Genomic DNA, 57,671 nt, shown 5'->3' on the forward strand with positions numbered 1-57,671 from the left:
CTGGCCATTCGTAAGCGAGATTGAATTTGATAACTATGAGGAGGAAGACCAAACGCTTTTTGAAATGATCTAACTAGGTGATAAGCACTCAACTCACTTAAGCGTGATAAATCATCTAATGACACGTCAGCTTGAGGAAAATCGTCTAAAAACTCTTTCACTAAATAAAGAGGCCTTTGAGCTTTAGAGATTGCAGTCTCGGTGTAACGTGCACGGCTATGTTTGCACATAAGCTTAACCAAAGCGCCATAGACTAAGGTTTCCCTTAATAAACGGTTATCTGACTGCTCTAACATGGTAAATACTAATCTAAGTTGGTTCGCTAGCTCTGGATCATAAACTACTGGCTCTGCAAAATATGGAGCTCCAAACTGCCCACGGCTTAGCTCTTTACTAATGCTTTCTAATTGTTCAGGCAGTGGATACATCGCTTTATATCCCCAACCACCATCCGTTGCAGAATGTCCACTGTGTATATCATCGGCATTAATTAAGATAATACTGTCTTGCGGTGCGGTATGATTCCCCCCAGTGCGATAAAAATTTTGCGCACCACGTTCAATCACTCCAATCGTATATCCTTCATGACTGTGACGTGAGAAAGTCTGCTTTTCATAATCAGCATTTAATATTTCAAGCCCTCCAAGCTCTTCTGCTACTTGGTAGTGTGCTATTTCTTTTTTTACTTTCTCATTTGCCATCATTCATCATGAACACATTTATCCCTATTTACTAAAGTATATAGTAAGCCCTCTCATTTCTTTTGTACAAAATTGCGCATTATTATTCTTTAATATTATTAACAATAATATCTATATTTTTTAATGTATCGATTTTATATCACTAGGCGACTTTTTAATCATGGATCTTACCTCTTCACTACTATAAAATCCGCCTCCTGATTTATAATTCAAAATAAAATAATGATTGATATTACTATTCTTCCGGTTTACTTAACCGCTGTTATCGCCCTACTTTTATTACCAGGCCCTGATATGCTGTTGATTGCTAGTTCAAGCATGAGTTACGGCCGTAAAGTCGGATTATTTGCCAGCTTAGGTAATGCGACCTCAGGTATTATTTTAACCTTGCTTGCTGCTTTAGGCGTATCTGCACTGATTGCGATGAGCCCTATTGCCTTAAAAGCATTACATCTCGTTGGTGGTGCCTACTTATTAAAAATGGGTTGGGATTGTATTCGAGCAGAAGCAGATGAAGCACCAGAATTACAACAAGGTTCGACGATGGCGACCACGTTTTACCAACGTGCTTTAGTTAGTAATTTATTGAACCCTAAAGCGTTAGTCTTCTTTGTGATGTTTTTACCACAATTTGTTTCTACCAATATTGCTGCAACCTCTGGCGAGCAAATGTTGGTGCTTGGCTTATTGCTTAACGTTCTTGGTTTATTGTTTAACTTAATCTTGGTAGCGTTAGTGGGAACACTTGGAAAGTCGCTAATCAATAACGTGAAATTCAGAACGTATCAGCATAAATTCATGGGCGGGATTTTTATCATTCTTGCGCTATGGATGTTAAGTTCTTTTGTTACTGCGCTTTAATACAATTCAATATATATAAAAACGGTGAGCATTAAGCTCACCGTTTTTGTTTCTAACCTACTTTTTAAAAGCTTAGTTTTTTGATCTTCTCACTTTTAAACTAGGCTCTTTTGATGCTCTTCAATTAAATGATCCATCGCTTCATTAGCTTTAGTTTGAATGACCGAGTATTCATCTGTTGGTGCAATCGCTGCCACCACTTCGTAATAACACTTCAGTTTTGGCTCAGTACCTGATGGGCGAACAATAATACGAGAGCCATCTTCTAAATGATAAATCACGACATCACTGGCTGGTAAATCGATTGATTCTGTCGTGCCATTTGAAAGATATCGCAGTGACGCTTTTAAATCTTCAGTAACCGCAATATTCACTCCAGCAATTTGTTTTGGTGGATTAGCCCTTAACTTATCTCCGACCGGTGGAGAGTTTGGTGCTAAAGCGATACTACGCTGTGCATTTATATACAATCCGTGAGTGCGATAAATTAATTCCAACTCATCCCAAACGCTCTTACCTTGTGTTGAAAGCTCTGCCGTTAATTGAGCAAAAGCAACTAAAGCAGATAAACCATCTTTATCCCACACTTCACTGCCAATGGTGTACCCAAGCGCTTCCTCATAGGCAAAAAGAAATTGTTTCTCTTCACTTTGTTTTTGCATCGCAACATTAGTTAACCATTTAAAGCCTGTTAGCGTTTGGAAATACTCGGCCCCTTTCGATTCAGCAATCTTTTTCAATAGCGTGGACGAAACGATGGTATTACCAACAAGCTGCTTACTTGGTTCTGTATGTTTCAACAGATAGTGCCCAAATAGAATACCTACCTGATCACCTGTGAGCATTTGATAACTGCCATCTGCTTTTCGCGCAGCAAGTGCAAAACGGTCTGCATCAGGATCATTAGCGCATGCAAGCTCTGCCTGTACTGAATCGGCTAACGCAATAACCATATCCATTGCCCCTTTTTCTTCAGGGTTGGGAAAATTTACCGTTGGGAAAGTGCCATCTGGCTCTCTTTGTTCTGCCACACTCACCACATGATTAAATCCAGCATCACGTAATAAGGTCTCTGCCATATCGGCACCCACACCATGCATTGCGGTATAGGCAATCGAAATGGCTGATGGATTAGTATGGTTTGAAAGCAATGGATTACTGTTCATGGTATCGCGGTAGCTTTGATAATATTCATCATCTAGCCAGACTAAAAGCCCTCGAGCCTCAGCATCACTCAATGACATTAGTGGAATGGGTTTTGTGGCTGCAATATCAATCTCATTGGCAATACCTGAATCATGCGGCGGAATAATTTGCGCCCCATTCTCCCAATACACTTTAAAACCATTATATTCTGGTGGGTTGTGGCTTGCGGTAACCACGACGGCTCCGGCTGCATTAAACTTCTTGATCCCATAAGCCACAATAGGTGTCGCTGCGACTTTTGTTGTTAAGAATACCTTAATACCTAATGCAGTTAATACACTGGCGGTATCATGAGCGAATTGTTGAGAATCAGTACGACCGTCATAACCAATAACAACACCTCTTTCGCTAGCATTCGTGATGTTGTCTATTAAATAATGACCTAATCCAGTGGCTGTTTCTTGAATCACCAGACGATTCATTCGATTAGGCCCAGACCCGACCATTCCTCGCAATCCAGCGGTACCAAATTGAAGTCGAGAAGAGAAGCGATCTTTTAATTCTGCCATGTTTCCAATATCGACAAGGTACTGAAGTTCTTCTCGAGTTCTTGGTTCTGGATCTCTACTCAACCAATTTGTTATTTTCTGCATCATAATAAAAAACCTCATTACTGAATATTCATTAAGTCTAGATGATATCTATTATCAATTACATGAGCGCAATCGCTAAACTCAAGAAAATAATAGTTAACTATGAACAAATTATAGTTCTGATACGTAAATACTCTTAATACCATAAACATTAAAACATTTTATTCATGAGTTTTATCTTATTTTTAGTTAAAGAAGTGGTAAAGTGGAAAGAGTTAGCATTATTATAACCTGTTTATTTGTAAGGATATTATATGAAAATCGCAATGTTCAGTACTAAATCTTATGATGAAGTTTCTTTCAATAGTATCAATCAAAATTACCAATTCGAATGTCAATATTTCAACTTCCAACTCACTGAAAGTACAGCACCAATTGCAGATGGTGCTGATGTGGTTTGTGCATTCGTCAATGATGATTTATCTGCACCAGTCCTAGCTAAACTCGCCGAGCAAGGTACGAAACTAATCGCGATGCGTTGTGCTGGCTTTGATCGCGTAGATCTTGACGCAGCTAAAGAGCTTGGCCTTCAAGTAGTTCGAGTTCCTGCGTATTCTCCAGAAGCGATCGCAGAACACGCCGTTGGGATGATGATGTGTCTTAACCGTCGCTTTCATAAAGCATACCAACGAACTCGTGACGCTAACTTCTCTCTAGAAGGGTTAACTGGGTTTAATTTCTTTGGTAAAACTGTCGGGGTTATCGGCTCGGGAAAAATTGGCCTAGCAACAATGCGAATTCTTAAAGGGTTAGGAATGGATATCTTGTGTTATGACCCATACCCAAGCCAAGTAGCGATGGATTTAGGGGTGAAATACACCACCCTTGATGAGATTTTTGCTAAATCAGATGTGATTACACTGCATTGTCCATTAACGTCTGAAAACACGCATTTATTAGATACTGATTCATTTGAGAAAATGAAAGATGGCGTAATGATCATTAATACCAGTCGTGGCGGATTACTTAATTCAGCCAATGCAATTGAAGCCCTAAAAGCAGGAAAAATCGGCGCGTTAGGATTAGACGTTTATGATCACGAGAAAGAGCTTTTCTTCCAAGATAAATCAAACGACATTATTACCGATGATGTTTTCCGTCGTTTATCTGCTTGCCATAATGTACTTTTCACAGGCCACCAAGCCTTCTTAACTGAAGAAGCATTAGACAATATAGCCGCGACAACACTAGGTAGTATTGATGCATTTTTGAAGGGTGAAAGCTCTGGAAACGAATTGATCCAAGCTTAGTTACTATTAATATAAGCGCCTTACATAATTGACTTATGTAAGGCGTGTTATCAATGTGCTTATCTCAATCGGCTTAATACTACCTGCTGGTCTAAATGCTCTTGATAATCCGTATACTCCAACCCTTTATCAAAAATATATTCGGTGACTAAACGCGTTACTAATGCTCTTAATTCGTCGCCATTCCATGGTTTTTCAATATAACTTTCAATACGTGCACGATTAATCGCTGTAATGGTATCTTGATGCGTCGCTTGCCCTGTTAATAATACTTTTTTTGTTCTTAAGAAACGATAATCGTGAGAAACATCAGTCAATAATTCAACACCATTTTTTCCTGGCATTACGTGATCGGATAGTACTAAAGCAATATATCCTCCTTCGCTGTCTAACTCATCCATCAAGTCCAATGCTTCATCCGCAGATTCACATTCCTCGATATTAATCCATGATTTAAGTGGCGTAAGATCTTGCAAAACGGCACTCAGCACTTCCCTTTGATCGTCTACACAAATCAGATTAAGCTTTTCCATGACCGTCCTCGACTGGCAATTTAATTCTAAAAATGGTTTTCTCTTGATTGCTCTTTACTGCAATTGAGCCACCGTATCCTGTAATGATCCGCTTTACGATGGCTAGACCGAGCCCTAAACCAAAAGAAAGTCCGCCCTTTTTGGTGGTAAAATTCGGTTGGAATATTTTACGTCGAGTTACCTCATCTATTTCAGGGCCATTATTAGCAATAGTCACTAAAACAAATCGGTCTGATACTCGCGTTGAAATTTCAATTTCAGGTGTTTGTGTTTTCTCCATGGCATCGCTGGCATTTTTAATGACATTCGCCCAGATCTGAACTAACTCTGTTGCTGATGCTTTTACCATCGGCATTGCAGCAGGACTCAAATGTACTGACACTCGTCTCAAATCACTCTGCAATAAGACGAGCGCTTTATTAATGCTGTCATTCACATCAAGAATCTCATCTGTATCTATATCTGTTCGACCAAGTTGCTTCACTGAACGAACAATACCAACAGAATGCCTTGCCGCCAACCGCATATCATGCAAGTCTCGCCCAATATGCCAATAGCGTATAGCTTGCTCAGGAGACCTTAACCAATACGTTGATAAATCTCCACGAGGTACCGCACGAGCTAATTCACGAGCAAGATCTCTTTCAAGACCATAGCGCTCTTCTATTTCACGTCCTCTTGTACGTACCTCTGATGAGCTAATATTTTGACCATTCATTAAACCTTGATCAACAAAACTACTCGCCTCTGGGTGTATCTCTTCCAGTAACTCTAAAATAATAGATTGCAGTCGTTCTGTTTTACTGCTTAAGACCCCAACCGCATTATTAAGCTCATGAGCAATACCCGCAGCCAGTTGACCAAGTGTGGTCATTTGTTCTGCCGAATAGAGTTTTTGTAACGCTTTTTCTTTCTCTATCGATTCTTGCATGGCTCTGCGCTGCCTACGAGAAAGTTCATTAACAATAATAGGGGTAAACTGCGCCGTAAGTGGCCCATAACGCTCTAATTCAACCGCCGTAGTTTTTGTATCTATCCACCCTAACTCGCTTTCTGTTTTACTGATTACCGTTGAAGAAGCGATTAATGTTTCAGAAAAAAAACTGTGAACCCCAATAAATGCGCCTTTAGAGGCACTAAATACCATAGCTTGACTTTCACTGTCTTCTTCTTGATAAAATCCTTCTAACTCACCAGAACAAACATAGTAGAGCCGATCATTATCTGCGCCTTGCTCTAAGATCGTCTCACCTGCAGGAATGACAATTCTTCGCTCTTCTTGACTGAAATAAGCATCAATCAAACGCTGAAACTTCTCTTGATTCATAGGCTATCCAATATGACCAACAGTATGAAGGATCCATACCATAACAAAGCTTAATAGCACACCAACGACACCCAATATCACACCTGTTTTTGCCATTTGGCTACTTTCAACATTACCCGTAGCATGGGCTAACGCATTCGGTGGTGTACTGATTGGTAATGACATACCTAGAGAAGCGGCAAATGTAACTATCAGTATTAAGGTTAGCTCACCACCTAACGGGGTCAATGACGTCATTGATGTACCTAACGCTGCCATGATCGGCATCAATAAGTTGGCCGTTGCTGTATGAGACATGAAGTTTGCCATGACTAAACATAAGAATGCCGCACCAAATAAAACCACATAAGGAGAATAAGCATCAAAAGGAATACTGTGAACCACTAACTTAGCCAAGCCTGTTTTGTCTAAAGCTAAACCAAGTGCGATACCACCTGAAACTAACCACAGCACATCCCATGATATTTTCTTAAGATCTTCTTTGTTGATGATCCCAGTCAGAGAGAAAACCGCAACTGGAATTAGCGCAACAGTATATGAGTTCATGCCATGACTTGATCCCATTAACCATAAAAGGATCGTTCCTGCGAAAGTGATGTACACCATGATCGCTTTTGGTGTTTTTAAGAACTTACCTTTGATATCTAAATTCATTGTGGTTTGTTTTGCTGGGTACAAATAGGTAATTAAAAACCAAGCAAGCGCCATCATTACAATGACAAATGGCACCCCAAATACCATCCACTCACCAAAAGTAATTAAGTTATCACCCACGAGATATTTTAGTGCGATAGCATTCGGTGGCGTTCCAATCGGAGTTCCAATACCGCCAATATTTGCCGCAATAGGGATACATAAAGCAAACGCAATTCGACCGGGATCTTTAGGACCAAATACAGCAATAACAGGCGTTAAGATCGATAACATCATTGCTGTTGTTGCGGTGTTTGACATGAACATCGAGAAAATACCCGTGATCAGCATCAACCCCAACATTACAAATTTTGGATCGGTTCCAAACGGTTTAAGTAATACTCTGGCTAAGTTGACATCTAATCGATATTTCGTTGCAGCCATTGCGAGAAAGAAACCACCTAAGAACAGCATAATTATGGGACTGGCAAAGGTTGCCATAATATCACTGTAATTTAGCAACTCTCCAAAATGAGGCACATCTTGATTCATCTTAAATAAAATAAATCCTTTATCAGAAACCATTAAAAGCTCTAAAACAATAATGACTACTGAGGTTGCATAAATTGGAATTGGTTCAAATACCCAGCACAGTGCTGCCAATAAAAAGATAGCAATAACACGCTGCTGAATGATCGTCATTCCTTCAAAAGGAAAAGCTGACAAAGGCATCAAAAGAATGATGAGTGGGATAATTGTTGGGATTAAATACTTCATGTATTGACGCATAACGCTACCGACTTCCATAGAACAATTTAAGAGTAATAACGAGAATTATCTCCTTCATCAACCATTCGGTATACCGTGTTAGATCAATCATTGTTTCAAAATAAGAACAAATATAGAATTTTGTGACACTTGCATCATAAAAAAAGAGCTGCATTTCTGCAGCTCTCATTATTTTGTCTGATTATAATGCCTTAATAATTAAGACTCTTTCTCAGCTTTTGGCTTTTTACGCTTATCGGTAATTGCCCATTTTCCGTCGATATATAACCCAGTCCAACCTGATGGCTTACCATCATTTTCAGTACGAACGTAATTTTCTTTCGTTTTACGGCTAAAACGAACTACCGCAGGCTTACCGTCAGGATCGTGCGTTGGCGCTTCCGTTAAGTAAGTAAACTTAGAAGACAAACGATCTTTAAAGCGCACTAACTCTTCCACTAACGGTGCACGTGTTTCACGTGATTTAGGGAACGTACTTGCTGCCAAGAATAAGCCTGATGCACCATCACGCAATACAAAGTACGCGTCTGATTTTTCACATTCCAATTCAGGAAGATGAACAGGATCTTCTTTTGGTGGCGCAACTTCGCCATTTTTAAGGATCTTACGAGTGTTTTTACATGTCTCACTCGTACAATCCATATATTTACCAAAGCGACCGTTCTTAAGTTCCATGTCTGAGCCACACTTGTCACACTCGACAATTGGACCATCATAGCCTTTAAGTTGGAACTCACCTTTCTCTACAATGTAACCATCACAGTTCGGGTTATTACCACAAACATGCAGTTTACGATCTTGATCTATCAGGTAAGGGTCCATTGCTGTTTCACACTTAGGACAACGCTTCTTCGCACGTAATGCTGCGGTTTCTACGTCTTCTTCAAGAACATTAATAATGCCCTCTTCATTGCCTAAGTTAATAGTTTTCTTACAGCGCTCTTTTGGTGGTAATGCGTAACCAGAACAACCAAGGAATACCCCAGTTGATGCAGTACGAATACCCATATTACGGTCACACGTCGGACATTTAATATCAGTTTCTACGATATTATTTGGTGACATGCCGCCTTCTGATTCATCAAGCTCAGCTTTAGCGATATCATCAGTGAAATCTTGGAAGAACGCGTTAAGTACATCTTTCCAATCTTTGTCGCCTTCAGCAATCTTATCTAAATTGCCTTCCATACGAGCAGTAAAGTCGTAATCCATTAAATCATCAAACGATTGATTTAGACGGTCAGTTACGATCTCACCCATTTTCTCTGCATAGAAACGACGGCTTTCAACACGAACGTAACCACGGTCTTGAATTGTTGAGATGATTGATGCGTAAGTCGATGGACGACCAATGCCTTTTTTCTCAAGTTCTTTAACCAATGCGGCTTCTGTGAAACGCGCTGGTGGCTTAGTAAAGTGTTGCTTTGGATCAAGCTGTTCTAGTTTTAGCTTATCACCAAGTTGAACGGCTGGTAATAATTGGTCTTCGTTCTTACCCATTGGGCGTTGCACGCGAGTCCAACCATCAAACTTAAGGATACGACCTTTCGCTTTTAGGGTGAATTCATCGGCTTTTACGCTCAATGTGGTTGAATCGTATTGTGCTGGTGTCATTTGACACGACACAAATTGATTCCAAATTAGGTTGTAAAGTTTGTGTGCGTCCGCTTCCATACCTTGTAGGTCGTCTACTTTCACATCGACACTTGAAGGACGAATCGCTTCGTGAGCTTCTTGTGCGCCTTCTTTGCTGCCATAAAAAATTGGCGCTGAAGGTAAATAACTGTCGCCATACTCAGAACCAATAAACTCACGTAACGCCTCTACAGCCTCTTTACTTAAGTTAGTTGAGTCAGTACGCATATAAGTGATGTAACCACCCTCATAAAGGCGCTGAGCTAACATCATGGTCTTTTTCACGCCGTAACCTAAGCGTGTACTTGCTGCTTGTTGCAAAGTTGACGTGATATAAGGTGCTGACGGCTTACTTTTTGTAGGGCGATCTTCACGCTTACATACTTCATATTCTGCTTTTTCAAGAATACTTACTGCCGCTTCCGTATCCGCTTGCGTTAGTGGTTTAAATACAGAACCATTACGCTGCGCAACTTGTAGACGGAAGTTTTCTTTGCCAGCGGTTAACGTGTCTGCATGAATATCCCAGAACTCTTCAGGAATAAACGCATTGATTTCACGTTCACGTTCAACCAAGACTTTAACAGCAACCGATTGAACACGACCTGCAGATAAACCACGAGCTACTTTTTTCCATAGCAATGGTGATGCCATGAAACCAACAACACGGTCTAGGAAGCGACGTGCTTGTTGAGCGTTTACACCAGGCATGCTTAGCTCGCCCGGAGTTTCAAACGCTTGTTGAATCGCATTTTTTGTAATTTCGTTAAAAACTACTCGTTTATAGCGTGAATCATCACCACCGATGATCTCGCGAAGGTGCCACGCAATAGCTTCCCCTTCACGGTCTAAATCGGTTGCGAGATAGATAGTGTCTGCATTTTCAGCCAGCTTTTGTAATTCAGCGACGACTTTTTCTTTGCCTGGCAAAATTTGATAATTAGCGGCCCAGTCATTGTATGGGTCAATACCCATTTTATTGATCAGGTTCTTTTTATCTCTTTCTTTCTTAATGCGTGCTTTATCTTCAACACTCATACCTTTGGTCGACGGTGCTGCTGCTTTTTTACCAGTGCTTGTCGAACCCATAGGCAAATCACGAACGTGACCTACACTGGATTTTACGATGAAGTCTTTGCCAAGGTATTTATTAATTGTTTTTGCTTTGGCTGGTGACTCCACGATAACTAGAGATTTACCCATAATGTCTCACTAACGTCCTCGTGCTGAAATACAATGCTGTCGAAAATAACGATGTCCACAGCTATAAATTGAACTTTTATCTATATATTACTATTGAGGGAGGATGGCACTACGTCAACCACTTTTTTTACAATCGCTACTGAATGGTCGTAGTTTGGGCAGTTGTTAACTAGATGTAATTACAAATAAACCCATCATCAAACTTCCTTTTTACAGGCCGTCTCTATTATCATTTACTGACTAATAGCTCAAAACGTGAGCTCAATACCTTGCACTGGCTCACAATAAAATTGCAGATCTTTCATTAATTTTTATTTTACTCGTCATGATTTACATCAATTGTATTTTTAATTCTTTATGCTTAAAATCCCTCTTTTATATAGCAAAAAATGAGTGAGATATGAGCAATAAAAAATCCATTTCTGAGGCTGATTTACTATTAATTGCCAACCAAATCATTCAAGATCACGAAAACTACGTTGAAGGTATGCGAGCAACGAGTGTTGAAGAAAAAGAAGAAGTTTTAGTATTTAAAGGCGAGTATTTTTTGTCTGACCAAGGCCTGCCAACTGAGAAGACAACCGCTGTATTTAATATGTTTAAACACCTTGCTCATCAATTATCAAAAGAGTTTAGCGTTAAGTAATTACCACTAATTACAAACAACAAAAAAGGCTGAAATAATCAGCCTTTTTTAATATAAAATACGTCACCCAAATTAAACGATTGGACGTTGTCCTTTACTGATTAAACGCATAAATACATTTTCTGCAGACTGCCCTGCAATACCTGCAATTTTAGCCCCTAACTTTTTCTTCTGTACGTAATGAATCGCTAATACTTCGCGATCCTTACATGCTTTAGTTAGATAATCATCTGATGTTTGAATCGCATCAATCAGACCCAATTCTAGCGCTTGTTTACCAAACCAATGCTCACCGGTAGCCACCTTTTCAAGGTCTAATTCTGCACGGTGTTCATGGATAAAATCTTTAAATAATACGTGAGTTTCTTCTAGCTCTAATTGAAATTTCTCACGTGCTTTATCACTGTTTTCACCAAACATTGTTAAGGTACGCTTGTACTCACCAGCGGTCAGTTGTTCAAACTCAATATCATTCTTTTTCAGTAGCTTACTAAAGTTTGGTAATTGTGCAACGACACCAATAGAACCAACAATCGCAAATGGCGCTGCAATGATTTTCTCGCCAATACATGCCATCATGTAACCACCAGATGCGGCTACTTTATCGACTGAAATCGTTAGTGTAATATTAGCATCACGTAAACGATCCAATTGTGATGAAGCAAGACCATAGCCGTGGACCATACCGCCACCACTTTCAAGGCGAACAAGAACTTCATCCCCCTCAACGGCGATAGCTAAGATAGCTGAAACTTCTTCACGAAGGCTTGCTACTTCTTTGGCATCAATACTGCCTTTAAAATCTAAAACAAATAAACGAGCATCACGTTTAAACTCTAAAGCACCAGATTTTGCTGCCTGCTTCACTTCCTTTTGTTTTGCTTTTTCAGTTTCTTTCGCCGTTTTTTTCTCTGCTTTTGCGCGTGCTTTTAACTCCGCATCATCGAATAAATGATGCTCTAACTCTGCAACTGTATCTTTATACTGCTCAGTTAAATTAGTCACTTCTAACTCGCCTTTAGCACTTGCAGATTTACCACCTACCGCTTTAGCGACAACTAAAATGGCGATAATAGAAACAACCACTGTCGCTATCTTTGCCAAAAAGAGACCGTAATCAAACAAAAATTCCAATGTAATACCCTCTGAAGTATGTTTCGTGTATTGTACCTAACTTAACCCAAAGTTAATTCATCTTATGATAGAAATTCACACTAAATGTTTATTTTTACACCTATATATCGCAAAAATTTACAGAATTACTTAGGATGAGCGTTGAAATACAAGGATTACAGAGTGGACTATCAGGTTTCAGCTGACGCATTAAAAAACAAAACAATTCTCGTTACTGGTGCAGGAGATGGCATTGGTAAACAAGCGGCATTACATTACGCTCAACATGGCGCAACCGTGATCCTTCTAGGGCGCACAGTCGCTAAATTAGAAGCGGTTTATGATGAAATTGAAGCGGCGGGTTACCCGACCCCAGCCATTGTTCCTTTAGATCTAAAAGGGGCAACAAAACAGCATTATGTTGATATGGCAGAAACCATTCAGAGCCAATTCGGCAAGTTAGATGGCTTACTACATAATGCAGGCCTTCTTGGTATGCTAAGTCCATTTGAGCAATTTGAAGAAGCTATCTTTGATGAAGTAATGCAAATCAACGTTAAAGCACAATTCTTAATGACTCAAGCTTTGCTTCCTGTATTACAGCAGTCTGATGACGCTCGCATTATTTTCACGACTTCTACCGTTGGTCACCAAGGCCGTGCTTTTTGGGGAGCTTATGCTATCTCTAAATTTGCAACAGAAGGCATGATGCAAACATTGGCTCATGAAATGGAAGGCACTCAAGTTAAAGTAAATGCTATTAATCCGGGTGGTACTCATACTCGCATGCGTGCACAAGCTTTCCCTGCTGAAGATATTAGCTTACTGAAGACACCTAAAGATCTAATGCCGCTGTATGTTTATTTAATGGCTCCTAAAAGCCTTGACGTTAATGGCCAATGTATTGATGCACAGCCGAAATAAATAATAAGCCAGTTTATATTGGTATGTGTATCTAAAGAATAAAAAAAGGGTTGAAACCATATGGCTTCAACCCTTTTTATTTGTCTGTTTTCTAAGTCAACTCAACAATTCAACTTAACGCTGTCTTGGTGCTGATTTAGGTGCTTTACCATTTGGTGAGAATTTACTTCTTACTGGCTTAACACCTGGTGCTGGCTTCTTGCCTTTACCACTTGGCTTAGCGTCACCCGTTGAACTGCGTTTTGCAGAAGGTAATGAACTACCTACAGGTTTCTTATTGTTGCGACCACGACGACCAGCAGGAACATTACGCTCCTCTGTTGTACGCTCATCATAACGCTTAACTGCGCGACGGATCTTTTGAGATTTAGATTTAGCACGCTTACGTGATTCTTTATCTACATCTAAAAGACTTTCTTTTTCATGTGGTAGCTCAACCATTTCACGAAGGTAGTTAACATCCTTCAGTTCAAGCTCCATCCAACCGCCACGAGGCAATGCTTTTTCTAGGAAAATATCACCGTAACGAACACGTTTTAGACGGCTAACTGTTACGCCTTGAGAATCCCATAAACGACGAACTTCACGGTTACGACCTTCATTGATTACCACATAGAAAGTATGATTCATACCTTCGCCGCCAGCATACATTACGTCTTCAAAACGAGCTTCACCATCTTCTAGTTTTACACCAGAAACAAGGTTTTTAACCATTTTGTCGTTAACATCACCAAATACACGGCACATGTATTCACGTTCAACTTTACGACTTGGGTGCATCAAACGGTTTGCTAGCTCACCATCAGTTGTAAATAACAACAGACCAGCGGTGTTTGCATCTAGACGACCAACAGATACCCAACGAGAATCTTTGATTTTTGGTAAACGATCAAAAACGGTACGACGACCTTCTGGATCGTGGCGAGTACATAACTCACCTTCTGGTTTATGGTAAGCAAGAACACGACAGATTACTTCAGTAGACTCTTTTACCGATACAACATGGCCATCGATACGAATTTTCGCATCAACATTTTCTAGGCGATCACCTAGCTTTGCAATCTGACCATCAACACTAACACGATTAGACTGAATCATCGTTTCTAATTCACGACGAGAACCAAGACCAGCTCGTGCTAATACTTTCTGTAATTTTTCGCTCATTTTTTACCTTATTATGTCGCCTTCACAGGCGTCAATTAACTTTATTAATCAAGAACCTAGCTATTTTAGATAGTATTTCTCAATCACTTTAAAATTCTATGGAGGGTGATTATACAATAAGGTTGTGACGAATGGTAAAAAATTAAGCAAAAATTTATGGCTTAAAATGATTTCCAGTATGATTAGAAATGCTGAACGTATGACAGCATTTTATTAATACAAAAAGGAAATTCAAATGGAAAAATTAAACCGTTTACTTAATGCTTTATCTCGTGATCTTGAAAATGGGGCCGCACAAAAAAAACCAGTGTGATTATTTTATAGAAATATTCGATTCACACTGTAATGAAACAGATAATCACACTCTTCTACAAGAGATTATAGAAAACAGGAAAACGTTTATTTCAAATCAACTTGGTGAATCTAACATAGGCAATTTAGCCGATCTATTTTCGACTCAAGCCGCAAAAGATATCATAGGAAAACAAGCTAGTCCCACGCTACCCAAACACTATTTTCTTATTGAACAAGTTGCCCTACGCCTTTTTGGTTGCTTGCTGTCCTGCTGGACCGAATTGGAAATCTTCAGAACCATTAAAAACTCCACCCTTACCATTATACAAAATGCAGATAATGCTCATCATACTTACAATTCTCCAGTAATAAATGAACACTTCCATTATGAAATAGTTGCAGATATTGCATTAGACACTCGACTATTTCATACTGAGTTTTGTGATCAACCATTGCGGCTTTCTGATGCTATTGTACTCATTAATATCGCCACATTTATTAAAGAGCATCAATGGTATGAAATGCTAGGTATGCTCAATATTTCATCAAAAGGTGAGCACTTTATTTTATATCAATTTAACGACAAAAGTGCCTACCCAAATATCATTTCTTCTGCCTTAATTAACTCAGCCCCCACTTCTCGTAATTGGCTTTTTTTTGATGATTTTTTCCAAAGTTCAAAGTGGCAGCCAATCCATCAATCGTATTCGATCCTCAATTTAGAGTGTGCAACTAAAATCTCAACAACACTAGGTAAGTCTCAATTAATGAATAAATCATCAGATGATATTGAAAAAAGCATATTTTCTTCTATTTTAGATCACAAAAAAGTATGTGAAGCCATTAGACTCACTGTCAGTGGCTCAAAATCAAAAGCTAATTTTTACTTATATTTGGCACAAAAAGGGTTAGCAAATGCCTTAAAAGAGAGTGGACGTGATGTAGTTTTTACTATCATAGAGAAGCCCGCGATGGTTTTGTTCTATCAATCAATGAATATTGATACTCCAGAAGCATCTCCCTATCTTTTTACTAGTGCACAAGATATCAATAAAAACGGGGTTGTCACCTATAAAGGTATTTGGCTCCTGAAGAATGCAACACTTGCTTTTAATCAATATAATTTTAAAGAGTATAATGTTAAGATTATTGGGTTAAGAAAACTACTACGAAACCATTGAGCTTTATAAATGCAACTAGCCTTACCTAAAGTTTATTTATTACTACTAACCAGTGCAACGGTATTGCTTTGGGTTGGCTTTTTTGTCCGTTCTCACTATAAAGAACGGACAAAGGTTAATACTAACATTTACTTTTCATACGTTCTTTATGCTGTATTTATCGTATTATGGATACTAAGCAATGCTTACTTTCAGTCTTCATTATTAGTCCTATTTAATGAAAACATGGCAATAATAATGGCTATTATTGCCAATATTACCTCCTACCTTGCTTTTGCATTTGCCTTTTTATTCTCGTGCTATCTTTCATCTAATAGAACTGATAAAAAACTATCTCCGTGGCAATTTTGGTTAGCAACTACAGCAACGGTACTCGCATTTATACTAAATTTAACACCTAATCAGACTGTAACTGGTGTTGATATTGTATCTCCAGGTAATTTTACCATTGAGTTTGGACCTTTCGCGCCTTTCTTTTTTGCTAATGCCTTTCTTTTTATTATTCTCACTATTTTTAATTTCATTAAATTAAGAAAAAGCGACATCAAACTCAACAGAGAAAAGTCCATCTATTTATTATTTGGTATTTTTGTTTATATGTCTTCAACTATTGCCTCACAGATAGTTATCCCTGTACTCTGGAATGATTTTTCTTATACATGGCTACCACCAGCACTATCAATAACCGAAGCATTATTAATTGGTTATACATTAGTTTACCATCGCCTTTATAGCTTAAGGTATATTTCTTATTGGGCATTATCCTATGCAATGAATGTCGTTATTTATCTAATACCTATCGCAATACTCTATACTATGGATTTAACATTCAATTTATTGTTAATCGGGTTTGGGGTATCTATCGGCCTACTATGGAAACGTACGCTTAATAAAGCAAAAATCTTATCTAGCTTATTAATATATAAGAATAAAAAAACACCCGTAGAACAAATATTTGAGATTGCTGAAGAATTTAAATATTCTAGTAATGAGGCAATGAAAAAACTTGCTCTATTGCTCAGCACACCACAAGAAGACCTTCTGCTAGTAGGGCAGAATGCAAATTATAATATTTTCATACCCCATCTTAATCAATCAAATTCAGCATTAGTAAAGGACGAATTAGACTACCAACTCCATTATGCATCTCAGTATTCTCAAGCAGGACTTCATCAAGTTCAAAAAGAAATGGACTCAACAAAAACAGCATTAATTCTTCCTATTTTTGGAAAAAATAAACTTATCACGCATCTACTTATCTCATCGAATAAACGAGATGGTACTACCTTTTCAAATGAAGAGATTACAGCAATTCAATGGGTGCTAAGCAAAGTTCAAGGCTATATTGAAAGCGAGCGTAAAGTAAATCAATCTCAAGCATTAGCAAGCTCTATAGCTCATGAGATGCGAAATCCACTATCACAACTCCAATACCATTTTGAACGCATTGGCGCACATTCAAACGAAGCCGTTATCAATGCTGAGTTGCAACAAGGTAAACTAGCGATTCAGCGTGGAGCTCAACTAATTGATGTTATTTTAAGTGAAAGTAAAGGATCTGAAATCAATCAGGATTTATTTAAACATTACTCAATCTCAGCATTAACAAATCAATTTATAAATGAGTACGCTTTTGAATCAGAAGATATTCGCAGTCGCATAAAGATCAATCTTAGTGATGATTTTACCATTAATGTTAATGATACTCTTTTTGGTTTCATTCTCTTTAATTTATTACGCAATGCTATTCATTATTTTAGAAATAGTGACAGCGAAATATCAATAAAAATAATTCAAGGAAATACTGTTAACTCCTTAACTTTCAGAGATACAGGTCCTGGTATAGACTCTAATATATTACCGAATATCTTTGATGATTTCTTTACCTACAATAAAGAAGGAGGCAGTGGTTTAGGGCTATCTTATTGCTTAAGAGCGATGAATTCTTTTGGGGGGAATATTTCTTGTTATTCAAAGAAAGGTGAATTTACTGAATTTGTTCTTAGCTTTCCAAAAATTCAGGATGAAAAAAATTCAAATACAATAATTCATAGTAAAACTGACTTTATTTATCAGAAAAATAAAACTCAAGAACAAAATATAATAAATAAATCGATTAAAACCATTCTTATTGTTGATGACAAAAAAGTACAGAGAATGTTAATCCAAACATTTATTTCAAATGATAACGTTAATACCTTACAAGCTGAGAACGGTGCTCAAGCTATCGATATAGTTAATAATAATAACATTGACCTCATCCTTATGGATTCGCGTATGCCTGTGATGAATGGAATTCAAGCGGCTAAAAAAATAAAGCACACTTACCCATCGCTTCCTATCATCGCTTTAACTGGTGAGGCAGATCATGCCGAACTAAAAATAATATCAATAATTATGGATGATCACTTAACTAAACCGATTTCTAAATCACAACTACTGCAAGTTTTAGATAAATGGATATGAAAATTTAAACAAAAAGTCATTACTGATACTGATTTCCAGTATGATAAAAATGCTGAGTGTATAACAGCAACTTCTATCATCAAAAGGAATAAAAATGAAGACTTTACATCAATTATATATATCAATTACTTCTTGTCTTAGTAATGAAGTAACCCAAAAAAAATCATTCAATAGAACTCATCGAAGTCATTTATCAATACAGTAAAGAAATAGATAACCCACACATTTTTCAAGAAATAATCGAGCATAGAAAAGAGACCATATTAGGCAAAATAAACTACAGTCACTCAGGAAATCTTGCTTCTATATTCTCAACACCAGAAGCTAAAGAGCTGATAGCAAAATCCCCTTGTAAGCAACTCCCCGAACAATACTTTATTATTGAGCAACTCTCTCAACGTATTTTTGGCTGCTTATTGATATGTTGGACAGAATTCGAAATATTTAGAACCATTCAAAATTCAAATCAAATCTGCAATAACAAAAAACAACGACAAACGTACCCAAGCGCTCAAGTCATAAATGAGCATTATCATTATGAGATTGTTAGTGATACTGCATTAGATACTCGCCTATTTCATACTGAATTTTGTGAGCAACCACTATTACTCTCTGATGCTATTGTTCTGATAAATATTGCTACGTTCATTAAAGAACACAAATGGTATGAAATGCTCAAGATCCTTAATATTTCGTCAAAAGGGGAACACTTCATCTTGTATCAATTTGATGAAGAAAGTGACTACCCAAAGATTATTTCATCGGCACTTATTGAACCTTATCATCAAAAGAAAAACTGGCTATTCTTCGATGATTTTTTTCAAAGTAACAAATGGAATAAAGCAGAAAGTTCAGAAGCTATTACCCAATATTTTCCAGACTTCTCTTCCCAAAAAAACCAACCATGTGATTATTTTAATACACTTTCTTGTTCTGAACTCGAAAATGCAATGTTTTCTTCTATAGTAGATAAAACACGTATGTGTGGCGTTATTCGCTTTACCGTCAACGGACCTAAAATGAAACTGAACTATCATATGTATCTCGCACAAAAAGGCCTAGCAAACGCTCTGTTCCTTTCAGGAAGAGATATGATTTTTTCTATTATAGAACAGCCCGCAATGATACTTTTCTATCAAGAGATGAATAACGTAGAAAGAGAGCATATGCCTTTTGTTTTTACTGGTTATCAAGATATAAATAACTCAGGATTAGTCACATATAAAGGGATTTGTCTTACAAAAAATGTCCGTTATGTTTTCAATCAATATAATTTTAAAGAATATAATGTTAAAATTATCCAAAGAAGAAAATTATTAAAATGATGATGAGTTTGTTATAAATGTTAAGTGGCCTCCCAAAAGATAATTTATTACTGTCTATTGCCGTCTTTATCTTATTATGGGTGGCCTATTTTATCCGATCTTTGTTTAAAGATCGGATGGAAGTTGACCCTAAAGTTTATCATCCATATATTGCCTACTCTATTTTTATCGTTCTTTGGATCTTAACCAATTACTATTTTCAATCTAATTTATTAGTTAAATTTACTGAACGTACAGCGATACACGTAGCACTACTTGCTAACTTAAGCTCATATTTTGCGTTTAGTTTTGCCTTCTTATTTTCTTGTCGCCTAGTATCAACAGAGAAAAACAAAAAATTAAAAACGTGGCAAGTGGTTCTTTTTTATGCTGAAACAACGTTTGCTCTTGCCATCAATCTTATACCAAACTTAACCGTTACTGGCGTTACTATTGTCGATAAAGGCCTTTTTACTATTCATTTTGGTCCATTTGCGACTCTATTTTTTCTTAATGCCTTCGTATTCATTGGCTTAATAATTTATAATTTTACAAAATTAAGAACAAGTAAAATAAAACTGAATAAAGAAAAATCGACTTACTTATTGTTTGGTATTTTAATCTTTATGTCTTCCACTATTATTTCTCAAATAATAATACCGACGGTATGGCACGACTTTTCATTTGCTTGGATACCACCCGCCCTTTCTGTTACAGAAGCCGTTTTAATTGGTTATACGTTGCTTTACCATCGCTTATACAGCTTCCGTTATATCTCTTTTTGGGTTGCGTCTTATACGATGACCTTAATCGTCTTTCTTAGCCCTTTTCTCTATTTTTATAATAACCACCAAGAAAACAGTCTATTCTACAGTAGTATTTTATTGATAATTTCCACTGGTTTATTTTGGAATAAAATACTTTCAAAAGCTAAAATGCTCTCTAGTTTATTAATATACAAAGACAAAAAAACACCGGTAGATAAAATATATAAAATAGCAGATGAATTTAAATATTCAACTCAACATGCTATTGAGAAATTGGCTTCTCTGCTTGGAACACCACAAGATGATCTACTCTTAGTCGGTAAAAACACAAACTACAATATCTTCATACCACATTTGAACCGATCAAATTCTGCATTGGTGAAAGATGAGTTAGATTATCAAATTCACTATGCTCCAGAATCAAATCATTCTGAGCTACATCAAGTCCAAAAAGAGATGGATTCCCATAAAACAGCCTTAATACTACCTGTTTTTGGAAAAAATAAGCTGATTTCTCATTTGCTTATCTCTGCAAACAAACAAGATGGCTCTACTTTTTCTAATGAAGAGATTACCGCTGTACAGTGGGTATTAACCAAGGTTCAAGGGTATATTGAAAGTGAACGTAAAGTACGCCAGTCTCAAGCACTTGCTAACTCTATCGCCCATGAGATGCGTAACCCTTTATCACAACTTCAATACCACTTTGAACGTATTGGCGCACACTCAAAAGAAACAACGATCAATGATGAATTACAAAAAGGCAAATTGGCGATCCAACGTGGTGCCCAACTCATTGATATCATTCTCAGTGAAAGTAAAGGTTCAGAAATAAACCAACATTTATTTAAGTATTATTCCATTTCAGAATTAACCAATCAGTTTATAAATGAATATGCTTTTGACTCAGAAAAGATTCGTAACCGTATTAACGTTAATCTAAGCGATGATTTCACCATACATGCTAACGATACTTTATTTGGTTTTATCCTCTTTAATTTATTACGTAACTCCATTCATTATTTTGATAACTTAGACTGTAAGATATCAATACAGTTAACTAAAGGGAACACGACCAATTCTTTAATCTTTAGAGATACTGGGCCTGGAATTGATTCAAATATATTACCAAATATCTTTGATGACTTTTTTACTCATAATAAGAAAGGAGGCACTGGTTTAGGGCTATCTTATTGCCTAAGAGTTATGCACTCCTTTGGTGGCAATATTGCCTGCTATTCAAAAAAAGGGGAATTTACTGAATTCGTTCTGAGTTTTCCTAAAATAAATAATGATATTCAGCCAATAACTCAACCTCGACAAGTACAACAAGACATTACATTCGAAACGAATATCACAAATAACAACTCGGAAAGAACAATACTTATTGTTGATGATAAAAAAGTACAACGAATGTTAATACAAACCTTCATTGCCAATGATCATCTCACTATTGTTCAAGCCGAAAACGGAGCTGAAGCGGTTCAAATTGTAGATAAAATAGATATTGACCTGATCTTCATGGATTCCCGTATGCCTGTGATGAATGGAACTGAAGCGGCTGAAAAAATTAAAGCGACTCACCCATCAATTCCTATCATCGCTCTTACTGGTGAATCTGGTCATGAAGAGATAGTAAACATCACATCAGTAATGGATGATTATTTAACCAAACCAATATCTAAACCACAATTGCTGCACACTCTCGAAAAATGGATAAAAAAATAGCCAGACACTGCTGGCTATTTATACACTCTGTTCTTTTTAATTATTGAAACGGGCTAGGATCACCAGCACCAATACGAACCACATTGATTTCATCATCACTAAAATCAACAACAGTTGTTGGTTGTTCACCTAAGTAACCACCATTCATAATCAAATCCACCGCATGCTCAAGTTGATCACGAATCGCCTCAGGATCTGACTCTGCCACCTCGTTACCCGGTAAGATCAAGGTTGTCGACATTAGCGGCTCCCCTAATGCTTCGAGCAGATCTAACGCAATTTTATTGTCAGGTACACGCATACCAATAGTCTTACGTTTTGGGTTCATAAGACGGCGAGGGACTTCTTTAGTGCCTTTAAAAATAAATGTGTACGCACCTGGCGTATTATTTTTCAATAAACGGAAAACACTATTATCAACACGAGCATAAATTGAAAGCTCAGAAAGATCGCGGCATAACAAAGTAAAGTTATGTTTATCGTCTAAACGACGGATCTGACAAATACGTTCTAATGCCTGTTTATTCTCAAGCTGGCAACCTAATGCATAACCTGAATCGGTTGGATATATAACCACCCCACCATCACGAATGATAGCAACCGCTTGGCTAATTAAGCGGGCTTGTGGGTTATCTGGATGTACATAAAAAAATTGGCTCATTATTCCTCCTGCCTAGCAGGTCATTGTTATTATTTAAGGATTAAGCCTACTCAAATGTTGGTAAATCCCATTCTTGCCATACTGGAACCACCCCTTCAGGCAGCCATAAATTTCTTCCAAGCTCAGTCCAAGGGGACGGATAATGGAAATCTGAACCTTGTGACGCTTGTAATTCGTAATCAATTGCATAGTTTGCCAGCACTCGTCGCTCTTGTACGCCTTGCTGAGGTAGAGCAACTTCCATTGCGTCCCCTTTTGCTTCAACAAAAGCAACTAACAATCGTTTAATCCACTTTGCTGTTAAATTATAACGCCCAGGATGAGCTAATACTGCCGTTCCTCCCGCATTATGAATCACTTTAACGGCTTCTTCGATTGAGCACCAATCCGGCGGAACATACCCTATGTTATTGCGTGTTAAGAACTTTTTAAATACCGCTTGCATTGTTTTTGCGTGACCTTGGTCAACTAACCACTTACCAAAATGCGCTCGTGTTAATGACCCGCCATTAGCAAGAGCCACGGCACCTTCAAATGCTCCTGCATAACCGGCTTTCTCAAGTCGCTCAGCCATTTTTCGTGCTCGTGAGTCTCTACGTTGCGCTTGTTCTTCTATCAATGCAATTAATTCAGGGTGATTAACGTCAACATTAAGGCCTACAACATGAATATCCTTGTTGCTCCATAATGTAGAAATTTCAATACCATCAATTAAATGCACTGGTAATTCTTTTTCTTTAATCGTTTGGTGGGCTTCTGCTAAGCCAGCGACCGTATCATGATCGGTAATTGCTAAGACTTTTACATCAAAACTTACGGCTCTTTCTACTAATTCAGCAGGAGACATACGTCCATCCGACGCAGTTGTGTGACTATGTAGGTCTATTTTCATAATAATTCTTGACTTTCACCTCGCGTACTAGTTTACTGGTACGCAGTTAAACACTTTCTCAATGAATAATTGATATTATCTTTGTTTTAATAGTAGGTACTTTATGTCACAGCTTAGCAAACAACAAGCATTCTTAAAAACTAGCGTGATGACTAAACGTTGGTGGCACTACTTCGGGTAGTGTTTTGTGCTTAGTTAAGTAACATGAAACCTTACCCGCCATCTAGCGGGTTTTTTTATGCCTTAAGCACAACCAATCAGTAAAACTAATAATAGATGAAAATCTAAACAGTCAGTCATTCAGCCCTCACAAGTTTTAAGAAAAGAGTGGCAACAAAAGTGAAATATGCGACTATGAAAACTAATAAAAATGTAACATCAATTCAACGCATTAGCAGGGAGGCTGGAATGCAGTCAGTAATATCCAATGATGGTCAGCTAGAAGTTCTTTCCCTTGACGTTCCATACGTTTCCGATCCAACCCAACTTTACTCTACGTTGTGTGAGAATAAAGAGATGAGCTTGTTGCTCGAAGGGGCTGAAGTAAACTCTAAGCAAAACATTATAAGCTTAATGCTGATTGACGCGGCGGTACGAATTCATTGTTTTGATAAAGACGTTACCTTAGAAGCCTTAACAGTAAATGGGGAACGTTTATTACAGACCTTAGCACTATCTCTGCCTTCTTCTTTGATTACTCTATCTTCTCAAACTCTACTCACGCTGCACTTTCCAGAGATTAACCAAGATCTGGATGAAGACAGCCGTTTACGTGAGCTTTCTTCTTTTGATGCTCTGCGTTTTATTCAGAATCACTTTGATGGAACTGGATTGCCCTCTAATGCACTATTTTTAGGCGGTTTATTTGCTTATGATTTAGTGGCGAATTTTGAAAACCTTGGTAATGCAGAAACAACCAATAAGTGTCCTGATTATGTGTTTTATGTAGCGGAATCACTTTTGGTCATCGATCACCAAACTGAGTCTTCGGTACTTCAGGGCTCACTGTTTAATTCTGATGAGACTATCAAAACCAGTGTTTCAGCTCGACTTCTTGAAATTAAAGAATTTTGCTCAGAGCCACATACGGTTCCTGCTGCTCCAACACTAGAAAATTGTGAAGCGGTTCCAAGTGTCTCCGATGAAGATTTCTGTCAAACCGTATTAGATTTAAAAGAATTTGTAATTAAAGGCGATATTTTCCAAGTTGTTCCTTCTCGTCGATTCACTCTTCCTTGTCCCGCGCCATTAGCGGCTTACCGTGAACTGAAAATAGGTAATCCAAGTCCTTATATGTTTTATCTGCAAGATCGCGATTTCACCCTGTTTGGTGCATCGCCTGAATCTGCATTGAAATACGGTAAAGAAACCAACCAAGTTGAGATTTACCCAATCGCAGGCACACGTCAACGTGGTAAAAACAGCGATGGCTCTATCAACCATGATTTAGACAGCCGCATTGAATTAGAACTGCGTTGTGATACCAAAGAAAACGCAGAACACATGATGCTAGTTGATTTGGCTCGTAATGATGTGGCTCGTATTTCTGAAGCTGGCACCCGCTATGTGGCTGATTTATTAAAAGTAGACCGCTACAGCCATGTTATGCATCTGGTTTCTCGTGTTGTTGGTCAACTTCGAGGGGATCTTGATGCCCTTCATGCTTACCAAGCATGTATGAATATGGGGACATTAACTGGCGCACCAAAGATCCGTGCTATGCAGCTCATTCGTGACGTAGAAAAAACACGCCGAGGCACTTATGGTGGCGCTGTGGGTTATTTAACAGGCGATGGCAACATGGATACTTGTATTGTTATTCGTTCAGCCTATGTTGAAGACGGTATCGCTCAAGTTCAAGCCGGAGCTGGTGTGGTGTATGACTCTGACCCACAAGCTGAAGCCGATGAAACTCGTGGAAAAGCCCAAGCAGTGATCTCAGCAATTCAAAAAGCGCACTTAGCTCAACCAGCAAGCACTAAGGAGAAAAACTAATGGCTCATATTGTATTACTCGATAATTTCGACTCCTTTACTTATAACTTGGTTGATCAATTTCGCTCACTTGGTTACCCAGTCACTATTTATCGAAATAGTTTGTCAGCCGCGGCTTTTGAAGAGGCGGTAAATAAACTAGAAAATCCGGTAGTTGTACTATCTCCAGGACCAGGTGCGCCATCAGAAGCCGGCTGTATGCCTGAAGTCATTCAACGCTTAAAAGGCAAAGTACCTATGATTGGGATTTGTCTTGGTCATCAAGCGATTGTAGAAGCATATGATGGGACAGTTGCTGGAGCAGGTGAAATCGTTCATGGTAAATCAGCAATGATGAGCCATAACCAACACGCAATTTTTGATGGGTTACCAAACCCACTCTCTATTGCTCGTTACCACTCTTTAGTGGCAACAAAGGTAACAGAGCAATTAACCATTACAGCAACCGTTGATGATTTAGTCATGGCTGTGATCCAAGAAGAAGATAAAGTGTGTGGATTCCAATTTCACCCTGAATCCATTTTAACGACGCAAGGCGCTGAGCTACTAATTAATACATTAAACTGGGCTTTAAATTTAGATTCAAGCCGTTCAGACAATAAAGAATAAGGATATTCGTATGACTCAAATTGAAGCCATTTTTACTAAACTGTATGATCAAACTTCGCTTTCAGAAACAGAAAGCCAAGTTCTTTTTGATGCCATTATTAAAGGCGAGTTAGAGCCTATTCTACTTACCGCTGCCCTAACCTGTTTGAAAATCAAAGGTGAAACACCAAACGAAATTGCAGGTGCAGCAAAAGCACTGCTTGATAATGCCAATGAATTCCCTCGCCCTGATTACGATTTCGCCGACATTGTTGGTACCGGTGGAGACGGTTCAAACACCATCAATATTTCCACTACAGCAGCCTTTGTAGCAGCAGCCTGCGGATTAAAAATCGCAAAACATGGCAATCGCGGCGTATCAAGTAAATCAGGATCTTCTGACTTATTAGATTCTTTTGGTATTAATTTAGCCATGTCTGCAGAAGACACACGAAAAGCGGTTGATGATTTAGGCGTTGCTTTCTTATTTGCGCCTCACTATCACGGTGGTGTTCGTCACGCGATGCCAATTCGTCAAACCATGAAAACCCGCACCATCTTTAATATCCTTGGTCCTTTAATCAACCCTGCTCGTCCAAACATTGAATTAATGGGTGTGTATGACGAGTCTTTGGTTCGCCCTATCGCAGAAACCATGGTGAATATGGGAATGAAACGCGCAGCGGTTGTCTTTGGTTCTGGTTTAGATGAGGTTGCTATTCATGGCCCAACAACTGTTGCTGAAATTATTGATGGTGAAATCAAAGAATACACATTAACGCCTGAAGATTTTGGTTTAGACACTCATCCGCTTGAAGCAATTAAAGGCGGAGAGCCAGAAGAAAACAGAGCGATTATTACTGATATTCTGACAGGTAAAGGCACTGACGCTCAACTGGGCGCTATTGCGGTTAATGTTTCACTATTAATGCGTCTGTTTGGTCATGAAGATTTAAAAGCCAATGCACAAAAAGCCATTGATGCGATGAACTCAGGTAAAGCATTTGAGCTAGTTCAACAACTGGCTGCACGAGGATAGAAAGATGACACAACAATTGTCTGAGCACATCTCAGTAGAAAACACCCAAATGGCTGAAGTGCTAGTAAAAATTGTCAAAGATAAAGCGATTTGGATAAATGAGCGTAAAGAAACACAGCCTCTTGATACCTTTAAGAATGGCCTAACCAACTCTGATCGCAGTTTTTACCAAGCATTAAAAACGGGAAAAACTGAGTTTATTCTTGAGTGTAAAAAAGCATCACCATCAAAAGGATTAATCCGACAAGATTTTGATCTTAACTACATTGCTTCAGTCTACAACAAACACGCCAGTGCGATTTCTGTGTTAACGGACGAAAAGTATTTCCAAGGCAGTTTTGATTTCTTACCCATTATTCGTGACCAAGTTAATCAGCCTATTCTGTGCAAAGATTTTATGATTGATGCATACCAAGTGTATTTAGCTCGCCATTACGGTGCAGATGCAATTCTACTCATGCTTTCAGTGCTTAACGATGAAGAATACAAAGAGCTTGCAGAAGTCGCTCATTCATTTGGGATGGGTGTACTTACTGAAGTCAGTAATGAAGAAGAGTTACACCGAGCGGTCGCATTAGAAGCGAAAGTGATCGGCATTAACAACCGTAATCTACGTGATTTATCCACTGATTTGAACCGCACTAAAGAGCTTGCACCGCTACTGCCAAAAGACACAACCATTATTTCTGAGTCTGGTATCTATAACCATCAGCAAGTAAAAGATCTGGCTAAACACGCTACGGGATTTTTAATTGGTAGCTCACTAATGGCAGAAGAAAACCTAGAGCTAGCAGCACGAAAAGTGATCCTGGGTGAAAACAAAGTCTGTGGCTTAACGTCTGTTGAAGATGCAAAAGCAGTTTATGACTCTGGTGCCGTATATGGCGGACTTATCTTTGTTGAAAAATCACCACGTTTTGTTTCATTAGAGACAGCAAAAGCCATAACTCAAGCAACCACGTTGAATTATGTAGGCGTTTTCCAAAACGATACAGTGTCTACTGTTGCACAACGAGCGAATGAACTATCTCTTGCGGTGGTTCAATTGCATGGTTCTGAAAGCGAAGAGTACATTGCAGAGCTAAAACAACAGCTACCAGCAGGTTGCCAAGTGTGGAATGTTATTTCTGTGTCAGATGATGCACAAAGCATTTCCCTTCCTCAAAGTCTTGCTGATAAAGTGTTGGTAGATTGTAAAGTAGGCACTCAAGCAGGTGGCACTGGCGTTAGTTTTGATTGGAGTAAACTGCCACATAACGACATTATGTTAGCTGGTGGTTTATCACTAGAGAATACCAAACAAGCTGCACAACTTGGTTGTTACGGATTAGATTTCAACTCTGGTGTCGAATCGGTACCAGGAAAAAAAGATCACAAAAAATTACGCGCCGTATTTAGCGCATTACGAGATTATTAAGGAAAATATCATGGCAAAATTAGATGCCTACTTCGGTGAATATGGTGGTCAATACGTTCCACAAATTTTAGTACCTGCATTGGACCAACTTGAGCAAGCCTTTATTGATGCTCAAGCAGATGAAGATTTCCGAGCTGAGTTTATAACGTTACTGCAAGAATACGCAGGCCGTCCTACCGCACTTACGCTTTGTCGTAACCTAACCAAGGGCACTAAAACTAAACTGTACCTAAAGCGTGAAGATTTGCTGCACGGTGGCGCTCACAAAACTAACCAAGTATTAGGTCAGGCGCTACTTGCAAAACGCATGGGTAAAGAAGAGATCATTGCTGAAACGGGTGCAGGTCAACACGGCGTTGCAACTGCTCTTGCTTGTGCTCTGCTTGGCTTAAAATGTCGTGTTTACATGGGCGCTAAAGATATTGAACGTCAAAGCCCGAATGTATTCCGCATGGAGTTAATGGGTGCAACAGTGATCCCTGTTCATTCAGGTTCATCAACGCTAAAAGATGCCTGTAATGAAGCACTACGTGACTGGTCTGCAACTTATGAAACTGCGCATTACCTATTAGGTACAGCAGCTGGCCCTCACCCATTCCCGACGATTGTTCGTGATTTCCAACGAATGATTGGCGAAGAAACAAAAATGCAGATCCTTGCACGTGAAGGCCGTCTGCCTGACGCGGTGATTGCTTGTGTTGGTGGCGGTTCAAACGCGATTGGTATGTTTGCTGATTTCATTGAAGAAGAAGATGTGAAATTGATTGGTGTTGAGCCTGCCGGTAAAGGTATTGATACCGACCAACATGGCGCGCCACTTAAGCATGGTAAAACGGGTATCTTCTTTGGTATGAAAGCACCATTGATGCAGGATGAACATGGTCAAATTGAAGAGTCTTACTCTGTATCTGCTGGGCTTGATTTCCCATCAGTTGGCCCACAGCACGCACATTTGAATGCTATTGGCCGTGCAGAATATGGATCAGTTACCGATGATGAAGCACTAGAGGCATTCCAAACCTTAGCAAAAGGCGAAGGGATTATTCCTGCATTAGAATCATCTCATGCTCTGGCTTATGCACTTCAGCTAGCGCATGCTGAACCAGAAAAAGAACAGTTGTTAGTGGTTAACCTATCAGGCCGTGGTGACAAAGATATCTTCACTGTTCATGACATTCTAAAAGAAAAGGGAGAAATCTAATGGATCGTTATCAAGACCTATTTGCTAAATTAGCAGACAAAAACCAAGGTGCCTTTGTTCCTTTTGTAACCATTGGCGATCCAAATCCCGAGCTCTCTTACCAGATCATGGAAACGTTAGTTGAATCAGGAGCAGATGCCCTTGAATTAGGCATTCCATTTTCTGATCCTTTAGCGGATGGCACTACTATCCAAGGTGCAAACATTCGTGCATTAGACAGTAAAACAACACCTGCCGTTTGTTTTGAATTGATCTCAAAAATCCGAGCTAAATACCCTGAAACACCAATCGGCCTTTTAGTGTACGCAAATCTTGTGTTCGCAAATGGCATCGATACTTTCTATGCTAAATGCCAACAAGCCGGTGTGGATTCAGTACTAATTGCTGATGTACCAACCAATGAGTCTGAAGAATTTAGAGCAAGTGCACTCAAGCATAATGTTCACCCTATCTTTATAGCTCCACCATCAGCATCAGATGAAACGTTAGAAACCGTTGCTAAATTAGGTGGTGGCTATACCTACCTTCTTTCTCGTGCTGGTGTTACTGGCGCAGAAACCAAAGCAGGTATGCCTGTTGCTCAACTATTAGAGCGCTTAAACCAATTTGATGCACCACCAGCTATCTTAGGTTTTGGTATTTCAGAGCCTGCACAAGTTGAAGAAGCGATTAAAGCAGGCGCAGCAGGGGCTATTTCTGGCTCTGCGACCGTAAAGATCATTGAACAAAATCAAAATAATCCAGCCACTTTACTTAAAGCTCTTTCATCGTTTACTTTATCGATGAAAGCGGCAACACAAAAATAACATTTAACATGTTATCCCATCCCAAAAGAGCTCATCACGAGCTCTTTTTTTATTCTTCCCTTTTCTATACTGACTTTGCCATAATAAATATTCATTAGAGCCCACTTACCAAAAAGTAACAATAAACCTCACGGCGCACAAAAAAGAAACAAAAAACCTACATGGGACTACATAAATTGAGAAGTATTTGATAAAACTATTGATAGATGTAAATGTTACGTGTAAAACATCATCCAATATATTCAACTAACAATTACATATTTAACAAGATACACAAACTTTATCTTGTTAAAAACAACAGTATAGAGGTAATCAAAGTGTTACAACAAAAAGGACTTCTCAACAATATTGGCGTTCAAGTCGTTATTGCCATGATCGTAGGTACCATGGTTGGTGCAACAATGGGGCAATCTGCCGCTATGTTTGCTCCTTTAGGTACAATCTTTATTAACCTAATAAAAATGCTAGTGATCCCACTGGTTGCTGTTGCTCTAATCTCTGGTGCTGCTGGGCTAGGTAATAGCAGTAATGCAGGTAAAGTGGGGTTAACTACTTTAGGTTACTTTGGTATCACTTCAGCACTTGCGGTTGCACTTGCACTGTTCATGGGTGAGATTTTTGAGCCGGGTAAAGGCATCGATGTCTCTGGCGTTGAAGGTATGTTCTCATCAGCGTATGCCGCGAAAGGTGAGCTGCCAACGTTCTGGGCGACCATCACTGGTATGATCCCAACTAACGTTTTCCAATCATTAAATGAAGCAAACATTCTACAAATTCTCGTTTTCTGCTTATTTTTTGGCATTGGTCTTTCTAAACTAGAAAAGAAACGTCGTGAACCAATGATCAATGCGGTTAATAGCATTGTTGATATTATGGTTTGGATGATCAATAAAGTAATGATCATCGCCCCTATCGGTGTGTTTGGTTTAATGGCTGAGGCCGTGGGTACGTTTGGTTTTGGCGCGTTAATGGTCGTGTTTAAACTATTCGTTGTTTATGTTGCTGCTATTCTTGTATTTGGTTTTATTGCGTATCCATTAATGGTTGGCCTACTAACTAAAACCTCTGCAAAGAAATTCCTGATTGCAATGAAGAAGCCACAAGCTGTTGCATTATCAACTGCATCATCAATGGCAACACTTCCTGTAACTATGGAAACCGTTGAGAAAGACTTAGGTGTTCGTAACTCTACCGCATCATTTGTCCTGCCATTAGGCGCAACGATCAACATGTCTGGTAATGCAATTTACTACGGTCTAGTCGCTATCTTCTTTGCTCAGCTGTTCAACATTGATCTGTCAATTGGTGCTTATGTAGCAATTATTGTGACATCAACACTGGGTGCTGTTGGTCAAGCAGGTGTTCCTGGTCCCTCTTTCCTAGTCGTTGCTGTTCTACTTGCTGCAGGTATTCCAATCGAAGGTCTACCACTTCTATTCGCATTAGACCGAATTTTTGACATGATCCGTACCGCTCTGAACATCACTGGTGATGCTGCGTGTGCCGTGATTGTTGACTCAATGGTTGAAGAAACAGCAGAAACAACGACAGAAAATAAAGAAGCGTAGATTCATTACTTCTTTACATTAGATATTATTAAGCCAACTCACTCTTTCTCGTTGAAAGCATATGAGTTGGCTTTTCTTTTTCACCAACAAGCACGCATAAAATGTAACAAGCAATTTTTAGCGATTCCCTCCCCTCTAAATTTTAGATACACTCGCTACATAATTAATTATTGGCTCAACCTATAAATATGAAACAGATTTTAGATTTTATCCCACTGATTATCTTTTTTACCCTGTACAAAATGTACGATATTTACACCGCAACAGGCGCACTTATCATAGCAACAGCTGTTCAACTTATTTTGACTTACGTTCTTTATAAGAAAGTTGAAAAAATGCAGCTAATCACCTTCCTTATGGTAACCGTCTTCGGTGGTATGACGATCTTCTTACATGATGACAACTTCATTAAATGGAAAGTAACGATTGTATACTGTGTTTTTGCTGCTGGTTTACTGGTTTCTCAGATCATTGGCAAGCCTGTAATCAAAGGTATGCTAGGCAAAGAAGTGACACTTACTGACTCTCAGTGGAACAAGATCAACTACGCTTGGATCTTATTTTTCACCGTATGTGCAATTGCCAACTTATACGTAGCATTCGAAATGCCATTAGATGTATGGGTTAACTTTAAGGTCTTCGGCTTACTTGGATTAACCTTCTTATATACACTATTTACTGGTATGTACGTTTACAAACACATGCCAAAAGAGAAAAAAGAAGAACAAGAGTAACCAAAAAATCAAACAAAAAGACATAAGCCGTGCTGCTTTATCGCACGGCTTTTTTATATCTGTTTTTTTATGATAAACTCTGCCTAATTTCATTTTAGTTGTATTGGAAATCAATTTGACAACTCCATCATCTCTTGGACAAGCGCCTAAAGGCCAACTCCTTCTACGTACTCTTTCAATGCCAGCAGACACGAATGCCAATGGCGATATCTTTGGCGGATGGATCATGTCACAACTGGATTTAGCTGGTGGTATTTTAGCCAAAGAAATTTCTGGTGGTCGTATTGTTACTGTATCTGTTTCTAGTATTACTTTTAAAAAGCCAGTAAAAGTAGGTGATGTTGTTTGTTGCTATGGCGAATGTGTAAAAATTGGCCGTACTTCAATGTCGATTAATCTTGAGGTGTGGGTTAAGCCAATTAAAGAGCACGGTATTGGTGACCGCTTTATGGTATGTGACGCCACATTTAACTATGTTGCGATTGATGCGAAAGGAAAACCGCGTCCAATCCCTAAAACTGCGTAGTTATTAGAATTTTTCTGATTAATTAGTAAAAAGCTCTGGTTTATAGCCGGAGCTTTTTTTATGATGGCTATATCAATGATGATACAGAATAAAAGGACTCAACTATGTGGTATGTAATCTTTTCTCAAGATGTTGAAAACAGTTTAGAACGTCGTTTAAGTGTTCGTGAAAAACATCTAGAGCGCCTTACTCTACTACAAAATGAAGGTCGTTTATTAGTAGCAGGTCCAATGCCAGCAATCGATTCTGAAAACCCTGGTGAAGCAGGCTTTACTGGCTCCACCGTTATTGCAGAATTTGAGTCACTAGATGCAGCCAAAGAATGGGCAAATAACGACCCATATATTGATGCTGGGGTTTATGCGAATGTCATCGTAAAACCATTTAAAAAAGTGCTTCCTGCTTAACAACTAATAGCCTTTATTACGCTAAAAGCTAATTACTAAAACCATTTACTAAAAGCAATTTTATTAAAAAGAAACCTAATGAAAAAAATCATTCTTACCGCATTAAGCGCAATCCTGCTTTCAGGTTGTGCCTCTAACGAACAACAACAAGAAATAGAAATGTTGGCTGATTATCGCGCCAGTATTCTTGCAAGTACCGTCCCTCTAGAAATGGGGCCACTCACCTTAATTCAAGTAAAAGAGAAACAAGGTGTGGTTGAAATGGTATTTTTAGATGGTGGCTCTGGTGAAATGAGTACTAATCAAATCATTGAAAACAGTATCGCCACCTACTGTAATGATAAAGAAATCCGCCCTGTACTAGAAAAAGGCGTTTCTTATCGTTATTTGATTCGTAATTCTCGCGGTCAAAAACAAAACGATATCTTAGTCACAGAACAATCTTGTTTAGATCGTGAACAGATGAACGAAGAAAAATAGAGTTCAATACCGATAAATAATAAAAGCCCTCTCACTAATCATAATGAGAGGGCTTTTCTAAATCTATACTGCTACCTTGCAAACTAACGCGTAAAACGCATCACTTTTAAGCCGCTTTCAGGATTAATATCTGCAAACTCTGGCGGGTTATCTAAACGCTCTACAAACTTCAGCTCTGGCGCTTCTTCAGCCATACCATCAATTAAGAAATCAGTAGATACCGCTGGCGAATTCACACAAGCTAACACTTCACCCGTTTCACTCAATAAACTTGGTAAACGACGTAAGATCTTTTGGTAATCTTTGGTCAGTGCAAAGCTGCCTTTTTGGAAACTAGGTGGATCAATAATGATCAGATCATACAAACCTAACTTCTTAATCTTACCCCACGATTTAAAAATATCATGACCTAAGAACTTAACTTTAGACAGATCATGATCATTTAAACGATGATTATCACGACCACGACTCAACGGCCCTTTCGCCATATCTAAATTAACCACTTGAGTCGCGCCACCCGCAATTGCAGCAACAGAAAAGCCACACGTATATGCAAACAGGTTTAACACTGATTTGCCTTCACTGTGTGCTTGAACCCATTTTCGACCATAGCGCATATCTAAAAATAGCCCCATGTTCTGGTTCTTTTTAAGCTCTAGCTGATATTTTAGGCCATTTTCAATAGCAACTGGGAAGGTTTCTTCACTACCCCATACGACTTGAGTCGGTGCTAACTCTTGATAACGATGTTGCAATAAAATGGCTTGGCCTTTAGCATTTTTCCATATATCAGATCCAGCAAATGCGTTCAGTTTTGATTCTAAAGCTTCAATAAAAGTAGCATCTTGTTCTTTAAATAACGCCACCACTAGTTGACCTTGAGCCCCTTGATTTTGAGGAGCTTGACCTTGAAGCCAATCAACGGTGAGCTGCTCTAGACCGTCAAAGCACTGACCACGACCATGGAATAAACGACGAAGCTCATTCTGTGGTGCTGCTAACTGCGCTTCTAAATGGGTAAATAACGTATCTAATGCTTCTATCTTCATGATTTCTTCTTAATCTCTGGCCAAGTTAATGTCCACGGTGTTTGCCACTGCGCTAATCCTGCTTGAATAGTGTCATCTTGCCACTCTTCACCTTGCTTTGGTGTTTCAACAAATTCAAACGTTTGCTCTTGATAAGTAAAACGTAAAGCATATGCATGAAGATAACCGCGATCTGCTTTAGATGAGCTATAAATTGAATCACCCAAAATCCCCGAACCTACACTCTTTAATGCGACTCGAATTTGATGAGTTTTACCAGTATGAGGCTTACATAAAAATAGACGATTGCTATTATGTGCAGCCGTTGAGAAAAACTGAGTAATTGCAGGGTTGTCTTTACTGTTGATCAGCTTCCATGACGCTCTACGTGAACGCTCCATATCGCCAATAACCAGACCTTGTTTTTTCTTAGGCTTTTTATCACCAATAGCGAGGTAATATTTTTCAACCAAACGCTTTGCGAACAATTGTGATAATTCACTTGCAGCAGACTGATTACGACCAATCAGCAATAGCCCTGACGTCATCTTGTCTAAACGATGAATTAAATAAAGCTGCTTATCACCAGTAACTTTAGCTAACTCAATCAATAATGAGGTTTCACCATCGTCTTTATGAACACTGATGTTTGGGTGCTTATTTATAACAAGAAAATCTGAATTTTGATAAAGGATATCGAACATTGGCGCTCCTAAAATTGAGCGCAGAGTATATACCGAAGCGAAGGGATTATGCGAGAGCCTATAGATATTTATCATTAAAACCTTAAGAACTCTCACTTAACATCGTAAATAACGAATGAAGAGCTAGCAGCCTGTTGTTACCGTCGATAGCTGATAAGGTTCATCAACAGATTTAGCCTCAACATACTTAACATAACAATTTGTCTTTTTTACTGAATCCATTTGGTCATAAGTACCTACAATCCTAGATAATGAAATATACTCAGCAACACCATCGTTATCATTTATTGAACCACCAGTCCATTCTTTATCCACGGTATACGGCTCATAATCAATTTCCATATACTTAGTCCACTGATCGTAAACTGGGTATCCGTAAGAATAAGTAATTCCATCCTGAATATCTGAATTTTCTTTCTCAATACCTAATATGGCAGCTTTAGAATATGTAAGACTTATCGCCCCTTCCATCTCACCTTTTAATCCATTAATCGCTGCAGCTTTTGCATCATTCTGTAGATTTAAAAACTTAGGTGCAGCAACAACGGCAAGAATGCCTAATATAACAATGACAACGACTAATTCTATTAATGTAAAACCAGATTTTTTTTGCATACCCGTCTCTGACTAATTATAAATTTACGTACACTTACAGGTTAAAAACTAATTTTACAAATGAACGATGTCTCATTTTATATATATTCTTAAAATAAAAAAAATGCTGACATATTTGCCAGCATTTCATTACTTTGAATTATATTTTCACTTATGACGTTCTTTCAGTTTATTAATAACATCATCGAACGATAGACCTTGATCTTGAAGCAGAACAAACAAGTGATACATTAAATCTGCTGATTCACACACTAACTCCGCCTTGTCACCCGACGTCGCTGCAAGCGCGACTTCAACGCCTTCTTCACCAACTTTCTGCGAAATACGTTTGGTACCACGGGCATAGAGACTTGCTGTATAAGATGAGTCAGGATCAGCATTCTTACGCTCGGCAAGTAGTTGTTCCAACTGATGAAGCCACACCAATTGCGTTTCTTCAGTTTTATCGCTATCCCAACAGGTAGTTGTTCCTGTATGGCACGTTGGACCAACAGGGTTTACTTTAATAAGCAGAGTATCGTTATCGCAATCTAGAGAAATATTCACCAGATTTAAACTGTTCCCCGACTCTTCACCTTTGGTCCATAAACGATTTTTAGTACGAGAGAAAAACGTCACTTTTTCTGTCTCTAGCGTTTTCGCCAAGGCTTCTTGGTTCATGTAACCCATCATCAATACTTGGCTTGAACCAAAATCTTGAATAATAGCAGGTACTAAACCATCCACTTTTTCCCAATCAATTCGTGTTGCTAATTCTTGTTGGCTCATCGGCGTACCTCTACATCCTGTTCGGCTAAATATTCTTTCAATTCACCAATATTGATGATTTGTTTGTGAAATACTGACGCTGCTAACGCACCATCAACATTGGTTTTTTTATAAGCATCCGCAAAGTGAACCATTTCACCAGCACCACCTGACGCAATTAATGGAACATGGCACACTTCTCGTACCATTTTTAATTGTTCTAAATCGTAACCATTACGAACGCCATCTTGGTTCATCATGTTTAATACGATTTCGCCTGCTCCACGTTTTTGAACTTCTTGCACCCAATCTTTGGTTTCCCATTTGGTTGCTTTGGTACGCTCTTCATCACCAGTAAATTGATAAACTTGGTATTTACCCGTATCTTTATCAAAGTAAGAATCAATACCCACGACGATGCACTGAACACCAAATTTATCGGCAAGTTCTGTGATAAGTTCTGGGTTCGCTAATGCAGGAGAGTTAATTGATACTTTGTCAGCACCAAACTCTAAAATCTTCGCCGCATCTTCAGCCGTTTTAATTCCACCCGCCACACAGAATGGAATATCAATCACTTCAGCTACGCGTGCTACCCAGCTTTTATCGACTACACGGCCATCACTTGATGCGGTAATATCATAAAATACCAATTCATCGGCACCCTCTTCTGCGTAACGCTGTGCCAGAGGGACAATATCACCAATAATTTCATGGTTACGAAATTGAACACCTTTTACTACTTGCCCATCTTTAACATCAAGACAAGGAACTATTCGCTTTGCCAACATTGGAATGCCTCCTCTGCGGTGAACTTGCCATCAAGCAGTGCTCGACCAACAATGACACCAGCAACACCAGAGCCTTTCAGCGCGGCGATATCATCCAGTGACCCTATACCACCTGATGATTGAAATTGCACTTGTGGGTACTGTTTACATAGGTCTACGTAGAGTTCTACATTCGAGCCTTGCAACGTGCCATCGCGTGAAATATCAGTACATAACACGTGCTTAAGACCAACCGTTAGATAATCTTCAAGCAGCGCTTCAATAGTCACACCAGAATCTTCTTGCCAGCCTGAAATAGCTACATTACGTGTGCCGTTTTCATCAATGTTAATATCTAGCGCCAATACGATTTTTTCTGCGCCGTATTTTTCCATCCAACCTTTAACTAATTCTGGCTGCTTTACCGCGGTAGAACCCACAACCACACGTTGTGCACCGGCGTTTAATAAATCTTGAACGTCTGCTTCATTACGTACGCCACCACCAATTTGGATATTGGCTGGGGTACTTGCTAACAAACGTGCGATCAAACCCAATTGACGCGCTGTTGTGTCTTTTGCGCCAGTTAAATCAACAAGGTGCAGCCAATTAGCGCCTGCTTGGTGATACAAATTGAACTGTTCAGCCGGATCAACTTTGTATTCTGTTACTTGCCCGTAGTCGCCTTGAAATAGACGAACTACTTGGCCTTCAATTAAATCTAATGCTGGAATGATCATTCTAATTCCTTTTAGCTCTCACTCGTGGAGAGTCCTATTTCTTTTTTAACTCTATCGCTACTAAAAGATTTAGGATTCAGGGCGCTTCGCTTGCAGGTTTCAGGGTAGTTGTTGTGATATTAGGATTAACCCCTACCCACCCCTGAACCCTTTGAGGGAGCTTGCGACCGATCTGAACCCTGCCTTTTATAGCTCCAAAAAGTTCTGAATAAACTTTGAACCCACTTTACTTGAACGCTCTGGGTGAAACTGAACACCGTAGTAATTACCTGCTTGTAATGCGGCGGTAAAGGATTGTCCATATTCACAAGAGGCAATCGTATAATCACCCACTTGCATGCCAAAGCTGTGTACGAAGTAAAAGTAACTGTTCTCTGGAATATCTTTAAACAGCGGATGACCTTCAACGGATTTAATAGTGTTCCACCCCATGTGAGGCAGTGGTAAATCACCCGTTTGAAGCTTACGAACTTCACCGTCACATAAACCTAAACAATCCACAATTTGATCTGCTTTTTGGCCTTTCTCTTCAGAAAGCTTACCCAAAAGTTGCATACCTAAACAGATACCCAATAGCGGTTTTTCAACTTGCTTAACCAACTCAATAAGATCACGTTCAGCTAAGTTCTTCATCGCTTCGCTTGCTGTGCCAACGCCCGGTAAAAACAGCTTATCTGCAGCCAGAACCACTTGAGGATCTCGGCTTATCGTAACGTCATAACCCAAACGCTCAATCGCAAATCTCACTGACGATACGTTAGAGCAGCCTGTATCAATAATAACGACATTTTGCTTTGTCATAGTCACTCCTACAATACGCCTTTTGAGCTTGGCAGTTCATTACCTTCAACTTTAATTGCTTGGCGTAAAGTACGACCAAACGCTTTAAATAGGCTTTCAATAATGTGGTGATCATTATGACCTGCAGAAGAAAGGTGTAATGTACAAGCAAGCGTATCTGTTAGAGAGCGGAAGAAGTGAACTACCATTTCTGTTGATAAATCACCCACTTGATCACGACTAAATTCAGCATCAAACTTCAGATATGGACGTCCAGATAAATCCAGAGCACATTGTGCTAAACACTCGTCCATTGGTAAGCTAAACCCAAAGCGACCAATACCGCGTTTATCACCTAACGCTTCTTTTAACGCTTCGCCCAATGCAAGAGCCGTATCTTCAATAGTGTGGTGATCATCAATGTGTAAGTCGCCCTCTACATTGATCTTCATTTGAAAACCACCGTGGGTAGCAATTTGATCAAGCATGTGATCAAAGAAACCAAGACCTGTAGTGATCTCATTTCCGCCTTGCTCATCCAAATTAACAAACACTTTAATGTCCGTTTCTTTGGTTGTGCGGATCACTTCTGCAGTACGTGCATTTACGGTCAGATCTTTTAAGATCGCAGACCAGTTCATTGTCTCAGGATGGTATTGAATACCGCGAATTGCCATGTTCTCAGCCAGTTGAAGATCCGTTTGGCGATCACCAATGACTACTGAGTGTTGAAAATCGACTTTTCCGCCTTGAAGATACTCTTTAACCATACCCAATTTAGGTTTACGGCATGAGCAGTTGTCTTCTTCAAAGTGAGGACAGATCAGAACATCATCAAATTTAACGCCTTGAGATTCAAAAAACTCCATCATCATATTGTGTGGCGCATCAAACTCATCTTGTGGGTAGCTATCTGTTCCTAAACCATCTTGGTTCGTCACCATCACTAAACGATAACCAGCGTCTTGTAGAGAAAGTAGAGATGGGATAACCAAAGGTTCAAACTTTAGTTTATCTAAACGGTCTACTTGAAAATCGACAGGCGGCTCAACAATTAAGGTGCCATCGCGGTCGATAAATAAAATCTTTTGTTGTTTGCTCACAGGAACGTCCTTTTAATTTTTATTCTTGATAACCCCCAAGCCTTATTCCTAAGCTTGGGGATAAAACATACCAATCACAGTAAGTAAATGAGCAGTAATAGCAAAGGAAAAATGCTTGAGAACAAGGCAAAATTTTTCGATAAGTAGTTATTCTACAATCAAAAATTTTAACGCAGTTATCGAGTATTTTAACTAGCTAGGATGATCAGTTATTTACTACGATTGGTATTAAATTAATTGATTACGAATAAATCCAAGTGTTTTCTCACACTCTTCGCGGTTACCCACACTAATACGTACACAATTTTTAATTGGTGAATTACGTAAAATAATGCCGTGATCCCACGCTGCTTTAAATATTGCATCGCCATCAGAGAACTGCACTAATAAATAGTTACCCCAACCCTCATGAACAGTGACACCATTCAATACCATTAACCCTGCGTGTAAATAAGCACGGTTAGCACTTAAATCAAGCATTTGGTATTTCATGCGAGCTAACCCTGCTTCTGATAAGGCTTGAGTCGCAATTTCAGCTACAGGAACTGGCACTGGATATGGTGCAATCACTTTAAGTAATACATTAATCAGTTCTTCATTTGCTAATGTAAAACCACAACGTAAGCCAGCCAATGCAAAGGCTTTTGACAACGTACGCAAAATAGCTAGGTGTGGATAATCAGCCAGTAAATCGACCGTAGACTTCTCCATACAAAAATCGATATAAGCTTCATCCATTACGACAATGGCACGATCTTTTGTCATCTCAAGTAGTGAAAGAATGTCTTTACGATTAACGATGTTGCCTGTTGGGTTATTTGGACTACACACAAACACAACTTTGACGTTTTCTAAGCTTGCTTCTATTGCTGGAAGATCTAGCTGCCAATCAGAAGTAAGTGGAACCGTTTTAGTCTCTACACCAATGGTTTCTGCGCTGATTGAGTACATGCCATAAGTTGGTGGACAATATAGAATTGCGTCTTCATTTGGCTCACAGAACGCACGAACTAATAACTCAATACCTTCATCAGCACCGCGTGACGTTAGCACTTGCTCTGGTTTTACTTTTGCATAAGAGGCATAAGCATTGAGCAACTCTGGTGGCTGACATTCACTGTAACGGTTAAGGCGTGCAAAATTGAATTTGTATTCATTATCAAATGGAGATTCATTGGCGTTTAACCACACATCCCCTGTGCCGCCAATGCGACGGGCTGAGAGATAAGGCGTTAATGCTTGCACTTGTTTTCTGGCTAACTTTTCCATCATGAATTCCTATTGATTCGTATCTAGCTGATTAGCTTCTAACTTAGCTAATTTTTCAATTCTGATTGTAACCGCTCGTTTGTGTGCATCAAGTCCTTCTGCATCCGCCATTGTTACCACTGTAGGGGCTAATCCTTTTAAACCATCCGCTGTGAGTTCTTGTACTGTCATTCGTTTAGAAAAATCAGCTAACCCTAAACTTGAGTAAGTTTTTGTATAACCATAGGTTGGTAGTACATGATTGGTGCCTGAAGCGTAATCCCCTGCTGATTCTGGTGAGTAATCCCCTAAAAAGATTGAACCTGCATTATCAAGAAGCGGCAGTAATTCACGTGGATTTTTGGTTTGAACAATTAAGTGCTCAGGGCCATAAAAGTTTGATATTGAAACACACTGAGTTAGAGACTCTGCAATAATCAATAAACTTGAACCTAGCGCTTGGCGTGCAATGTCAGCACGAGTCAGCTCTTTTAGCTGTTTCTCTACTGCATCAGCCACTTGATCAGCGATGATCGGAGATGGAGTAACAAGAACCACTTGTGAATCAGGACCATGCTCTGCTTGGCTTAAAAGATCCGCAGCAATAAAGTCTGGATCTGCCGTTTCATCAGCAATAACTAACACTTCAGATGGGCCAGCAGGCATGTCGATCGCCGCACCACGGAAATCATTAGATACTTGGCGCTTTGCTTCCGTTACGTACGCATTACCAGGGCCAAAGATCTTATCGACTTTAGACACTGATTTTGTGCCGTAAGCCATAGCCGCAACCGCTTGAGCGCCACCAATGTTATACACTTCATCAATTTTACATAGTTTTGCAACGTATAAAATTTCATCTGCAATTGGTGGTGGTGAACATAGAACCACTTTATGACAACCAGCGATTTGAGCAGGAATACCTAACATTAATACCGTTGAAGGCAATGGTGCACTGCCACCTGGAATATACAAACCAACTTTGTTGATCGGCATCGTGATTTGTTCACACACCACACCCGGTTGCGTCTCCACTTTTAACGGCTGTGGTTTTTGTGCTTTGTGAAACTTTGAGATATTACTGTACGCTTGTTGTAGCGCCGCTTTCATCTCTTCAGATAAACGTTCACTTGCCGCTTCAATCTCAGAATTAGAAACTCGAATTGATTCAGGTTTCACACCATCAAACTTTTCAGTCAACGCTAACACACCAACATCGCCGTCTTGCTTTACGGTATTAATCACGCTAGTTACCGCAGCGGTAATATTTGCACCTTCGGTAATAGCAGGACGTTGTAAGACGGTATCTTGCTGTGAGTCACTAAGTGATTGCCAAACTAGGGTTTTCATAATGGTTACTCCATCATCTTCTCAATTGGAAGAACAAGAATAGAGCTCGCACCCAGTGCTTTTAGCTGTTCCATTGTTTCCCAGAATAGATTTTCAGTACTTACTAGGTGAACCGCTACTTTTGCACCATCACTTGATAGAGGAAGTACCGTTGGATCTTCTGCACCCGGCAGTAGTGATTTAATCGCTTCTAGCTTATCTGTTGGCGCGTGTAGCATGATGTATTTAGATTCTTTAGCTTGGATACAACCTTGCATGCGTGTCAGTAGCTTTTCAATTAGTGCTGCTTTATCTGCATCGAACTCACCTTCACGTTGAATTAGCGTTGCTTTAGAGCGGAAAATCACTTCAGCTTCTTTTAACCCATTTGCTTCAAGCGTTGCGCCTGTTGATACTAAATCGGCAATTGCATCAGAAAGGCCTGCACGTGGAGCGACTTCAACAGAGCCGTTTAGAATACAGGTAGAAAATGGAATGCCTTTTTCATCCATAAAGCTTTTAAGCAGTTGTGGGTAAGTTGTTGCAATACGTTTGCCTGCAAGATCTTGTGGGCCGTTGTACGTTTCATCTTTATCGATAGCGATAGATAGACGACAACCACCAAAATCTAAACGGCGCAGAGTAGTAAATGCTGAAGGCTCACCAAGCGCTTTGCGCTCTAGGCGAACTTCTTCTAATTCATTTTCACCAATCACACCTAAATCAACCACGCCATCCATGATTAGACTTGGAATATCGTCATCACGAACTAACAATAAATCAATTGGCATGTTTTCAGAATGAACTACTAGGCGCTCACCCGAGATGTTAAATTTCATGCCGCAGCGCTTAAATAGCTCTTGGCACTCTTTAGATAAACGGCCTTTCTTTTGAATCGCGATGCGTAGACGTTGTGCTGACATAATTTCTTCCTTGTAAAAATGTAATTCTAAATTTGTGGTAGTTACCTGTTACTTAATTTTGGTCATAAAACGAAAAAACCCTCAGAAGATTTACCTTCCGAGGGTTTGAAATTGTATTCATCGGAAGGAAATTCTAATTGCCTTCCCGGATATGCATATCCTCCCGAAAGACTACTCAGGATGATGGTGGTGATGAATGTTCAGACCTTGAATACGCATAATTATAAACCTTTAGTAACAAATTGATTTTGTTTTTAACCTTGTAAACACATTATCAAACTGTGGTTTTATTTCAACAAAAAAGATCATATTTTTTAAAGAAAATTTTTGGAGCATTAAAGGGTTAAGAACTAATTCTAATAACAATCTTTATTCAGACGAAAAAAAACCAGTCATAATGACTGGCTTAATAATTTGGTTTACTTTAAATCAAGAGATTAGAAGTAGTAGTAACCTGCTGCGAATACGTGAGTTTCTTCGTCTACATTATTGTAGCCAGAATCAAGCTCTTGCTTAATATCAATACCCATATCCATGTTTTTAGCAATAGTATACATAGCTGCAACGTTCATGAATGATTGATCTAGATCTTTCATGCCTGTTACTTCATCAGTATTTGCTGCATAACCAGCTGCTAGAGTTAGGTCTTCAGTTACTGCGTAACCTGCTGATAGGTAGTAACCAGTGTTTGTTTTATCTAGATTCTTAGCGCTTGTATCTTCAATCCAGAAGTTTGCGCCTAGTTTTACTTCACCTAATTTAACATTACCTGTTACAGTCATAACTTGGTAATCAGCATCAGCAACTTTAACATCACCTCTTACTTTACGAGTAGCTTCATCACGTAATTCGTAACCAGCATATACATTGAAGATTTCTTGTTCGATACCAACGTAACCATTCACACCTTTCTCAGCATCTACATGAGTATCATCAGTTTCAAAGTAAGATACACCGTATGCGAAGCCACTTGTAGAACCTTGGAATTTAACTACGTTAAATGCATCAGATGCATCACCAGCAGAAGCACCGAACTCGTATGTGTTATCGCCAGCACCATCGATTGCATCAAGAGCTGTATCATTTTCCCAACCGTAAGAAGCAATACCGAAACCAGTATCAAAACCTAACCATGCTTTATCAACATCAGTAGCAAATTCTGAACCATTTTCAAGAATTGGAGAAGTTGAATTATCAGTTGTGTAGTTAAGCATAAAGTCAGTTTCAAAGTAACCAACAATACGATTGTTACGGTAGTTAACAGCTAGAGTTAGGCCGGTAGCCCAATCATCATAAAATGCTTTAGAACCAGTATCGTAGTAACCACCAACGCCCACAGAACCAGATACAGAGAATTGGTCTTTATGCATTGAGTCGAATGCAAACATGTCTTCATTTTTGCTGTTTTGGCTGCTTGTATCTACTGCAAATGCTGATGCTGAGATACTTGCGATTGCAAGTGCTAAAAGAGTCTTTTTCATAATAAGTCCACTGCCTTTTCTTAGAAAGATTGGAAATCCGATTTCCGGTTCCCTTATTTTAAGAGCGCCACAGCTGCATCTAATGTGCGACTTGTTAGCGTCTCTGTTTCTGGACGCTACTTTGCTAAAGATTTCTCATCGTGTCAACGCGCAAAGTCAAGGAAAGTAAAAAATAATAAAGGCATCAAATACAGAGGCTTAGAGCGGTACATTTAAATTTGTGACACAGATCAAGCTACAAAATATAAATTTAGATAAATACGCACAACAGTAAGAAGAGGCGCATTACCGCTAAGTTACAGATAAAAAAGAAGTAAAAACATAAATAGTTCTAAATGGCCGCGATTTGACCAGCGAGTGCCATTAATGTTTATAAATAGAAATTGAGAGGAAATGTGGTCTAAAAATAATTGTCATTCTGAGTAAATATTTTCCAATTTTCAGAATGACAATACAGATTTTGTAAGAAAGGCTAAAAATTAATTGTGATCTATGATCCACTTTTGGAAGGCCTTACGCTCTTCCTTTGAGGCTTTAGTGTACCAAGCTTGAAGTTGCTCAAGGTTAGAAACCTTATTATCTTCGGTACTATTGTAGTTTTCTACAGTTAATGCACTCGCAGATAACGTTGCTGCAGAACCAAAAACAAGTCCATTTTCTTGATTGTGTTTTTTCAACATAGTTTCAAGATCGTAATATGGCATAAAACCATCTTCAGGTTTCAGCTTCTCTTGTTGATACGGAATTTCATCATCATTAGAGTTAATAATTTCCCATGCAGGCTGAGTCTTAAATTTCTTTTTCCCTTGCTCATAACTATGAACTTTTGGACCTTTAATAACTAAATCTGATTCAGGGATATCGAGTGATAATATAAATGGTGCCGAATCAAAAATTTTGGCTGAATTTCCATTCCCTACTTTCTGACTATAACGAAGTACTAACTGCGTATTAATTGCATCAACTTCTATCGTATCTCGTTTTTTTTCTGTTTTAATGCCATTAACAAATAAGATCTCTACCCCTTTTTTAGGAGTCAATGTTGCAGCCTGAGTTGAAGACGCAAGCATTAAGCTTAAAAGTCCTAATTTAAATTTCATATTAACTCCAAATATTTCATCCCTAAAAAAAAACCACCCTATAAGGGTGGTTTCAAGTATATCTTAATTAACTAAGATTAGAATGCAGCTTTAACACCCATTGCGAAACCTGTTTGGCTATCAGTAACATCATTACCACCAACCTCAACATATGCTGTTGTGTTTGGAGCAATTGGGTAACCCGCATTTACATACCAAGTATTAATATCATCATTTGCATCAACATCATCAGAAGATAAGCTATAACCAGCGGCTAAAGCAACAACATCAAGTTGGTAAGTAGCAGCAAGACCAAATGTAGTAGTCTTAATAGTTTCATTATCTAAAGTATAAACCGCAGCTGCTAAGCCTAAGTTTTCAACACCATTAAAACGCGCTTCAGCACCTAGAAGTGTTTCATCATGTGTACCTGTGATAACAGCTGGAGTACCTGATTTATCTTCTGCTTCACCAGTACCACCAAGAAGAGTAAAGTCAAAAGACGCCACACGGTAACCAACACGAGCATCAAAATAAGTACCATCTTCACTTACATACGTTGAACCATTCTTATCTTGAGCAAAAGCAACTGTTGCATAAAAGTTTTCTTTATCAAGATCCCAACGAACAACTTCATCACCACAGTACATATCAGCACCATTGAAGAATGTAGTAATACCAAATTGGTAATCCGAACCAATACCCGCATCATCAAGAGCAGTACAAGTACGACCAACTTTAATAGAACCAATAGTATCAGAGTAAAGTGCTACATATGCATCACCTTCGTTCATGCCTGTATCTTGTAGCTCGAAGAAACCACCGAACTGTAGATCATCATTCATTGCATAACGCACATCAAATTTAACATCAGCATCTTGAATTTCTTGTTGGAAATCGTGATCTTTTTCAGTTTTTTGTAGGTACACAACTTCAATGTCGCCACCCATATTTACTGTTACGCCATCTTGGTTATAAATTTCAAATGCTTGTGCTGAACCAGCTGATGCCGCTAATACTGATAATGCTACTAGAGTCTTTTTCATAATAATCCACTGCCTTTTCTTAAAAGATTTGGAAATCCGATTTCCGGTTCCATGTATTTATGTATTTTTATTCCGTATCGACCAACACATCTAACTGTGTGATTAATCAGTACTTCTGAATTCGAGAGCTACTTTGCAAAATCTTGGCCCACATGTCAACGGTCAACTAAAATATACATAAAAAAACATAAACCCTTTAAATACATGAAGTTATCTAATTTAATGTTCTTTTTCGACTCGCCGCACACATCAAAATGAAACCTAATGTAAATATTTATTTCTCGACACAAAAGAATAAAGCACTAAAAAAAACACCTTTAAACACTCATGCCAGCATAATTAACCTTAATTTTTGAAATAAACTAGGTTTCACTCGTTCTAAAAATTAACATTTAGGTCTTTTATATTGGTTCATCTTATTTTCGTGACGTATATCTCGATTTAAATACATAAGAATCTATTCTTTGCAGGAGATCACATTAGATAGCGCGTGCTACAATGGTTTTTTATCTTCACTAGAGCTCACCATGCTGAACAAAGCGGTTACTGATTGCATTCGCGAAAGCTATAAAACACTACAAGATCAATTGCCAGGCTTTATACCTCGCCGTGCACAGAACTATTTAGTAGCAGAAATCGCTAAATCACTTGCGGGTGAATACAGTGATACGCATCGCATGATTGTGGCAGAAGCAGGTACAGGCATTGGAAAATCCTTAGCTTATCTACTAAGTGTTATTCCTTTTGCCAAACTGAATAATAAGAAAGTGATTATTTCTACGGCAACAGTCGCGCTGCAAGAGCAACTGGGTCATAAAGACTTGCCTTTTTATCGTCGAATTTCACCACTTCCTTTCTCTTTTATTATTGCAAAAGGAAGGCAACGTTATTGTTGTAGCCATAAACTTGCACTTTTAGTAGAAACCAATCACGAAGAAGATAAACAAGCCGCTTTGTTTACAGAAAAACCTAAAAAGAAAGATTTAGAACTTTTGAGAAGAATGCATAAAGCGCTTTCTGAAGGGAAATGGGATGGAGATAGCGATAGCTGGCCAACAACCATTCCGTCTTCTATATGGCAAACTATTATCTCAGATAAATACAGCTGTCATAACGGATTACCAATGCACCGTGACTGCCCATTCCAAAAAGCGCGTGAACATCTGGACAAAGCCGATGTGGTAATCGCAAATCATAGCCTTGTTATGGCTGATATTGATTTAGGTGGTGGCGTGGTTCTCTCTGAACCTGAGCAAACCATCTATATATTCGATGAAGCACATCACTTACCTAATGTGGCGCGTGAGCACTCTTCTGCAGCAGCAAGTTTAAAAGGAACCGCTTCTTGGTTGGAATCGTTAAACAAATCGGTCAGTAAATTCTGTAATCTTGCCGATCAAAAACGTGTGAATCGCTTTCAAAATACACTCCACGAGAATCTACAAGAGCTTATCCCCTCTTTAAATCAACTAAGTAAGCAATTTGACCCAACGTTATTTAATGACGATGGTATTTACCGTTTTGAGCATGGTGAAATCCCGACTTGGCTTGCCGATCAAGCTAAAGATTTAAAAGATCTCTCAACTAAAGCTAATCAAGCCTTAGCTAAAATCAGTGATTTAATCTCTGAACGAATGAAGGACGGCGAACTCGCTCCAAGAATGGCCGAGCCCGTATTGGCAGAAACAGGCTTCTATCTGCAACGATTAGAAAACTTAGCGCAAGTCTGGTTCTTAATGGCAAAACCAAACAGCGATAAAGGGGCCCCACTCGCTCGTTGGCTAGAAAAAAGCAAAGACAGAGAAAGTGACGTTGTCATTAATGTCTCTCCACTCGAAGTAGGCTGGCAGTTAGATCAAAATCTTTGGAGTCGTGCTGCTGGTGCTGTCATTGTGTCTGCAACCATGCGTGCCCTAAATAGTTACTCATTCTTCTGTAGACAAGCAGGTATATCAGAGAAACCTGAGGATGGCGTTCGTTTTCTCTCTTTGGCTTCTCCGTTTAATTATCAAGAAAATGCACAATTGGTTATTCCAAAACTACCAATGGAGCCATCAGCACCCGGCTTTACTGACCTGTTAATCGAAGAGTTACCTTTTTATCTTGCTGATCAAACCTCAAGCTTGGTTCTGTTCTCTTCTTATTGGCAAATGAACAAAGTCGCAGAAGGCATTGAAAAAATAGCAAAGAAACATGGCTGGAGTTTATTAATTCAAGGACAAGAGTCTCGTCAAGAGATCCTGAAAAAACATAAGAAGATTTGTGAAGCAAATAAAATCAGTATCTTATTTGGTACAGGTAGCTTTTCAGAAGGTTTGGATTTACCCGGAAATCTATTAACCAATTTAATCATCACTAAGATCCCATTTGGTGTTCCGACCTCACCGGTAGAAGAAGCGCATTCTGAATATATTGAAAGCCGAGGTGGTAATCCATTTATGCAGATCAGCGTTCCAGAAGCGAGTAAAAAATTAATCCAATCTGTTGGACGATTACTGCGTAAAGAAGAAGATTCTGGTAGAGTTGTGCTGTTTGATCGCCGCGTTATAACTAAACGGTATGGCAAAGCGCTTTTAGATGCATTACCTCCTTTCAAGAGAGTGATAGAGTAAACGTTCTTATTTGCTAAAAAGCATTATATTTACATGTTGTTTCTACTAACTGTCGCACATTCAGAGTGCGATTCTACCTATACTAATAATAACTAAGAGCCTATATGGAATTTCTTGAACCAAGTACCTTAATCGTTTTAGGGTTGGTTGCTTTTATTGCTGGATTTATCGATGCTGTTGCTGGCGGCGGCGGAATGTTAACTGTACCCGCTTTATTGTCTATTGGACTACCACCCCATATTGCTCTAGGGACAAATAAATTAGCAGCGACATTCGCCTCATCAACCGCAGCACTTACCTATTTTAAAAAGAAGTTATTCGATCCTAGCTTTTGGAAAGCCTCTTTTATATCAACACTTATTGGTGCAACTTTCGGAACTTTATTAGTTAACTACATTTCGACCGAATGGTTAGAAAAAGGGCTACCTCTTATTATCCTAGGTGCTGCTTTATATACCATTTGGCCAAAGAGTGTGACCTCTGAACAAAATCATTTACCAGAAAAAACACCTAAACTAAAGAAACAGCAAATTATTCAAGGGTTAACGCTTGGGTTTTATGATGGTGTTGCTGGTCCTGGTACTGGGGCGTTTTGGACAGTAAGTAGCATGGCGATGTACCGTCTTAATATATTATTGGCTTCAGGCTTAGCAAAAGCGATGAACTTCACCAGTAATTTCACCTCACTAGTTACTTTTGCCATTCTTGGTCATATTAACTGGGCTCTTGGATTAACCATGGGAGTATGCTTAATGGTTGGTGCTTTTATTGGAGCACATTCTGCTATCCGATTTGGTTCTAAATTTATTCGTCCAGTGTTTGTAACTGTTGTTTGTATTTTAGCGGCTAAACTCGCGCTAGATGCATGGTTCTAGATTGAGAGAGTAATATGACAAACTTCAGTTCCATTGAAATAATGCTTGAACAATTAAGTAAAACAGCAGCAGAGATCGATCATCGTCGAGGCGAACAACGCTTGCCTCTTTTTGATGAGAGACTCTTTGGCTGTCGAAGCCGATATCTTATTCCTTGCATTAACGAAACTAAATCAACCCTCGCCTCTATTCAACGTGAGGAAAAGGCCAATATCCTCACGGCTCAGCGTGCAGAATATCTAACAAAGATGTTAGTTTCCCAGATAGAAGCGATTCAGCGTGAAGTTGCAACTCAGCGTATTCGTTCTAATGAACCACGACCTAAAGGCAGTTATAGAAAACCAATTAGTGATATGTACCAAGATTTAGCCCAACATCAAGAGTGGGAGCGCCGACTAAGTCAAATGGTACGAGAACAAGAAAGCGCCGTAAATAATTGCCACTCTTTCTCACAACAACAAGAATTACAAAGAACGCTGCTAACAACAGAAAAACGCCTACAGCGCTGTAAAGAAGCGATGAAACGTTTAGAACAACAAATTACTTATCGAGAGCAACATGACTAACAATGACACTGATAACCAAGAAATAGAAACCAGCATTGAAGTAGAACAAAATGCCAACCCTAGTCCTTTAGATAACGCTCCGGATGAAATTAAACTTGCTGTTGATTTGATTTATCTACTAGAAAATAACGAAGTAGAAAAAGAAACGGCAATTAAAGCGTTAGAAATTGTGCTTAATGATTATAAGAACAAATAAAGTTCATATTCTCGCTAGGCTATTTGGGCCATTTCGTCTGAACTAAAACAAGAAATCTGATTTCGTCCTGCCGTTTTTGATTCGTATAACGCAAGATCGGCACGTTTATAACTGGCTTCACTGCTGTTGCTGATATCAGTCACGCCACCACTGATGGTCACTTTAATATCGTCATATAGATAAACAGCCACTCTCAATCTATTTAAAATAATTTCAGCTTCTTGTAATTGCGTATTAGGTAAGATAATTGCAAACTCTTCACCACCAATGCGGGCGACAAAATCACTGCGACGGCTTTCAGAGCCTAAAATCCTACCGACTTCTGTAATTACTTTATCACCAACATCATGACCATATTTATCATTAATACGTTTAAAATGGTCAATGTCTACTATCGCTAAACATGAAGGGCCCATTTCTTTGGTGAACGAACCGTTACCAATAATATTTGAAAACTCATGCTCAAACTTACGGCGATTCCAGCATTGAGTTAATGAATCCTTTTCACTGAGATCTCTAAGGCGATTCTCTAACTCTTTTCTTGCGGTAATATCTACAAATGACGCAATAAAATATTCCATTTTCCCATCATTATTACAAATCGCTTGAATACGTAAAATCTCAGTTAATAAGCTGCCATCTTTTCGCTTATTGGTAACTTCGCCTTCCCATAAACCTTCTGATTTAATGGTCTTCCACATTGTTGAATAAAAGTCTTTTTTGTGATTTCCTGATTGAAACATCGATGGAGGTTGCCCAAGAACTTCATCCTCTCTCCAACCACTTAAGCGAGTAAACTCTTCATTTACTTTGATAATACGATTATTTTTATCTGTAATCACAATCGCAGACATTCCATTTAATGCAGCTAACGCTAACTGACTTTCAAGACTCGTCGTCCTGTGCTTAGCTATATATCGAGCAATTAAAATTGAAATAAAAATAATAAACAGTATTGCTAGAATGCCTTCATAAATAATGAACGTCAGTTTATGATCTAAGTTTGTCGCCTCTAAACTGCTGTCACTTCTTAAAATTAAATAAAGTGAACTGCTATCAAAATGACCACCAAGCGTGATCTTAGAAAATGAATAAAAGAATTGATTATCAAAAAACTCCCCTACATCTTGAGCTTTCATTTTATTCCATAACTCGGGCGTTTCTATAAGAATATTATAACTGTCTCGCTCTGAAATCAGGTGTCCTAGTGTTTTATGTTTATCTTGAGATGCAAGGTAATACCCTTCTTCATTAATAAACTCTAATTGATAGCCAGTCTCTAGTGATGCTTCGACTTGAGCTACAATTTCATATACATCTAAGTTAAAAAAGAGATACCCTTTACGTTCATTATCAATTTCAACTGGGGTGAAAATACGTAAGGATGGCTGTAGCGGAGTCACAACTTTTCCATGCTCTACTTCCAAATCAATACCAAAGAAACCCAACGCATCAGCCTTAAGCGTCTGTGCATAAATAAAATAATCTCGATTGGATTTATCTTGAAGTTCATTTATTGGAACAATGATAAGTTTGTCATTATCTTCATTTATACGAGAAATCTCTTTTCCATCAACGCTAATAAAGCGCACCTGAGAAATGTAAGAATAGTTGGTCGCAGTAAGCGCTAAAAGGGATTCAAGCAATGATCTATTTTTTGATGACGGATCCTGTATAAACTCTAATAATACCCGATTATCCGACAGTAGCTTTAAAGAAGTACCCAACTCTGAAGCAATAGAGTACACCTCTTTTTGACTAAAGTTGAGCTGATGTTTAGCTGCACTTTCTCTTTCGAATTGAATTACGTTCAACTCAGCCTTGTATTGGCCCCATAAATAAAAGATAGGAGTAATCCCTATCAATAAAATAGTAATAATGAAATATTTAATTTGTTTGTAAATCATACAATTGTTCAAAACAGCCAACTTTTTTTAGTTATTCTATCAAATAAATAAAAAATATTAGTGATCATGCTCTAATAGTTATTGTGAATATGTTGATTTTAATTAATTTATTATTGACGCCATTTATGTGACGCAAGAAAAATGACATATTAGTTATCTTTCTTAACGCCATAATAAAAATAAAATATTAGAGATCGTAATTTAAACTGGTTGTTCTATAGATTTCATCATGCTCTTACTTGTAGCAACAACACTAATGATAAATATATTCTTCACCTATCACCAAAGGCAACCTTTCCATTCGCTTATTTATTAATCACTTAACTACTTTTTTATGATTTCTTCTTGCATTATCAATACGTATGTACAATAATCCCTCTCGTTCTCAGGAACAACAGAATCTATGGAGGCCCTGGTCCTCTCGCAACACTAACTTGTGAACTCGGTCAGATCCGGAAGGAAGCAGCCGCAGCGAGTGACGTGTGTGCCGGGATGTGGCTGGGGCTTCCACCTATTTAAAACGCCGCTTTTATTAGCGGCGTTTTGCTATCTAATACTTTTAAAATCAATCTCTTGCTCTAACTCTCATCATTGACCAATCCCAGAAATCATAACTTTACTGTTGGCTATTCTATATTTACAATATGGCTTCATAGTTTAAGGACAGCACACCATGAAGCAAAAAGGTTTTACTCTTATCGAATTGGTTATTGTTATTGTCATCCTTGGCATTTTATCAGTAACAGCAGCAACTAAGTTTATTAACCTGCAACGCGATGCTCGTATGTCGGCTCTTCAAGGGCTAAAAGCAGAGATGACAGGTGCAGCAAATCAACTTCACCCTAAAACAATTCTTGCTGGCATGGACACTCAGGTGAGCGGTGCAATATCCATTGAAGGAAATGATATTCACATTGTCTACGGCTACCCAAAAGCAGATGCAGCTAAAGCCTGGAATCAATTAATGAATCAAACTTTTGTTGATTCACAATATAATGATACAACCCCATCTGACTGGTATTTCCATAATGATACTAGTAAGCCTTTTATTACATTTATGCATAAAAGTAAAAAATACAGTGGTGATAAGTGTCATATCAAATATACGGAAGCGGCAGACGAAAATACTCCACCTACTTTTGAGTTTGTTAATACTGGCTGTTAATTATATAAACGCATGATGTTTATAAAATTAATCTGGTGTCCATAAACTCAAACTCTGTATATAAAAAATGGGTAAGAAAACAATAATTTCTTACCCATTAATAACACTCTAATAATCGTTGATATTAACCGATTTTAAATGTCGCTAGTTGTTGTTGTTGTCTCTCTGCTAACTCAGACAAATGCGTGCTTGTTACTGTCGCCTCTTCAATTCCCGCAACATTTTGATTAGTAATATCACGGATCATGGTAATGTTTTCACTTATCTCAACCATGGTACGAGATTGCTCTGAAATTGCTGTCACTACTTCTGTATTGGATTGTGATAGCTCATCCATTGCTTCATTCATTGAGGACAGTTGGTCACGTGACTTTAATACGGAGACGGCCGTTTCATCAATCATCACCAAACAACGTTGCATGTTCTGTTGTGCATTAGCTGATTTATTTTGTAGTTGCTCGATAATACGCTGGATGGTTTCTGTTGAATCTTGTGTTCTTGTTGCTAACACACGCACTTCATCTGCAACCACTGCAAAACCACGCCCCATTTCACCAGCACGTGCTGCTTCAATCGCCGCATTTAATGCCAATAAATTGGTTTGTTCAGAAATATTTTGGATCACAGCAATCACATTACCAATTTGCTCACACTCTTTATTTAAGTGTTCAACCACTGATGATGTTTCATTCAGTTGACTTTGCAATGCACTTGCACGATCACCATTTTCATTAGATGAACGCATTTCTAATCGACAAAGGTCTTGCACCCCGCTCATGCGTGTTTCTGCCGATTTAGCAGACACTTCAACTTCATTTGCTGAAGCCGATAATTCCGTAATTGCTGCGGCAATCATACTAACTTGATCATTTTGTGTTGTACTATTTTCTGCACTTAATTCCATAACTGAACGTAACTGCAGTGACGCAGATGCTAACTCTTGGCCGTGAGCACTTAATTCTTTAATCGTACATTGCAATGTATTAATCGTAATATCGGTGTTTTCACCCAATTGAGAGACTTCATTATCACCTTTCAAGTAAGTATTAGCAGTTAAATTACGATCGGCTAAACCACTGATCACTGTTTGCACTGATGCTAATTGAGAGATAATAATACGCGTTAATACAGTGACTAAAATAGAGGCAAGTAGTGCACCAACTAATAATCCTACGATGTTTACAGTAATACTATCTTCCGCATTATTTATTGTATTTATAAGGTTCGTATCTAAATACTCTTGGCTTTCTGCAACGGCTCCATTAATCAAACTTACCGCACTTTGCCTAATTCGCGCTCTCTCTTTTTGGTACACAACCCAGCGATTGGTAATATTTTCTAACGTGCTTAATTCTTTGCGCCATACATCAATAAACTCTGATTGTAATTTTTTAAGAGCTGGGCCTTTGTACATCGGTTCAATTAATGCCTCCATGTCATTTAGTAATGCATGAAGTTCTTTACCATCTTCTTGCAAACGAGCATAAAACACACCAGATGATTTATAACCAATACCTTCTGATATGACTGATAATTTATTACGTATATTAGGCCATTCTTCTGCATTTGAAGGATGATGATTTACATCTAAATTTTCAAGATAGGGAGCAAGCCAAGGTAATACTTCCAAAAAGATAGTATAACCTTCCATTCTTTCGTCCATCATTTTTTGAGAGACTTGATAGAAGTCATTAAACGCTTTTGAAATGAGATCTAACTCAGCCACATCTTGGCTTGATAGCGCATCCATAGTTTTTAATTCAGAAATTACACGATCTTTATCAGCCAAAATTTTTGGATAGGCTTGATTAAACTCTGTTAATCCGAGCTCAGGATTAAACATTTCACTACGTATCGCTGTGGTTCTCAATCTGGAAAATAAAGCGTCAAGTTCAGTATAGGCCTCTGAAACCTCATTACTCATAATGGACGATTCTATATTTTCTTCTGTTAGCACAAGATTAGAATGTAAAAAGGTGGCGCTGCAGAAAAAGATAATAAACGTTCCAACAAAGGGAACCATAAGCTGAAAGCGTAATTTCAGCGAGTCACGGTAATATCGTATTAATGCACTCATTTTTGAACCTTATAATATAATAAATAGATATTTAAATTTGAAAAATATT

At 38.6% G+C, this 57,671-nt stretch carries 50 protein-coding genes, 1 other RNA gene and 1 other annotated feature (1 of these 52 only partly in view); of the genes, 25 read left to right on the forward strand and 26 right to left on the reverse strand.

All coding sequences use genetic code 11. The features are described 5' to 3' along the window. Nucleotides 1-701, reverse strand: partial view of an AraC family transcriptional regulator gene (locus ED622_RS14575; RefSeq protein ID WP_174213455.1) — the 5' portion only. 133 nt of this gene lie to the left of the window's left edge; the window shows 701 of its 834 coding nt (coding positions 1-701); its start codon is at nucleotides 699-701; its stop codon lies beyond the left edge, outside the window. Between the two features lie 222 nt (nucleotides 702-923). Here ED622_RS14575 and ED622_RS14580 point away from each other — a divergent pair, with 222 nt between their 5' ends. Continuing rightward, nucleotides 924-1,562 (forward strand): LysE family translocator, encoded by a 639-nt coding sequence (locus ED622_RS14580; protein ID WP_122035246.1) that lies wholly within the window; start codon nucleotides 924-926, stop codon nucleotides 1,560-1,562. Nucleotides 1,563-1,657: 95 nt separating this feature from the next. On the opposite strand, the gene ED622_RS14585 is transcribed toward ED622_RS14580, so the two are convergent. Beyond that, nucleotides 1,658-3,364, reverse strand: a complete 1,707-nt coding sequence (locus ED622_RS14585; RefSeq protein ID WP_122035248.1) for a phospho-sugar mutase — start codon at nucleotides 3,362-3,364, stop codon at nucleotides 1,658-1,660. A gap of 251 nt (nucleotides 3,365-3,615) precedes the next feature. On the opposite strand from ED622_RS14585, the gene ED622_RS14590 reads away from it, so the two are divergent. Continuing rightward, nucleotides 3,616-4,611, forward strand: a complete 996-nt coding sequence (locus ED622_RS14590; RefSeq protein ID WP_122035250.1) for a 2-hydroxyacid dehydrogenase — start codon at nucleotides 3,616-3,618, stop codon at nucleotides 4,609-4,611. A 59-nt stretch (nucleotides 4,612-4,670) separates the two neighbouring features. Here ED622_RS14590 and ED622_RS14595 read toward each other — a convergent pair whose 3' ends face one another. The 4 genes from ED622_RS14595 to topA all read right to left on the reverse strand — a co-directional run bounded on the left by ED622_RS14595 (nucleotide 4,671) and on the right by topA (nucleotide 10,731). After that, the gene (locus ED622_RS14595; protein WP_122035252.1) at nucleotides 4,671-5,144 is read right to left on the reverse strand and encodes a response regulator; all 474 of its coding nucleotides are present in this window, start codon (nucleotides 5,142-5,144) and stop codon (nucleotides 4,671-4,673) included. Continuing rightward, nucleotides 5,131-6,471, reverse strand: coding sequence for an ATP-binding protein (locus ED622_RS14600; protein WP_122035254.1), 1,341 nt, complete (start codon nucleotides 6,469-6,471; stop codon nucleotides 5,131-5,133). Before ED622_RS14600 ends, ED622_RS14595 begins: the two co-directional genes overlap by 14 nt. A gap of 3 nt (nucleotides 6,472-6,474) precedes the next feature. Further along, the gene (locus tag ED622_RS14605) at nucleotides 6,475-7,893 is read right to left on the reverse strand and encodes a DASS family sodium-coupled anion symporter (RefSeq protein WP_122036133.1); all 1,419 of its coding nucleotides are present in this window, start codon (nucleotides 7,891-7,893) and stop codon (nucleotides 6,475-6,477) included. A gap of 198 nt (nucleotides 7,894-8,091) precedes the next feature. Continuing rightward, on the reverse strand, nucleotides 8,092-10,731 hold the full coding sequence (gene topA, locus ED622_RS14610) for a type I DNA topoisomerase (protein ID WP_122035256.1): 2,640 nt from the start codon (nucleotides 10,729-10,731) through the stop codon (nucleotides 8,092-8,094). A 400-nt stretch (nucleotides 10,732-11,131) separates the two neighbouring features. Between topA and ED622_RS14615 the strand changes: the two genes are divergently transcribed. Then, complete coding sequence (locus ED622_RS14615) at nucleotides 11,132-11,377, forward strand: YciN family protein (protein ID WP_122035258.1); 246 nt, start codon at nucleotides 11,132-11,134, stop codon at nucleotides 11,375-11,377. A gap of 72 nt (nucleotides 11,378-11,449) precedes the next feature. Here the strand turns inward: ED622_RS14615 and sohB are convergent, their stop codons facing one another. Further along, the gene (gene sohB / locus ED622_RS14620; protein WP_122035260.1) at nucleotides 11,450-12,511 is read right to left on the reverse strand and encodes a protease SohB; all 1,062 of its coding nucleotides are present in this window, start codon (nucleotides 12,509-12,511) and stop codon (nucleotides 11,450-11,452) included. A gap of 162 nt (nucleotides 12,512-12,673) precedes the next feature. Here sohB and ED622_RS14625 point away from each other — a divergent pair, with 162 nt between their 5' ends. After that, the gene (locus ED622_RS14625) at nucleotides 12,674-13,414 is read left to right on the forward strand and encodes a YciK family oxidoreductase (RefSeq protein ID WP_122035262.1); all 741 of its coding nucleotides are present in this window, start codon (nucleotides 12,674-12,676) and stop codon (nucleotides 13,412-13,414) included. A gap of 114 nt (nucleotides 13,415-13,528) precedes the next feature. Here ED622_RS14625 and rluB read toward each other — a convergent pair whose 3' ends face one another. Then, nucleotides 13,529-14,578: a 23S rRNA pseudouridine(2605) synthase RluB gene (gene rluB / locus ED622_RS14630; protein ID WP_122035264.1), complete on the reverse strand. Its 1,050-nt coding sequence runs from the start codon at nucleotides 14,576-14,578 to the stop codon at nucleotides 13,529-13,531. 272 nt (nucleotides 14,579-14,850) lie between these two features. Between rluB and ED622_RS14635 the strand changes: the two genes are divergently transcribed. The 4 genes from ED622_RS14635 to ED622_RS14650 all read left to right on the forward strand — a co-directional run bounded on the left by ED622_RS14635 (nucleotide 14,851) and on the right by ED622_RS14650 (nucleotide 22,318). Further along, the gene (locus ED622_RS14635) at nucleotides 14,851-16,053 is read left to right on the forward strand and encodes an acyl-homoserine-lactone synthase (protein ID WP_305764686.1); all 1,203 of its coding nucleotides are present in this window, start codon (nucleotides 14,851-14,853) and stop codon (nucleotides 16,051-16,053) included. 9 nt (nucleotides 16,054-16,062) lie between these two features. Continuing rightward, nucleotides 16,063-18,519, forward strand: a complete 2,457-nt coding sequence (locus ED622_RS14640) for a hybrid sensor histidine kinase/response regulator (RefSeq protein WP_122035266.1) — start codon at nucleotides 16,063-16,065, stop codon at nucleotides 18,517-18,519. Nucleotides 18,520-18,707: 188 nt separating this feature from the next. After that, a complete protein-coding gene (locus tag ED622_RS14645) occupies nucleotides 18,708-19,844 on the forward strand; it encodes an acyl-homoserine-lactone synthase (RefSeq protein WP_256372606.1) in 1,137 nt (378 codons plus the stop codon). Between the two features lie 17 nt (nucleotides 19,845-19,861). Next, nucleotides 19,862-22,318, forward strand: a complete 2,457-nt coding sequence (locus ED622_RS14650; protein ID WP_122035269.1) for a hybrid sensor histidine kinase/response regulator — start codon at nucleotides 19,862-19,864, stop codon at nucleotides 22,316-22,318. 40 nt (nucleotides 22,319-22,358) lie between these two features. Here the strand turns inward: ED622_RS14650 and ED622_RS14655 are convergent, their stop codons facing one another. Then, nucleotides 22,359-22,979 (reverse strand): L-threonylcarbamoyladenylate synthase, encoded by a 621-nt coding sequence (locus ED622_RS14655; protein ID WP_122035272.1) that lies wholly within the window; start codon nucleotides 22,977-22,979, stop codon nucleotides 22,359-22,361. Nucleotides 22,980-23,025: 46 nt separating this feature from the next. Continuing rightward, on the reverse strand, nucleotides 23,026-23,871 hold the full coding sequence (locus tag ED622_RS14660; protein WP_122035274.1) for a PHP domain-containing protein: 846 nt from the start codon (nucleotides 23,869-23,871) through the stop codon (nucleotides 23,026-23,028). Nucleotides 23,872-24,279: 408 nt separating this feature from the next. Here ED622_RS14660 and ED622_RS14665 point away from each other — a divergent pair, with 408 nt between their 5' ends. From ED622_RS14665 to ED622_RS14715, 11 genes are all read left to right on the forward strand, one after another. After that, nucleotides 24,280-25,866: an anthranilate synthase component 1 gene (locus tag ED622_RS14665; RefSeq protein ID WP_162922530.1), complete on the forward strand. Its 1,587-nt coding sequence runs from the start codon at nucleotides 24,280-24,282 to the stop codon at nucleotides 25,864-25,866. Next, entirely contained in the window at nucleotides 25,866-26,474 is a 609-nt protein-coding gene (locus ED622_RS14670; RefSeq protein WP_122035276.1) for an aminodeoxychorismate/anthranilate synthase component II, read from the forward strand. Before ED622_RS14665 ends, ED622_RS14670 begins: the two co-directional genes overlap by 1 nt. Before the next feature lie 10 nt (nucleotides 26,475-26,484). Next, a complete protein-coding gene (trpD, locus tag ED622_RS14675) occupies nucleotides 26,485-27,492 on the forward strand; it encodes an anthranilate phosphoribosyltransferase (RefSeq protein ID WP_105054481.1) in 1,008 nt (335 codons plus the stop codon). Between the two features lie 4 nt (nucleotides 27,493-27,496). Beyond that, nucleotides 27,497-28,909: a bifunctional indole-3-glycerol-phosphate synthase TrpC/phosphoribosylanthranilate isomerase TrpF gene (gene trpCF / locus ED622_RS14680; protein WP_122035278.1), complete on the forward strand. Its 1,413-nt coding sequence runs from the start codon at nucleotides 27,497-27,499 to the stop codon at nucleotides 28,907-28,909. A gap of 10 nt (nucleotides 28,910-28,919) precedes the next feature. After that, nucleotides 28,920-30,110 (forward strand): tryptophan synthase subunit beta, encoded by a 1,191-nt coding sequence (gene trpB, locus ED622_RS14685; RefSeq protein WP_122035280.1) that lies wholly within the window; start codon nucleotides 28,920-28,922, stop codon nucleotides 30,108-30,110. Further along, on the forward strand, nucleotides 30,110-30,916 hold the full coding sequence (gene trpA, locus ED622_RS14690) for a tryptophan synthase subunit alpha (RefSeq protein ID WP_122035282.1): 807 nt from the start codon (nucleotides 30,110-30,112) through the stop codon (nucleotides 30,914-30,916). Before trpB ends, trpA begins: the two co-directional genes overlap by 1 nt. A 317-nt stretch (nucleotides 30,917-31,233) precedes the next feature. Further along, nucleotides 31,234-32,484 (forward strand): dicarboxylate/amino acid:cation symporter, encoded by a 1,251-nt coding sequence (locus ED622_RS14695; protein ID WP_122035284.1) that lies wholly within the window; start codon nucleotides 31,234-31,236, stop codon nucleotides 32,482-32,484. 188 nt (nucleotides 32,485-32,672) lie between these two features. Beyond that, nucleotides 32,673-33,218 (forward strand): septation protein A, encoded by a 546-nt coding sequence (locus ED622_RS14700; protein ID WP_122035286.1) that lies wholly within the window; start codon nucleotides 32,673-32,675, stop codon nucleotides 33,216-33,218. A gap of 115 nt (nucleotides 33,219-33,333) precedes the next feature. Beyond that, complete coding sequence (yciA, locus tag ED622_RS14705; protein ID WP_122035288.1) at nucleotides 33,334-33,744, forward strand: acyl-CoA thioester hydrolase YciA; 411 nt, start codon at nucleotides 33,334-33,336, stop codon at nucleotides 33,742-33,744. A gap of 104 nt (nucleotides 33,745-33,848) precedes the next feature. Then, nucleotides 33,849-34,151 carry a YciI family protein gene (locus ED622_RS14710; RefSeq protein WP_122035290.1) on the forward strand — a complete coding sequence of 101 codons (303 nt, stop codon included), beginning with the start codon at nucleotides 33,849-33,851 and terminating at the stop codon, nucleotides 34,149-34,151. A gap of 78 nt (nucleotides 34,152-34,229) precedes the next feature. Then, nucleotides 34,230-34,631 (forward strand): GspS/AspS pilotin family protein, encoded by a 402-nt coding sequence (locus ED622_RS14715; protein WP_122035292.1) that lies wholly within the window; start codon nucleotides 34,230-34,232, stop codon nucleotides 34,629-34,631. 83 nt (nucleotides 34,632-34,714) lie between these two features. Here ED622_RS14715 and ED622_RS14720 read toward each other — a convergent pair whose 3' ends face one another. The 14 genes from ED622_RS14720 to ED622_RS14785 all read right to left on the reverse strand — a co-directional run bounded on the left by ED622_RS14720 (nucleotide 34,715) and on the right by ED622_RS14785 (nucleotide 48,224). Further along, complete coding sequence (locus ED622_RS14720) at nucleotides 34,715-35,680, reverse strand: class I SAM-dependent methyltransferase (protein WP_122035294.1); 966 nt, start codon at nucleotides 35,678-35,680, stop codon at nucleotides 34,715-34,717. Continuing rightward, on the reverse strand, nucleotides 35,677-36,363 hold the full coding sequence (locus tag ED622_RS14725; RefSeq protein WP_122035296.1) for a TIGR01621 family pseudouridine synthase: 687 nt from the start codon (nucleotides 36,361-36,363) through the stop codon (nucleotides 35,677-35,679). The genes ED622_RS14720 and ED622_RS14725 overlap by 4 nt, the downstream gene beginning before the upstream one ends. 123 nt (nucleotides 36,364-36,486) lie before the next feature. Beyond that, the gene (locus tag ED622_RS20120; RefSeq protein ID WP_122035298.1) at nucleotides 36,487-36,978 is read right to left on the reverse strand and encodes a type II secretion system protein; all 492 of its coding nucleotides are present in this window, start codon (nucleotides 36,976-36,978) and stop codon (nucleotides 36,487-36,489) included. A gap of 147 nt (nucleotides 36,979-37,125) precedes the next feature. Then, nucleotides 37,126-37,746, reverse strand: coding sequence for a bifunctional phosphoribosyl-AMP cyclohydrolase/phosphoribosyl-ATP diphosphatase HisIE (gene hisIE, locus ED622_RS14735; RefSeq protein WP_122035301.1), 621 nt, complete (start codon nucleotides 37,744-37,746; stop codon nucleotides 37,126-37,128). After that, nucleotides 37,743-38,516 carry an imidazole glycerol phosphate synthase subunit HisF gene (gene hisF, locus ED622_RS14740; protein WP_122035303.1) on the reverse strand — a complete coding sequence of 258 codons (774 nt, stop codon included), beginning with the start codon at nucleotides 38,514-38,516 and terminating at the stop codon, nucleotides 37,743-37,745. The genes hisIE and hisF overlap by 4 nt, the downstream gene beginning before the upstream one ends. Next, a complete protein-coding gene (gene hisA / locus ED622_RS14745) occupies nucleotides 38,498-39,235 on the reverse strand; it encodes a 1-(5-phosphoribosyl)-5-[(5-phosphoribosylamino)methylideneamino]imidazole-4-carboxamide isomerase (protein WP_122035305.1) in 738 nt (245 codons plus the stop codon). Before hisA ends, hisF begins: the two co-directional genes overlap by 19 nt. 186 nt (nucleotides 39,236-39,421) lie before the next feature. Then, entirely contained in the window at nucleotides 39,422-40,036 is a 615-nt protein-coding gene (gene hisH, locus ED622_RS14750) for an imidazole glycerol phosphate synthase subunit HisH (protein ID WP_122035308.1), read from the reverse strand. An 8-nt stretch (nucleotides 40,037-40,044) separates the two neighbouring features. Next, nucleotides 40,045-41,118, reverse strand: a complete 1,074-nt coding sequence (gene hisB / locus ED622_RS14755; protein ID WP_122035310.1) for a bifunctional histidinol-phosphatase/imidazoleglycerol-phosphate dehydratase HisB — start codon at nucleotides 41,116-41,118, stop codon at nucleotides 40,045-40,047. 228 nt (nucleotides 41,119-41,346) lie between these two features. Then, nucleotides 41,347-42,387 carry a histidinol-phosphate transaminase gene (gene hisC, locus ED622_RS14760; protein ID WP_122035312.1) on the reverse strand — a complete coding sequence of 347 codons (1,041 nt, stop codon included), beginning with the start codon at nucleotides 42,385-42,387 and terminating at the stop codon, nucleotides 41,347-41,349. A 9-nt stretch (nucleotides 42,388-42,396) separates the two neighbouring features. Beyond that, nucleotides 42,397-43,716 carry a histidinol dehydrogenase gene (gene hisD, locus ED622_RS14765; RefSeq protein WP_122035314.1) on the reverse strand — a complete coding sequence of 440 codons (1,320 nt, stop codon included), beginning with the start codon at nucleotides 43,714-43,716 and terminating at the stop codon, nucleotides 42,397-42,399. 5 nt (nucleotides 43,717-43,721) lie between these two features. Further along, entirely contained in the window at nucleotides 43,722-44,618 is an 897-nt protein-coding gene (hisG, locus tag ED622_RS14770; RefSeq protein ID WP_122035316.1) for an ATP phosphoribosyltransferase, read from the reverse strand. Nucleotides 44,619-44,687: 69 nt separating this feature from the next. Next, nucleotides 44,688-44,814: a sequence feature (His leader region), on the reverse strand. A 241-nt stretch (nucleotides 44,815-45,055) separates the two neighbouring features. Continuing rightward, a complete protein-coding gene (locus ED622_RS14775; RefSeq protein WP_122035318.1) occupies nucleotides 45,056-46,099 on the reverse strand; it encodes a porin in 1,044 nt (347 codons plus the stop codon). Between the two features lie 479 nt (nucleotides 46,100-46,578). Then, nucleotides 46,579-47,199 carry a DUF2057 domain-containing protein gene (locus ED622_RS14780; protein WP_122035320.1) on the reverse strand — a complete coding sequence of 207 codons (621 nt, stop codon included), beginning with the start codon at nucleotides 47,197-47,199 and terminating at the stop codon, nucleotides 46,579-46,581. Nucleotides 47,200-47,276: 77 nt separating this feature from the next. Next, the gene (locus ED622_RS14785; protein ID WP_122035322.1) at nucleotides 47,277-48,224 is read right to left on the reverse strand and encodes a porin; all 948 of its coding nucleotides are present in this window, start codon (nucleotides 48,222-48,224) and stop codon (nucleotides 47,277-47,279) included. 527 nt (nucleotides 48,225-48,751) lie between these two features. Here ED622_RS14785 and dinG point away from each other — a divergent pair. The 4 genes from dinG to rsmS all read left to right on the forward strand — a co-directional run bounded on the left by dinG (nucleotide 48,752) and on the right by rsmS (nucleotide 52,473). After that, nucleotides 48,752-50,836: an ATP-dependent DNA helicase DinG gene (gene dinG, locus ED622_RS14790; protein WP_122035324.1), complete on the forward strand. Its 2,085-nt coding sequence runs from the start codon at nucleotides 48,752-48,754 to the stop codon at nucleotides 50,834-50,836. 104 nt (nucleotides 50,837-50,940) lie between these two features. Then, the gene (locus ED622_RS14795; RefSeq protein WP_122035326.1) at nucleotides 50,941-51,711 is read left to right on the forward strand and encodes a TSUP family transporter; all 771 of its coding nucleotides are present in this window, start codon (nucleotides 50,941-50,943) and stop codon (nucleotides 51,709-51,711) included. A 14-nt stretch (nucleotides 51,712-51,725) separates the two neighbouring features. After that, the gene (locus tag ED622_RS14800; RefSeq protein WP_122035328.1) at nucleotides 51,726-52,277 is read left to right on the forward strand and encodes a primosomal replication protein; all 552 of its coding nucleotides are present in this window, start codon (nucleotides 51,726-51,728) and stop codon (nucleotides 52,275-52,277) included. Between the two features lie 34 nt (nucleotides 52,278-52,311). Next, nucleotides 52,312-52,473 (forward strand): pleiotropic regulatory protein RsmS, encoded by a 162-nt coding sequence (gene rsmS, locus ED622_RS14805; RefSeq protein WP_254052655.1) that lies wholly within the window; start codon nucleotides 52,312-52,314, stop codon nucleotides 52,471-52,473. Nucleotides 52,474-52,487: 14 nt separating this feature from the next. Here the strand turns inward: rsmS and ED622_RS14810 are convergent, their stop codons facing one another. Beyond that, the gene (locus tag ED622_RS14810) at nucleotides 52,488-54,380 is read right to left on the reverse strand and encodes a sensor domain-containing diguanylate cyclase (protein ID WP_122035332.1); all 1,893 of its coding nucleotides are present in this window, start codon (nucleotides 54,378-54,380) and stop codon (nucleotides 52,488-52,490) included. A gap of 410 nt (nucleotides 54,381-54,790) precedes the next feature. On the opposite strand from ED622_RS14810, the gene ffs reads away from it, so the two are divergent. After that, an RNA gene (gene ffs / locus ED622_RS14815) (signal recognition particle sRNA small type) lies at nucleotides 54,791-54,887 on the forward strand. Nucleotides 54,888-55,053: 166 nt separating this feature from the next. After that, nucleotides 55,054-55,545, forward strand: coding sequence for a type II secretion system protein (locus ED622_RS14820; protein WP_122035334.1), 492 nt, complete (start codon nucleotides 55,054-55,056; stop codon nucleotides 55,543-55,545). Nucleotides 55,546-55,669: 124 nt separating this feature from the next. Here the strand turns inward: ED622_RS14820 and ED622_RS14825 are convergent, their stop codons facing one another. Next, a complete protein-coding gene (locus tag ED622_RS14825; RefSeq protein ID WP_122035336.1) occupies nucleotides 55,670-57,622 on the reverse strand; it encodes a methyl-accepting chemotaxis protein in 1,953 nt (650 codons plus the stop codon). Nucleotides 57,623-57,671: the final 49 nt, after the last annotated feature.

Source organism: Aliivibrio sp. EL58, assembly GCF_900312675.1.
Lineage (GTDB): Bacteria > Pseudomonadota > Gammaproteobacteria > Enterobacterales > Vibrionaceae > Aliivibrio.

Coding starts and splice junctions, on each gene's coding strand:
- ED622_RS14785 (WP_122035322.1), bottom strand. CDS start 48,224: ATGAAAAAGACTCTAGTAGCATTATCAGTATTAGCGGCATCAGCTGGT.
- ED622_RS14660 (WP_122035274.1), bottom strand. CDS start 23,871: ATGAAAATAGACCTACATAGTCACACAACTGCGTCGGATGGACGTATG.
- ED622_RS14715 (WP_122035292.1), top strand. CDS start 34,230: ATGAAAAAAATCATTCTTACCGCATTAAGCGCAATCCTGCTTTCAGGT.
- trpD (WP_105054481.1), top strand. CDS start 26,485: ATGACTCAAATTGAAGCCATTTTTACTAAACTGTATGATCAAACTTCG.
- ED622_RS20120 (WP_122035298.1), bottom strand. CDS start 36,978: ATGCAAAAAAAATCTGGTTTTACATTAATAGAATTAGTCGTTGTCATT.
- ED622_RS14825 (WP_122035336.1), bottom strand. CDS start 57,622: ATGAGTGCATTAATACGATATTACCGTGACTCGCTGAAATTACGCTTT.
- dinG (WP_122035324.1), top strand. CDS start 48,752: ATGCTGAACAAAGCGGTTACTGATTGCATTCGCGAAAGCTATAAAACA.
- ED622_RS14615 (WP_122035258.1), top strand. CDS start 11,132: ATGAGCAATAAAAAATCCATTTCTGAGGCTGATTTACTATTAATTGCC.
- trpB (WP_122035280.1), top strand. CDS start 28,920: ATGGCAAAATTAGATGCCTACTTCGGTGAATATGGTGGTCAATACGTT.
- hisA (WP_122035305.1), bottom strand. CDS start 39,235: ATGATCATTCCAGCATTAGATTTAATTGAAGGCCAAGTAGTTCGTCTA.
- ED622_RS14670 (WP_122035276.1), top strand. CDS start 25,866: ATGGCTCATATTGTATTACTCGATAATTTCGACTCCTTTACTTATAAC.
- ED622_RS14580 (WP_122035246.1), top strand. CDS start 924: ATGATTGATATTACTATTCTTCCGGTTTACTTAACCGCTGTTATCGCC.
- hisH (WP_122035308.1), bottom strand. CDS start 40,036: ATGACAAAGCAAAATGTCGTTATTATTGATACAGGCTGCTCTAACGTA.
- hisD (WP_122035314.1), bottom strand. CDS start 43,716: ATGAAAACCCTAGTTTGGCAATCACTTAGTGACTCACAGCAAGATACC.
- hisF (WP_122035303.1), bottom strand. CDS start 38,516: ATGTTGGCAAAGCGAATAGTTCCTTGTCTTGATGTTAAAGATGGGCAA.
- ED622_RS14775 (WP_122035318.1), bottom strand. CDS start 46,099: ATGAAAAAGACTCTTTTAGCACTTGCAATCGCAAGTATCTCAGCATCA.
- hisG (WP_122035316.1), bottom strand. CDS start 44,618: ATGTCAGCACAACGTCTACGCATCGCGATTCAAAAGAAAGGCCGTTTA.
- topA (WP_122035256.1), bottom strand. CDS start 10,731: ATGGGTAAATCTCTAGTTATCGTGGAGTCACCAGCCAAAGCAAAAACA.
- ED622_RS14650 (WP_122035269.1), top strand. CDS start 19,862: ATGTTAAGTGGCCTCCCAAAAGATAATTTATTACTGTCTATTGCCGTC.
- ED622_RS14725 (WP_122035296.1), bottom strand. CDS start 36,363: ATGTTCGATATCCTTTATCAAAATTCAGATTTTCTTGTTATAAATAAG.
- hisIE (WP_122035301.1), bottom strand. CDS start 37,746: ATGAGCCAACAAGAATTAGCAACACGAATTGATTGGGAAAAAGTGGAT.
- rluB (WP_122035264.1), bottom strand. CDS start 14,578: ATGAGCGAAAAATTACAGAAAGTATTAGCACGAGCTGGTCTTGGTTCT.
- ED622_RS14605 (WP_122036133.1), bottom strand. CDS start 7,893: ATGCGTCAATACATGAAGTATTTAATCCCAACAATTATCCCACTCATC.
- ED622_RS14665 (WP_162922530.1), top strand. CDS start 24,280: ATGCAGTCAGTAATATCCAATGATGGTCAGCTAGAAGTTCTTTCCCTT.
- ED622_RS14720 (WP_122035294.1), bottom strand. CDS start 35,680: ATGAAGATAGAAGCATTAGATACGTTATTTACCCATTTAGAAGCGCAG.
- ED622_RS14700 (WP_122035286.1), top strand. CDS start 32,673: ATGAAACAGATTTTAGATTTTATCCCACTGATTATCTTTTTTACCCTG.
- ED622_RS14600 (WP_122035254.1), bottom strand. CDS start 6,471: ATGAATCAAGAGAAGTTTCAGCGTTTGATTGATGCTTATTTCAGTCAA.
- ED622_RS14800 (WP_122035328.1), top strand. CDS start 51,726: ATGACAAACTTCAGTTCCATTGAAATAATGCTTGAACAATTAAGTAAA.
- ED622_RS14795 (WP_122035326.1), top strand. CDS start 50,941: ATGGAATTTCTTGAACCAAGTACCTTAATCGTTTTAGGGTTGGTTGCT.
- ED622_RS14820 (WP_122035334.1), top strand. CDS start 55,054: ATGAAGCAAAAAGGTTTTACTCTTATCGAATTGGTTATTGTTATTGTC.
- ED622_RS14655 (WP_122035272.1), bottom strand. CDS start 22,979: ATGAGCCAATTTTTTTATGTACATCCAGATAACCCACAAGCCCGCTTA.
- ED622_RS14640 (WP_122035266.1), top strand. CDS start 16,063: ATGCAACTAGCCTTACCTAAAGTTTATTTATTACTACTAACCAGTGCA.
- trpCF (WP_122035278.1), top strand. CDS start 27,497: ATGACACAACAATTGTCTGAGCACATCTCAGTAGAAAACACCCAAATG.
- ED622_RS14590 (WP_122035250.1), top strand. CDS start 3,616: ATGAAAATCGCAATGTTCAGTACTAAATCTTATGATGAAGTTTCTTTC.
- ED622_RS14810 (WP_122035332.1), bottom strand. CDS start 54,380: ATGATTTACAAACAAATTAAATATTTCATTATTACTATTTTATTGATA.
- ED622_RS14595 (WP_122035252.1), bottom strand. CDS start 5,144: ATGGAAAAGCTTAATCTGATTTGTGTAGACGATCAAAGGGAAGTGCTG.
- ED622_RS14780 (WP_122035320.1), bottom strand. CDS start 47,199: ATGAAATTTAAATTAGGACTTTTAAGCTTAATGCTTGCGTCTTCAACT.
- trpA (WP_122035282.1), top strand. CDS start 30,110: ATGGATCGTTATCAAGACCTATTTGCTAAATTAGCAGACAAAAACCAA.
- ED622_RS14585 (WP_122035248.1), bottom strand. CDS start 3,364: ATGATGCAGAAAATAACAAATTGGTTGAGTAGAGATCCAGAACCAAGA.
- hisC (WP_122035312.1), bottom strand. CDS start 42,387: ATGGAAAAGTTAGCCAGAAAACAAGTGCAAGCATTAACGCCTTATCTC.
- ED622_RS14710 (WP_122035290.1), top strand. CDS start 33,849: ATGTGGTATGTAATCTTTTCTCAAGATGTTGAAAACAGTTTAGAACGT.